Source organism: Arthrobacter sp., from assembly GCF_048266065.1.
GTDB lineage: Bacteria > Actinomycetota > Actinomycetes > Actinomycetales > Micrococcaceae > Arthrobacter_H.
This window is the reverse complement of record NZ_JBLXAH010000010.1, coordinates 1-57,671: the sequence shown is the minus strand read 5'-3', so window position 1 is coordinate 57,671 and position 57,671 is coordinate 1. Positions and strand designations below refer to the sequence as shown.

General features: G+C 66.9%; 52 protein-coding genes (1 of these 52 running past the window's edge). 35 read left to right on the top strand and 17 right to left on the bottom strand.

Features of this window, described 5'->3' with window-relative positions:
• The 3 genes in view from coaBC to ACN0TP_RS15430 are tightly spaced (at most 10 nt apart) and all read left to right on the top strand, a layout consistent with a single transcriptional unit that may run on beyond the window.
• Positions 1-406, top strand: the final stretch of a protein-coding gene (gene coaBC, locus ACN0TP_RS15440) for a bifunctional phosphopantothenoylcysteine decarboxylase/phosphopantothenate--cysteine ligase CoaBC (RefSeq protein WP_417220373.1). 848 nt of this gene lie to the left of the window's left edge; only the last 406 of its 1,254 coding nucleotides appear in the window; the start codon falls outside the window, past its left edge; it ends in the stop codon at positions 404-406.
• Positions 407-415: 9 nt separating this feature from the next.
• Positions 416-1,621, top strand: coding sequence for a methionine adenosyltransferase (gene metK / locus ACN0TP_RS15435; protein ID WP_417220371.1), 1,206 nt, complete (start codon positions 416-418; stop codon positions 1,619-1,621).
• A gap of 10 nt (positions 1,622-1,631) precedes the next feature.
• Positions 1,632-3,668 (top strand): primosomal protein N', encoded by a 2,037-nt coding sequence (locus ACN0TP_RS15430; RefSeq protein WP_417220369.1) that lies wholly within the window; start codon positions 1,632-1,634, stop codon positions 3,666-3,668.
• Here ACN0TP_RS15430 and ACN0TP_RS15425 read toward each other — a convergent pair.
• Positions 3,665-4,555: an alpha/beta fold hydrolase gene (locus ACN0TP_RS15425; RefSeq protein WP_417220368.1), complete on the bottom strand. Its 891-nt coding sequence runs from the start codon at positions 4,553-4,555 to the stop codon at positions 3,665-3,667. The genes ACN0TP_RS15430 and ACN0TP_RS15425 overlap by 4 nt on opposite strands.
• Before the next feature lie 31 nt (positions 4,556-4,586).
• Entirely contained in the window at positions 4,587-5,606 is a 1,020-nt protein-coding gene (locus ACN0TP_RS15420) for a sugar-binding transcriptional regulator (RefSeq protein WP_417220366.1), read from the bottom strand.
• A 125-nt stretch (positions 5,607-5,731) separates the two neighbouring features.
• Between ACN0TP_RS15420 and ACN0TP_RS15415 the strand changes: the two genes are divergently transcribed.
• The 8 genes from ACN0TP_RS15415 (at position 5,732) to holA (ending at position 18,390) form a co-directional block, all read left to right on the top strand.
• On the top strand, positions 5,732-7,435 hold the full coding sequence (locus ACN0TP_RS15415) for an FAD-dependent oxidoreductase (protein WP_417220364.1): 1,704 nt from the start codon (positions 5,732-5,734) through the stop codon (positions 7,433-7,435).
• A 134-nt stretch (positions 7,436-7,569) separates the two neighbouring features.
• Positions 7,570-8,298 (top strand): MIP/aquaporin family protein, encoded by a 729-nt coding sequence (locus ACN0TP_RS15410; protein WP_417220362.1) that lies wholly within the window; start codon positions 7,570-7,572, stop codon positions 8,296-8,298.
• Positions 8,299-8,420: 122 nt separating this feature from the next.
• A complete protein-coding gene (glpK, locus tag ACN0TP_RS15405) occupies positions 8,421-9,935 on the top strand; it encodes a glycerol kinase GlpK (RefSeq protein ID WP_417220360.1) in 1,515 nt (504 codons plus the stop codon).
• A 177-nt stretch (positions 9,936-10,112) separates the two neighbouring features.
• Positions 10,113-12,674, top strand: coding sequence for a leucine--tRNA ligase (gene leuS, locus ACN0TP_RS15400; RefSeq protein ID WP_417220358.1), 2,562 nt, complete (start codon positions 10,113-10,115; stop codon positions 12,672-12,674).
• A 9-nt stretch (positions 12,675-12,683) separates the two neighbouring features.
• Positions 12,684-13,742: a DegV family protein gene (locus ACN0TP_RS15395; RefSeq protein ID WP_417220356.1), complete on the top strand. Its 1,059-nt coding sequence runs from the start codon at positions 12,684-12,686 to the stop codon at positions 13,740-13,742.
• A gap of 162 nt (positions 13,743-13,904) precedes the next feature.
• Positions 13,905-14,663, top strand: a complete 759-nt coding sequence (locus tag ACN0TP_RS15390) for a helix-hairpin-helix domain-containing protein (protein ID WP_417220354.1) — start codon at positions 13,905-13,907, stop codon at positions 14,661-14,663.
• 194 nt (positions 14,664-14,857) lie between these two features.
• Entirely contained in the window at positions 14,858-17,320 is a 2,463-nt protein-coding gene (locus tag ACN0TP_RS15385; protein ID WP_417220352.1) for a ComEC/Rec2 family competence protein, read from the top strand.
• 44 nt (positions 17,321-17,364) lie between these two features.
• Positions 17,365-18,390 (top strand): DNA polymerase III subunit delta, encoded by a 1,026-nt coding sequence (gene holA / locus ACN0TP_RS15380; RefSeq protein WP_417220350.1) that lies wholly within the window; start codon positions 17,365-17,367, stop codon positions 18,388-18,390.
• A 114-nt stretch (positions 18,391-18,504) separates the two neighbouring features.
• On the opposite strand, the gene rpsT is transcribed toward holA, so the two are convergent.
• Positions 18,505-18,765, bottom strand: coding sequence for a 30S ribosomal protein S20 (gene rpsT, locus ACN0TP_RS15375; protein ID WP_417220348.1), 261 nt, complete (start codon positions 18,763-18,765; stop codon positions 18,505-18,507).
• Between the two features lie 225 nt (positions 18,766-18,990).
• Positions 18,991-19,341 carry a type II toxin-antitoxin system PemK/MazF family toxin gene (locus ACN0TP_RS15370; RefSeq protein WP_417220346.1) on the bottom strand — a complete coding sequence of 117 codons (351 nt, stop codon included), beginning with the start codon at positions 19,339-19,341 and terminating at the stop codon, positions 18,991-18,993.
• Between the two features lie 366 nt (positions 19,342-19,707).
• On the opposite strand from ACN0TP_RS15370, the gene lepA reads away from it, so the two are divergent.
• Positions 19,708-21,561: a translation elongation factor 4 gene (lepA, locus tag ACN0TP_RS15365; protein ID WP_417220344.1), complete on the top strand. Its 1,854-nt coding sequence runs from the start codon at positions 19,708-19,710 to the stop codon at positions 21,559-21,561.
• A gap of 5 nt (positions 21,562-21,566) precedes the next feature.
• The gene (gene hemW / locus ACN0TP_RS15360) at positions 21,567-22,796 is read left to right on the top strand and encodes a radical SAM family heme chaperone HemW (protein WP_417220342.1); all 1,230 of its coding nucleotides are present in this window, start codon (positions 21,567-21,569) and stop codon (positions 22,794-22,796) included.
• A 68-nt stretch (positions 22,797-22,864) separates the two neighbouring features.
• Here hemW and ACN0TP_RS15355 read toward each other — a convergent pair whose 3' ends face one another.
• Both ACN0TP_RS15355 and ACN0TP_RS15350 read right to left on the bottom strand, forming a co-directional pair.
• Complete coding sequence (locus tag ACN0TP_RS15355; protein ID WP_417220340.1) at positions 22,865-23,278, bottom strand: DUF4870 domain-containing protein; 414 nt, start codon at positions 23,276-23,278, stop codon at positions 22,865-22,867.
• 114 nt (positions 23,279-23,392) lie between these two features.
• On the bottom strand, positions 23,393-24,244 hold the full coding sequence (locus ACN0TP_RS15350) for a DUF3097 domain-containing protein (RefSeq protein WP_417220338.1): 852 nt from the start codon (positions 24,242-24,244) through the stop codon (positions 23,393-23,395).
• Between the two features lie 177 nt (positions 24,245-24,421).
• On the opposite strand from ACN0TP_RS15350, the gene hrcA reads away from it, so the two are divergent.
• From hrcA to ACN0TP_RS15335, 3 genes are read left to right on the top strand one after another with little or no spacing between them, the layout of a single operon-like run.
• On the top strand, positions 24,422-25,435 hold the full coding sequence (hrcA, locus tag ACN0TP_RS15345; RefSeq protein WP_417220336.1) for a heat-inducible transcriptional repressor HrcA: 1,014 nt from the start codon (positions 24,422-24,424) through the stop codon (positions 25,433-25,435).
• Positions 25,436-25,495: 60 nt separating this feature from the next.
• The gene (dnaJ, locus tag ACN0TP_RS15340) at positions 25,496-26,617 is read left to right on the top strand and encodes a molecular chaperone DnaJ (RefSeq protein WP_417220334.1); all 1,122 of its coding nucleotides are present in this window, start codon (positions 25,496-25,498) and stop codon (positions 26,615-26,617) included.
• Complete coding sequence (locus tag ACN0TP_RS15335) at positions 26,617-27,432, top strand: 16S rRNA (uracil(1498)-N(3))-methyltransferase (protein WP_417220332.1); 816 nt, start codon at positions 26,617-26,619, stop codon at positions 27,430-27,432. Before dnaJ ends, ACN0TP_RS15335 begins: the two co-directional genes overlap by 1 nt.
• Positions 27,433-27,447: 15 nt before the next feature.
• On the opposite strand, the gene ACN0TP_RS15330 is transcribed toward ACN0TP_RS15335, so the two are convergent.
• Positions 27,448-28,377 (bottom strand): GerMN domain-containing protein, encoded by a 930-nt coding sequence (locus ACN0TP_RS15330; RefSeq protein WP_417220330.1) that lies wholly within the window; start codon positions 28,375-28,377, stop codon positions 27,448-27,450.
• Between the two features lie 266 nt (positions 28,378-28,643).
• Between ACN0TP_RS15330 and ACN0TP_RS15325 the strand changes: the two genes are divergently transcribed.
• The 7 genes from ACN0TP_RS15325 to ACN0TP_RS15295 all read left to right on the top strand — a co-directional run bounded on the left by ACN0TP_RS15325 (position 28,644) and on the right by ACN0TP_RS15295 (position 36,313).
• The gene (locus ACN0TP_RS15325) at positions 28,644-29,771 is read left to right on the top strand and encodes a PhoH family protein (protein ID WP_417220329.1); all 1,128 of its coding nucleotides are present in this window, start codon (positions 28,644-28,646) and stop codon (positions 29,769-29,771) included.
• 3 nt (positions 29,772-29,774) lie between these two features.
• Positions 29,775-30,248, top strand: coding sequence for an rRNA maturation RNase YbeY (gene ybeY / locus ACN0TP_RS15320; protein WP_417220327.1), 474 nt, complete (start codon positions 29,775-29,777; stop codon positions 30,246-30,248).
• The gene (locus tag ACN0TP_RS15315) at positions 30,245-31,570 is read left to right on the top strand and encodes a hemolysin family protein (protein ID WP_417220326.1); all 1,326 of its coding nucleotides are present in this window, start codon (positions 30,245-30,247) and stop codon (positions 31,568-31,570) included. The genes ybeY and ACN0TP_RS15315 overlap by 4 nt, the downstream gene beginning before the upstream one ends.
• Positions 31,571-31,574: 4 nt before the next feature.
• On the top strand, positions 31,575-32,732 hold the full coding sequence (era, locus tag ACN0TP_RS15310) for a GTPase Era (protein ID WP_417220324.1): 1,158 nt from the start codon (positions 31,575-31,577) through the stop codon (positions 32,730-32,732).
• Between the two features lie 206 nt (positions 32,733-32,938).
• Positions 32,939-34,687 carry a 2-isopropylmalate synthase gene (gene leuA, locus ACN0TP_RS15305; protein ID WP_417220323.1) on the top strand — a complete coding sequence of 583 codons (1,749 nt, stop codon included), beginning with the start codon at positions 32,939-32,941 and terminating at the stop codon, positions 34,685-34,687.
• 59 nt (positions 34,688-34,746) lie between these two features.
• Positions 34,747-35,499, top strand: coding sequence for a DNA repair protein RecO (gene recO / locus ACN0TP_RS15300; RefSeq protein ID WP_417220322.1), 753 nt, complete (start codon positions 34,747-34,749; stop codon positions 35,497-35,499).
• A 4-nt stretch (positions 35,500-35,503) separates the two neighbouring features.
• Positions 35,504-36,313, top strand: coding sequence for an isoprenyl transferase (locus tag ACN0TP_RS15295; RefSeq protein WP_417220320.1), 810 nt, complete (start codon positions 35,504-35,506; stop codon positions 36,311-36,313).
• 40 nt (positions 36,314-36,353) lie between these two features.
• Here the strand turns inward: ACN0TP_RS15295 and ACN0TP_RS15290 are convergent, their stop codons facing one another.
• Positions 36,354-37,436 (bottom strand): alpha/beta hydrolase, encoded by a 1,083-nt coding sequence (locus ACN0TP_RS15290; RefSeq protein ID WP_417220318.1) that lies wholly within the window; start codon positions 37,434-37,436, stop codon positions 36,354-36,356.
• Between the two features lie 60 nt (positions 37,437-37,496).
• On the opposite strand from ACN0TP_RS15290, the gene ACN0TP_RS15285 reads away from it, so the two are divergent.
• On the top strand, positions 37,497-38,570 hold the full coding sequence (locus ACN0TP_RS15285; RefSeq protein ID WP_417220317.1) for a quinone-dependent dihydroorotate dehydrogenase: 1,074 nt from the start codon (positions 37,497-37,499) through the stop codon (positions 38,568-38,570).
• A 77-nt stretch (positions 38,571-38,647) separates the two neighbouring features.
• On the opposite strand, the gene ACN0TP_RS15280 is transcribed toward ACN0TP_RS15285, so the two are convergent.
• Positions 38,648-39,232, bottom strand: coding sequence for a DUF3043 domain-containing protein (locus ACN0TP_RS15280; protein WP_417220315.1), 585 nt, complete (start codon positions 39,230-39,232; stop codon positions 38,648-38,650).
• Between the two features lie 61 nt (positions 39,233-39,293).
• Between ACN0TP_RS15280 and ACN0TP_RS15275 the strand changes: the two genes are divergently transcribed.
• The 7 genes from ACN0TP_RS15275 (at position 39,294) to ACN0TP_RS15245 (ending at position 46,528) form a co-directional block, all read left to right on the top strand.
• Positions 39,294-40,709: a dipeptidase gene (locus ACN0TP_RS15275; protein WP_417220313.1), complete on the top strand. Its 1,416-nt coding sequence runs from the start codon at positions 39,294-39,296 to the stop codon at positions 40,707-40,709.
• An 82-nt stretch (positions 40,710-40,791) separates the two neighbouring features.
• On the top strand, positions 40,792-41,169 hold the full coding sequence (locus tag ACN0TP_RS15270) for a HesB/IscA family protein (protein ID WP_417220311.1): 378 nt from the start codon (positions 40,792-40,794) through the stop codon (positions 41,167-41,169).
• Positions 41,170-41,379: 210 nt separating this feature from the next.
• Positions 41,380-42,255: a cytochrome c oxidase subunit II gene (gene coxB, locus ACN0TP_RS15265; RefSeq protein ID WP_417220310.1), complete on the top strand. Its 876-nt coding sequence runs from the start codon at positions 41,380-41,382 to the stop codon at positions 42,253-42,255.
• 6 nt (positions 42,256-42,261) lie between these two features.
• Positions 42,262-43,980 carry a cytochrome c oxidase subunit I gene (ctaD, locus tag ACN0TP_RS15260; RefSeq protein ID WP_417220309.1) on the top strand — a complete coding sequence of 573 codons (1,719 nt, stop codon included), beginning with the start codon at positions 42,262-42,264 and terminating at the stop codon, positions 43,978-43,980.
• Positions 43,981-43,982: 2 nt separating this feature from the next.
• The gene (locus tag ACN0TP_RS15255) at positions 43,983-44,384 is read left to right on the top strand and encodes a cytochrome c oxidase subunit 4 (RefSeq protein WP_417220308.1); all 402 of its coding nucleotides are present in this window, start codon (positions 43,983-43,985) and stop codon (positions 44,382-44,384) included.
• 199 nt (positions 44,385-44,583) lie between these two features.
• Positions 44,584-45,372, top strand: coding sequence for a GntR family transcriptional regulator (locus ACN0TP_RS15250; protein ID WP_417220307.1), 789 nt, complete (start codon positions 44,584-44,586; stop codon positions 45,370-45,372).
• Between the two features lie 385 nt (positions 45,373-45,757).
• The gene (locus ACN0TP_RS15245) at positions 45,758-46,528 is read left to right on the top strand and encodes a hypothetical protein (protein ID WP_417220305.1); all 771 of its coding nucleotides are present in this window, start codon (positions 45,758-45,760) and stop codon (positions 46,526-46,528) included.
• 812 nt (positions 46,529-47,340) lie between these two features.
• Here ACN0TP_RS15245 and ACN0TP_RS15240 read toward each other — a convergent pair.
• The 4 genes from ACN0TP_RS15240 to ACN0TP_RS15225 form a co-directional block, all read right to left on the bottom strand.
• On the bottom strand, positions 47,341-49,008 hold the full coding sequence (locus ACN0TP_RS15240; RefSeq protein ID WP_417220304.1) for a cytochrome b: 1,668 nt from the start codon (positions 49,006-49,008) through the stop codon (positions 47,341-47,343).
• 2 nt (positions 49,009-49,010) lie between these two features.
• Positions 49,011-50,054 carry a Rieske 2Fe-2S domain-containing protein gene (locus ACN0TP_RS15235; RefSeq protein WP_417220302.1) on the bottom strand — a complete coding sequence of 348 codons (1,044 nt, stop codon included), beginning with the start codon at positions 50,052-50,054 and terminating at the stop codon, positions 49,011-49,013.
• A 73-nt stretch (positions 50,055-50,127) separates the two neighbouring features.
• Positions 50,128-50,919, bottom strand: a complete 792-nt coding sequence (locus ACN0TP_RS15230; RefSeq protein ID WP_417220301.1) for a c-type cytochrome — start codon at positions 50,917-50,919, stop codon at positions 50,128-50,130.
• A 58-nt stretch (positions 50,920-50,977) separates the two neighbouring features.
• The gene (locus ACN0TP_RS15225) at positions 50,978-51,616 is read right to left on the bottom strand and encodes a cytochrome c oxidase subunit 3 (RefSeq protein WP_417220300.1); all 639 of its coding nucleotides are present in this window, start codon (positions 51,614-51,616) and stop codon (positions 50,978-50,980) included.
• Positions 51,617-51,763: 147 nt separating this feature from the next.
• Here ACN0TP_RS15225 and trpD point away from each other — a divergent pair, with 147 nt between their 5' ends.
• Positions 51,764-52,822 carry an anthranilate phosphoribosyltransferase gene (trpD, locus tag ACN0TP_RS15220; protein ID WP_417220298.1) on the top strand — a complete coding sequence of 353 codons (1,059 nt, stop codon included), beginning with the start codon at positions 51,764-51,766 and terminating at the stop codon, positions 52,820-52,822.
• 79 nt (positions 52,823-52,901) lie between these two features.
• On the opposite strand, the gene ACN0TP_RS15215 is transcribed toward trpD, so the two are convergent.
• Both ACN0TP_RS15215 and ACN0TP_RS15210 read right to left on the bottom strand, forming a co-directional pair.
• A complete protein-coding gene (locus ACN0TP_RS15215) occupies positions 52,902-53,180 on the bottom strand; it encodes an Lrp/AsnC family transcriptional regulator (RefSeq protein ID WP_417220296.1) in 279 nt (92 codons plus the stop codon).
• 60 nt (positions 53,181-53,240) lie between these two features.
• The gene (locus ACN0TP_RS15210; RefSeq protein ID WP_417220294.1) at positions 53,241-53,630 is read right to left on the bottom strand and encodes a DUF3054 domain-containing protein; all 390 of its coding nucleotides are present in this window, start codon (positions 53,628-53,630) and stop codon (positions 53,241-53,243) included.
• A gap of 154 nt (positions 53,631-53,784) precedes the next feature.
• On the opposite strand from ACN0TP_RS15210, the gene ACN0TP_RS15205 reads away from it, so the two are divergent.
• Positions 53,785-54,873 (top strand): ATP-binding protein, encoded by a 1,089-nt coding sequence (locus ACN0TP_RS15205; RefSeq protein WP_417220292.1) that lies wholly within the window; start codon positions 53,785-53,787, stop codon positions 54,871-54,873.
• A gap of 105 nt (positions 54,874-54,978) precedes the next feature.
• Positions 54,979-56,187: a beta-ketoacyl-[acyl-carrier-protein] synthase family protein gene (locus ACN0TP_RS15200; RefSeq protein WP_417220291.1), complete on the top strand. Its 1,209-nt coding sequence runs from the start codon at positions 54,979-54,981 to the stop codon at positions 56,185-56,187.
• A 36-nt stretch (positions 56,188-56,223) separates the two neighbouring features.
• Here the strand turns inward: ACN0TP_RS15200 and ACN0TP_RS15195 are convergent, their stop codons facing one another.
• Both ACN0TP_RS15195 and ACN0TP_RS15190 read right to left on the bottom strand, forming a co-directional pair.
• Positions 56,224-56,697 carry an SRPBCC family protein gene (locus ACN0TP_RS15195; protein ID WP_417220289.1) on the bottom strand — a complete coding sequence of 158 codons (474 nt, stop codon included), beginning with the start codon at positions 56,695-56,697 and terminating at the stop codon, positions 56,224-56,226.
• Positions 56,694-57,038, bottom strand: coding sequence for an ArsR/SmtB family transcription factor (locus ACN0TP_RS15190; RefSeq protein ID WP_417220287.1), 345 nt, complete (start codon positions 57,036-57,038; stop codon positions 56,694-56,696). The genes ACN0TP_RS15195 and ACN0TP_RS15190 overlap by 4 nt, the downstream gene beginning before the upstream one ends.
• A 126-nt stretch (positions 57,039-57,164) precedes the next feature.
• Between ACN0TP_RS15190 and ACN0TP_RS15185 the strand changes: the two genes are divergently transcribed.
• Positions 57,165-57,614 (top strand): VOC family protein, encoded by a 450-nt coding sequence (locus ACN0TP_RS15185; protein WP_417220285.1) that lies wholly within the window; start codon positions 57,165-57,167, stop codon positions 57,612-57,614.
• Positions 57,615-57,671: the final 57 nt, after the last annotated feature.

The window sequence follows — 57,671 nt, the reverse complement described above, 5'->3', positions numbered from 1 at the left end:
CGTCGCCGACTTCCGCCCGGCGGACTATGCCGGCTCCAAGATCAAGAAAAAGGGCGACGACGGCGCCCCCACCCTCACGCTGCTCCGCAACCCCGACATCCTCGCCGGGTTGGTGGATCGGCGGCGCGCCGACCCCGGGAAGGGGCCGGCGGTGATCGCCGGATTCGCCGCCGAAACCGGGGACGACGAGGGATCGGTCATGGACCATGCCCGGGCCAAGCTCGCCCGCAAGGGATGCGACCTGCTGGTCGTCAACGAAGTGGGCGCCACCCTCGGGTTCGGTACCGAGGAGAACACGGTGACCATCCTCGCGGCCGACGGCTCCCCGGAAACCGAAGTTGCCGGGACCAAGGACGAGGTCGCCGAGGCCGTTGTCACGGCGCTGGCCGCCGCGCTGAACCGGTAGAGTGGACGGGTGACTTCCCAGAATCCCGCCCTGCGTCTGTTCAGCTCCGAATCGGTGACGGAGGGCCATCCCGACAAGATCTGCGACCAGATCAGTGATGCCATCCTCGACGCCATGCTCACCCAGGACCCGAACTCGCGGGTGGCCGTGGAAACCCTGACCACCACCGGACTGGTCCACGTGGCAGGGGAAGTCACCACTGCCGGATACGTCGAGATCCCGCAGCTGGTCCGCCAGACCATCCTGGACATCGGCTACGACTCCTCCGCCAATGGTTTCGACGGCGCCCGCTGCGGCGTGTCGGTGTCCATCGGCCAGCAGTCCCAGGAGATCGCCGACGGCGTCTTCAACTCCTGGGAGATGCGCGAAGGCTCCGGCGCCGATCCGCGTGACGCCCAGGGTGCCGGGGACCAGGGGATCATGTTCGGCTATGCCTCGGACGAGACCCCCGTGCTGATGCCCACCCCGATCTGGCTGGCCCAGCGCCTGTCCGAAAAGCTCACGCAGGTGCGCAAGGATGGCTCGCAGCCGTTGCTGCGCCCCGACGGCAAGACCCAGGTCACCATCGGCTACGACGGCAACACCCCCGTTTCCGTGGAGACGATCGTCGTCTCCGCCCAGCACGCCCGCGAACTGGACCTGGACCAGTTGCGCCACGACCTGGACGACCTGGTCGTCCAGCCCGTGCTCGCCGGCACCGAACTGGACACCTCGAACACCCGGATCATCCTGAACCCCTCCGGCCCGTTCATCATCGGCGGCCCGGTCGGCGACGCCGGGCTGACCGGACGCAAGATCATCGTGGACACCTATGGCGGATTCGCCCGCCACGGCGGCGGAGCGTTCTCCGGCAAGGATCCCTCCAAGGTCGACCGCTCGGCGGCCTACGCCATGCGCTGGATCGCGAAGAACGTCGTCGCTGCCGGGTTGGCCCGACGCGCCGAGATCCAGGTGGCCTACGCGATCGGCGTCGCCCGCCCCGTGGGGCTCTACGTGGAGACGTTCGGCACCGAGACGGTGGACCCGGCACGGATTGCCACCGCCATCGATGAGGTCTTCGACCTGCGCCCGCTGGGCATCATCGAGGACCTGGACCTCAAGCGCCCGATCTACCAGCGCACGGCGGCCCACGGCCACTTCGGCCGCGAGGAACCCGGGTTCACCTGGGAGCAGACCAATCGCGTGGACGCATTGCGCAGCTACTTCAACCTCTAAGGGGGGTCCGGTGAACCGGTCAGCGGACGAACCCGGGCAGCCCACGCTGCTGCAGGGTTTCGACCTCCGCGGGCCGCTGCCCGGCGGGATCACCGCCGCCGCAACCCTGCCGGTGGCCCGCGTCCTGCTCGAGACCCAGGTACCGCACCTGGACCGGCTCTACGACTACCTGGTGCCCGTGGAACTCGATGAGGCAGCGGTGCCGGGCGTGCGGATCCGGGCCCGTTTCGGCGGGCAGGAACTGGGCGGGTACCTCGTCGAGCGCCTGGCCGAAACCGACCCCGGCGTCAAACTGCAGCCGCTGGGCAAGGTCGTCTCGCCCGAGGTCGTGCTGGGCCCCGGCGTGCTGGCCCTCTGCCAGGCCGTCGCCGCCCGCTATGCGGGCACCGTCCCGGATGTCATCCGCTCGGCCATCCCGCCGCGCATGGCCCGGGTGGAAACCGAGGCGGAGCCACCAACTCCCTGCGGGACCGCACCTGCCGCCGGGACCGACGCCGAACCGCCGTCGTGCCTGCCCGCCTACGACGGCGGCGGGGACTTCCTGCGCCAGCTCGCCACCGGTTCCTCACCCCGGGCCGTGCTCACGGTGATCCCGAACCAGCCAGGTGGCTGGCCGGGCCTCATCGTCGAGGCCGTCAGGGCGTGCCTGGACTCCGGGCGCGGTGCCCTGGTGGTCGTGCCCGACGCCCGCGACCTGGAACGTGCCGCGTCGGCATTGACCGACGCGTTGGGGGAGGAACAGGTGGCCCGGCTCAGTGCCGAGGACGGGGCCACACCGCGCTACCGGGCGTTCCTGAAGGTCTCCCGCGGACGGGCCCGGGTGGCCGTCGGCACCCGCTCGGCCGCCTATGCCCCGGTCCGGGACCTCGGCCTGCTGGTCCTGTGGGAGGACCACGACTCCAGCCACGCCGAGCCCCGCGCCCCCTACCAGCATTCCCGTGAGGTGCTGCTGCTCAGGGCCCAACTCACCCATTGCGCGCTGCTGGTGGCCTCCACCTCCCGTAGCGCCGAGGCCCAGCGCCTGGTGCTCACCGGCTGGGCCCCCGAGCTCACGGCCCCCCGTCAGCTGCTCAGGGCCCAGGCCCCCCGCGTGACGGCCAGTTCCGACTCCTTCGAACAGGAACGCGACCCCCTCCTGCACGCAGCACGACTGCCACGCATCGCCTGGGCCGCCGCATCCCGGGCCCTGGAGCAGGGCCCGGTCCTGGTCCAGGTGGCGCGCACTGGTTTTTTGCCGGCCGTGCGCTGTGAACGCTGCCGGGAACCGGCCCGGTGCACCGAGTGTTCGGGCCCCTTGGCGCTCGAGGCCGCCGGTGGCACCCCTGGATGCCGGTGGTGTGGCCGGCAGGCACCCGGGTGGACCTGCCAGATGTGCGGTGGGCACCGGCTGCGCGCCGCGGCCATCGGGGCTGACCGCACCGCCGAGGAACTCGGCCGGGCCTTCCCCCAGGTCCCGGTCATCAGCGCCACCGGCGACCACCCTCGGCGCAGCGTGCCCTCCTCCCCATCGCTCGTGGTGGCCACTCCGGGGGCGGAGCCGGTGGCGGAGGGCGGTTATGCCGCCGTGTTGCTGCTGGACGGGGACCGGATGCTGGCCCGCGACGAGTTGCGCACGGGAGAGGAGGTCCTGCACCGCTGGATGGCCGCCGCCTCACTGGCCAGGCCGTCCCGCGAGGGCGGGGTGGTGGTCGTCGCGGCGGGGGATTCGGACCCGGTCAAGGCGCTGGTCCGCTTCGACGCTGCGGGATTCGCCGAACGCGAGCTGGGATTGCGCCGCGACCTCGGCCTGCCACCGGCGGTGCGCATCGCTGCGCTGTCGGGCCCTGCTGCGGCCGCCGATGCATTCGCTGGTGCCCTGGAACTGGACGACACGGTCCGGCTGACCGGTCCCGTGATCGAGGAGGAGGGTGTGCACCGCTGGCTGTTGTTCTTCCCGTACGGCCACGGTGCGGCGGTGACCGGTGAGCTGCGGCGGGTCAAGGCCCGCTCCTCGGCGAGCCGGGATCCGGTGGTCAACGTCCGGGTGGATGCCCCCGGACTCCTCTAGGAGTTTTGTCCACTAGTGGACAAGAAGTCCAGAATGAGGCGGGCTGCGGTGGCCGGACGCTCATAGTGGATCAGGTGTCCCACTCCGGCGATGACCTCCAGGCGGGCGTGGGGGAATTGTGCCGCCAGGGAGTACTGTCCGGGAACCGACCCCAGATCGTCGAGCTCGCCGACAATGAGCAGCGTGGGCATCCGGATCTGGGCGGCGAAGTCCCGGACCGTGTCGCGGATCGAGGAGGCGAAGGCCTCCTGCAGACTCTCTCGAGTGGCGAACCGGCTGAAGTAGCGCCGGTGCTGGTCCACCACGTACGCCCGGGTCGCCGGGTCGGACGAGGTGCCCATCAGCGCGGACATGGCATCGACCACCAGACGGCTGCGCAGCACCGCCAGGCCCCAGCGTTCCGGAAGCATCCGCCCGGCCGCGTAGTAACCGGCGGCCAGCCGCGAAAAGAGCGCCTGCCCGCCCTCCAACGCCGGTTCGCAAATCGGGTTCACCAGCACCAGCCGCGCGAAGGCCCCGGGATGCTCCGCGGCCGCCCGGGAGGCCACGATGGAACCGAAGGAGTGCCCCAACAGGATCGTTGAGGCGGGCAGGCCCAGGTCCGAACGCAGCGTGTCGATGACCGTGGCGTAGGCGGCGGCGTCATGAGGTGAGGTGGTGAAGGCTGTTGAATCGCCAAAGCCCGGCAGATCCGGCACCACCAGGGTGTATCCGGGAAGATGGCGCACCAGCAGATCAAGCCCATGGTGGTCTCCGCGGAATCCATGGATCGCCAGGATGATTCCCCGGGATGGACCCTGGGCCGGAAAGGTCCGCACCACCAGATCCGATCCGCGATGGCTGTGGTGGGTTCTCAACGGCGTGCGGGGGGCGGGGGCTGCACTCATGCAGCGAGCCTATCGGGTCCGTCCCCCCGGTTCAGCGCAGCAGCCGCCAGGCGGTGCCCTCGTCGACGACCAGATCGGTCATCAGCCGTCCCTCCAGGGCACCACGCAGTGCGGGGAGCTTGCCCCGCCCGGCCACGACGGCCAGTCGTTGCGGGATCCGCCGCAGCTCATCGAGCCGCGGCCCGGTCGCCCGTTCGTTCATCGCAATGCCCTCGTCGCTTCCGTCGCTGCGGTAGAAGACGGTGGCCACGTCCCCGACCACACCCTGCTCGCGCAGCGCCCGGGCTTCCTGGGTGCTGACGTAGCCGCCACGGTAGATCTGGCTGGGGACCGCCGAGTCGATGGACCCCAGGCCGAAGACCGCCAGGCGGATGTCCCGATGGGTGTGCAGCACCCGGATGACCGAGCGTTCCCTCCACATCATCGCGCGGGTCTCGGCGCGGTCGAAGAACGCCGGCACCGGGAACTGCTCCACCCGTGCGGTAAAGGCCGTGCCGAACCGGAAGAGGATGTCGCTGGCGTAGGAGATTCCGGTGGTCTGCGGATTGGCCGCCCCGTTGAGCTGGACGAAGACCGTGTCATGGGTCGGCTTGTGCACCAGGTGCTTGCTGAGGGCACTGAGCGTCGAGCCCCAGGCCAGCCCGACGGTCATGCCGGAGGAGATCAGCGGCTGGACCACGTGGGCCGCATGGGCGGCCACCCGCTCGAGCACCTCGGACTCGCTGAGGGAGCCATCGGTGGGCACCACCTGGGCCCTGACCCCGAAACGTGCCTCGAGGTCGCGCACCAGCGACGTCGCCCGGCCCCGGGGCGGGTTCAACTCGATCTTCACCAACCCGGTGCGCTTGGCCAGGGAGAGCAACCGCGAGACCGTCGAACGCGATACCCCCAAGTCACGGGCGATCGCCTCCATGGTCAGATCCTGGACGTAGTAGAGCTGGGCGGCGCGCAGGGCATCACGTTCCCTGCGGTCCGCGGTGTGGCGTGCACCCTGCACGATCGGTTCACCGAACCGCACGCCCGCCTCGGTGAGATGGCCGTCACGACCCATGGATTCCCCGCCTTCTGCACATATGTGCATTTCGATTGACTGTAACGTTCCGCCGTTACCAGACTACTGGGCGGCGGCCCGATACCGGATTGCCAGCACCATCTCGCAGCAAAGGAACGTAGAGCGTGTCCACCACCCCAGCAGCCCGTCCGGCGGTCTCGGATCTCCGAAACCGCCCCCGCGCCCAGGTCCTCATCGTCGGCGGCGGCATCAACGGCGTCGCGACCTTCCGCTATCTCGCCCTGCAGGGCATCGACGTCGCCCTGGTCGAACGCGGCGACTACTGCCAGGGGGCCTCCGGGGCCTCCTCGCACATGATCCACGGCGGCATCCGCTACCTGGAGAACGGCGAATTCCGCCTGGTCCGCGAATCGGTCCGGGAACGCAACACCCTGTTGGCCATCGCCCCGCACTACGTCAAGCCGCTACGCACCACCATCCCCATCTTCTCCACCTTCTCCGGGATCCTCAGCGCTCCGGCCCGCTTCCTGACCCACCGCAACGCAAAACCCCAGGAACGCGGTGCACTGCTCATCAAGGCGGGCCTGATGATGTACGACGCATTCGCCGGCTCCGGCCGTCTCACCGAGCGCCACCGCTTCCACCGCCGGCGCGGCGCCCTGGCCGACCTGCCCGCGCTGCGCCCCGACGTGAAATACGCGGCCACCTACTTCGATGCCTCCGTGCACAACCCCGAACGCCTGACCCTGGACGTGCTGCACGACGGCCTGGCCGCCAACCCCGACTCCCGCGCCTCCAACTACCTCTCCCTCGTCTCCGAGCACGACGGCGTTGCCCGGCTGCGCGATGAGCTCACCGGGGACGAATTCGACTTCACCGCCCCGGTCATCGTCAACGCCACCGGAGCCTGGGTCGACCTGACCAACCATGCCCTCGGCGGGGGAAGCCGGTTCATGGGCGGGACGAAGGGATCGCACATCGTGTTGGACAGCCCCGAACTGCTCGCCGCCTGCGGCGGACGGGAGATCTTCTTCGAGCACAGCGACGGGCGCATCGTGCTGATCTACCCCATGGGGGACCGCGTCCTGGTCGGCACCACCGACCTCGAGGCCGACATCAGCCAGCCCGCACGCTGCACCCCCGAGGAGGTCGACTACTTCTTCGAACTGGTCAACCACGTCTTCCCCGACGTCGCCGTCTCCCGGGAGCAGATCGTCTACCGTTTCTCCGGAGTACGCCCGCTGCCCCGCCACGACGACACCCAGCCCGGCTTCGTCTCCCGCGACTACCGCATCGAACGCCGCTCCGGTGCGCGCGGCACCACGGTGCTCAGCCTCGTCGGCGGCAAATGGACCACCTTCCGCGCCCTCGCCGAGCACCTCGGCGCCGAGGTCCTGGACGTGCTGGGCCGCCCGGCCGGACCCGATACCCGGGCGTTGCCGATCGGTGGGGGACGAGACTACCCGCGCAATGCCGTCGAGCGGGAACGGTGGATCTCGGCGCGCACCGCCCGGGCACCGCGCGACCGCGTGGCAGTCCTGCTCGAACGGTACGGAACCCGCACCGACGAGGTGCTCGACGCCTGTGGTCCCGACGATGCCCCGTTGCGTCACTGCCCGGAACTCAGCGTCCACGAACTCGTTCACATGGCACGCGAAGAGCAGGTCGGGCGACTGGTGGACGTGTTCATCCGCCGCACCTCGCTGGCGTTCCGCGGGCTGGTCACCACCGGGCTCATCGACGAATGCGCCGGCGTGCTGGCCCCCGTCCTGGGCTGGGATGCCGAACGCATGGCAGCCGAACGGGCCGACGCCATCCGCGTCCTGGTCGAAGAGCACGGGGTCCAGTTCGCCCCGGCGGCAACCTAACCGCCCACCGGCCGGTCCGTGCCACCGCGCACTGACCGGCCCCCACGATTTCCCCCCGGCGCCAGTCGGGAGACGGAAGCAGCGGGCGCATCACCCGATGCCCTGACCACGTCACACAACACGAGGAGTCAACGATGTCTCTGCATGTCTTCAGCGCCGAACTACTCGGCACCATGATGTTGCTGTTGCTCGGAGGGGGAGTCGTGGCCAACGTCTCCCTGGCCGGCTCGAAGGGAAGGGGCGGCGGCACCCTGATGGTGAACTTCGGGTGGGGGCTCGGCGTCTTTGCCGGGGTGTTCGTCGCCGCCGCCTCGGGAGCCCACCTTAATCCCGCAGTGACCATCGGGCTGCTGGTGAACCCGGACGTCGCCGAATACGCCCCGGGCGTCGACAAGACGTTCATCTCCACGCTGCTCTATTTCGCGGCGCAGCTGATCGGGGCCTTCCTCGGCGCCGTCCTGTGCTGGGTGTCCTACCGACAGCACTTCGACGAGGAACCGGATCCCGCCACCAAGCTCGGCGTCTTCTCCACCGGTCCGGCGCTGAAGGGCAAGTTCTGGAACCTGATGACGGAAATCATCGCAACCTTCGTGCTGGTCTTCGTCATCGCGGGCCTGGGCAAGACACCGCACCAGCTCGGCCCCCTGGCCGTCGGCCTGCTCGTGGTGGCCATTGGCGCCTCGCTGGGCGGGCCCACCGGGTACGCCATCAACCCCACCCGCGACCTGGGCCCGCGCCTGGCCCACGCCATCCTGCCGATCAAGGGCAAGGGCGGCAGTGACTGGGGCTACGCCTGGGTGCCCATCGTCGGACCGCTGATCGGCGGGGCCGTCGGCGGCGTTGCCGGCGCAGCCCTCTTCTAGAGCCGCCGCACCTACCCGGCCCCAACGGCCAGACTCCATGTCCTAGACTCGCAGCAGCGGAATCCTGTGGTGCGCGTCACGGCAGCAGCCACCCCCACACCGGAACCCCGAAGGGAAATCCCATGAGCAAGTACATCATCGCCATCGACCAGGGCACCACGAGTTCACGTGCCATCATCTTCGACCACGACGGATCGATCGTCTCCGTCGGCCAAAAGGAACACGAGCAGATCTTCCCGAAGGCCGGCTGGGTCGAGCACGATGCCACGGAAATCTGGACCAACGTCCGCGAGGTCGTCGGCAGCGCCCTGTCCAAGGCCAACCTCACCCGGCACGACATTGCGGCGGTGGGGATCACCAACCAGCGTGAGACCACCGTCGTCTGGGACAAGAACACCGGCAAGCCCGTCTACAACGCCATCGTCTGGCAGGACACCCGGACCCAGAACATCGTCGACCAGCTCGCCGCCGACGGCGGCGGCGACCGCTACAAGGACCGTGTCGGGTTGCCACTGGCCCCGTACTTCTCGGGCACGAAGGTCAAGTGGATCCTGGACAACGTCGAAGGGGTCCGCGAGCGGGCCGAAGCCGGCGACCTGCTGTTCGGCAACACAGATACCTGGGTGACGTGGAATCTCACCGGAGGCACCGACGGCGGCATCCACATCACCGACGTCACCAATGCCTCACGCACCCTGTTCATGGACCTGGAAAAACTGACGTGGGACGAGGACATCCTGGCGGACTTCGGTGTCCCGGTGTCGATGATGCCGGCCATCAAGTCCTCCTCCGAGGTCTACGGGACAGTGCACACCAACCAGCTGCTGCGTGAAGTCCCCGTCGCCGGGATCCTCGGGGACCAGCAGGCAGCCACCTTCGGCCAGGCCGCCTTCGCCGCAGGCGAGGCCAAGAACACCTACGGCACCGGCTGCTTCCTGATCTTCAACACAGGCGAGGAGATCGTGAAGTCCTCCAACGGCCTGCTGACCACGCTCGCCTACCAGATCGGCGACGAGAAGCCGGTGTACGCCCTCGAGGGCTCCATCGCCGTCGCCGGTTCCCTGGTGCAGTGGTTGCGCGACAACATCGGCATGATCTCCTCGGCTGCCGAGGTCGAGGAGCTGGCCTCCCAGGCGGAGGACAACGGGGGCGTCTACATCGTCCCGGCCTTTTCCGGCCTGTTCGCCCCCTACTGGCGTCCGGACGCCCGGGGCGCGATCGTGGGCCTGACGCGTTTTGCCAATCGGTCCCACATCGCCCGCGCGGCCATGGAGGCCACCGCCTTCCAGACCCGTGAGGTCCTCGACGCCGTGAACGCCGACGCCGAGGTGCCGTTGACCGAGCTGCGGGTCGACGGGGGCATGGTCGCCAACGAGAGCCTGATGCAGTTCCAGGCCGACCTGCTCGGGGTCCCGGTCGTCCGCCCGCAGGTCACCGAGACCACTGCACTGGGTGCCGCCTATGCCGCGGGCCTGGCCGTGGGCTTTTGGAAGGACCGCGATGAACTGCGGGCCAAGTGGGCCGAGGACACCCGCTGGGAGCCGTCCATGGAACAGGAGGAGCGTGAACGCCAGATGCGCCTGTGGAAGAAGGCAGTGACCAAGACGTTCGACTGGGTCGACGAGGACGTGCAGTAGCACCACCCCGACACCACGGTGGGGCCCGGTGCCCTGCGGCGCCCGCGCCCCACCGTGCTGTAGACTGGCCGCATGTCAGCAGTCCTACGTCTTTCCTAGCCGGGATCACCACCCCGGCTGCCCCTTGCATGCCAAGGGGCTTTTTCGTGTTCGGCTTCCCCCGCCTCATCGAGGGCAGTGGCGGCCGGGACTGCACGACCCACACATTCTGCACAACCAGAAGGCGAACACATCGTGAGCACAGAGGCAACCGGAACCGCGGACACCGGCACCAGCTACAGCTTCAGGGACCTTGAAGCCCGGTGGCAGCCCGTGTGGGAGGAACTGGGCGTCTTCACCCCCCGGGACGACGGCTCCGCCGAACGCCGGTATGTCCTGGACATGTTCCCCTACCCCTCCGGGGACCTGCACATGGGCCACGCCGAGGCATTCGCCATGGGCGACGTCGTCGCCCGGTATTGGCGCCAGCTCGGCTACGACGTGTTGCACCCGATCGGCTGGGACTCCTTCGGGCTGCCGGCGGAGAACGCTGCCATCAAGCGCAACGCCCACCCCGCCGAGTGGACCTACGCCAACATCGACACCCAGGCCGCATCGTTCAAGCGCTATGCCATCAGCGCCGACTGGTCGCGCCGCATCCACACCTCCGACCCGGAGTACTACCGCTGGACGCAGTGGCTCTTCAAGCGGTTCCACGAGAAGGGCCTGGCCTACCGCAAGGACCACCCCGTGAACTGGTGCCCGAAGGACCAGACAGTGCTGGCCAACGAACAGGTCGTCAACGGGACCTGTGAGCGCTGCGGCACGGCGGTGACCAAGAAGTCGCTGAACCAGTGGTACTTCAAGATCACCGACTACGCCGACCGCCTGCTCGATGACATGGATGCCCTGAAGGGCCACTGGCCCGAGCGGGTGCTGGCCATGCAGCGCAACTGGATCGGCCGTTCCGAGGGCGCCCACGTCGACTTCGCCATCGAAGCGCTCCAGGACTCCGGTGACGAGCACAAGGTCACCGTCTTCACCACCCGCCCCGACACCCTGCACGGTGCCACGTTCTTCGTCGTCGCCGCCGACGCGGCCCTCGCAGATGAGATCGTCGCCCCGGAACACCGCGAGGCCCTGGCCGCCTACCAGGAACAGGTGAAGGCCCTCTCGGAAATCGAACGGCAATCCACCGAACGCACCAAGACCGGTGTCTTCCTCGGCAGGTACGCCATCAACCCGCTGACCGGGGCCCGGCTTCCGGTCTGGGCCGCGGACTACGTGCTGGCCGACTACGGCACCGGAGCCATCATGGCAGTGCCCGCACATGACCAGCGCGACCTCGACTTCGCACGCACCTTCGACCTGCCGATCCGGGTCGTCCTCGAAACCGGGGAAGAGGATCCGGCCGTCAGCGGCGTCGCCGCCACGGGGGAGGGAACCCTCGTCAATTCCGGCGAACTCGACGGACTGGACAAGTCGGCAGCCATCACCCGCGCCGTGCAGATCGTCGAGGCCGCCGGCACCGGCCGCCACACGGTGAACTACCGGCTGCGCGACTGGCTGCTGTCCCGCCAACGCTTCTGGGGCACCCCCATCCCGATCATCCACTGCCCGGAGTGCGGTGAGGTCCCGGTCCCCGACGACCAGCTGCCCGTGCGCCTGCCGGACAACCTGCGCGGGGAGGCCCTGGCGCCGAAGGGAACCTCACCGCTGGCCGCCGCCACTGATTGGGTCAACGTCTCCTGCCCGTCCTGCGGTGCACCCGCCCTGCGCGACACCGACACCATGGACACGTTCGTGGACTCCTCGTGGTACTTCCTGCGCTTCGTCTCCCCGCACTACACCGAGGGGCCCTTCGACCCCGAGGCCGCACGCAACTGGATGCCGGTCGGGCAATACGTCGGCGGTGTGGAGCATGCGATCCTGCACCTGCTCTACGCCCGCTTCTTCACCAAGGTCATCCACGACCTCGGCCTGATCAGCGCCTCCGAACCCTTCTCGGCCCTGCTGAACCAGGGACAGGTCCTCAACGGCGGCAAGGCGATGAGCAAGTCGCTGGGCAACGGCGTGGACCTCGGCGAGCAGCTGGACCGCTTCGGCGTCGACGCCGTCCGCCTCACCATGGTCTTCGCCTCCCCGCCCGAGGACGACGTCGACTGGGCGGATGTCTCGCCGGCTGCCGCCGGCAAGTTCCTCGCCCGGGCCTGGCGTGTGGCCCAGGACGTGTCCAGTCCGGCCGGCGGCGACCCGGAAACCGGTGACCGGGCGCTGCGCACCATCACCCACCGGACGGTGGCCGAAGCCGCCGAACTGCTCGATTCCAGCAAGTTCAACGTCGTCGTCGCCAAGCTCATGGAACTGGTCAACGCGACCCGCAAGGCCATCGACAGCGGCGCCGGTCCGGCGGACCCCGCCGTCCGCGAGGCCGCCGAAGCGGTGGCCGTCATCCTGAGCCTCTTCGCGCCCTACACCGCGGAGGGAATGTGGGAGCAGCTCGGACACGAGCCCTCGGTTGCCAACGCCGGATGGCCCGTGGTGGATCCCGCACTGCTCGTGGAGGATACCGTCGTGGCGATCGTCCAGGTCAAGGGCAAGGTCCGCGACCGGCTCACCGTGCCCGCCGACATCAGCGAGGCCGACCTGCGTGAACTCGCGCTGGCCTCGGAGCCGGTCCAGCGGGCCCTGGAAGGCCGCGAGCTGCGCACCGTGATCGTCAGGGCCCCGAAGCTCGTGAATCTCGTCCCGGCCTCCTAGGGTAGGGACATGGTTCCAGCCCAGCGCCGCGCAGATCCCCCCGGGCAGCGCACCGAACGGCATCCCGGGTTCCTGGACCGGTTCCTCCCGCGCGAGCGGCGTCAGCGCGGACGCCCGGCCGGCCCGCGGATCGCCGTCGTCACCGATACCGCGGCGGCGATCCCGCACAGCTGGGTCGAGGCCCACGCCGACCGGTTGCGCGTCCTGCCCATGCCGGTGATGATCGACGGGCAGATCTACACCGAGGGACTGGACGACGTCGAAACCGCGTTGGCACTCGCATTGGCCACCGGCGCCACCGTCCAGACCTCGCGTCCGGCTCCCGGCGTGTTCCAACGCGCCTATGAGTCGCTCGCCGCGGCCGGCTACGAACACATCGTTTCGCTGCACCTGTCCAAGGAGCTCTCCGGCACGGTGGACGCCGCACGGTGGGCAGCCGGAGAGGTCGGGATTCCCGTGGTGGTCATCGACAGCCGGACCGTGGGCCTGGCCCAGGGCCTGGCCGTGATGGACGCGGTGCTCGCAGCCGAAGAGGGACTGCCATTGGCCGCCGTGGAGGCCGCTGCCCGCCGGGCCGGGGACTATCCCATCTGCTTCGTCGTACCCAGCCTCGAGCAGCTGCGCAAGGGCGGGCGCATCGGCGCCGCGGCCAGCATGTTCGGCACCCTGCTCTCCGTCAAACCTCTCCTGGCGATCCAGGAAGGCCGGATCGCGGTGCGGGAGAAGGTCAGGACCATGCCGCGGGCGATGGCCCGGTTGGTGGAGATCTCCCGGGCTGCCGCCGACGCTGCACCGGCCGGTGCCCGTGTGGCCGTGCACTACTTCGGCAATCCGGACCAGGCCCAGGAGCTGCGGGCCGAACTGGAAAGTTCGAGCCGCGGCGACGTCCTGTGCGAACCGCTTCCTTCCGTCCTGGCGGCCCATGCCGGCGCCGGGGTGCTGGCCGTGGTCATCGCCCCCCTCGCCGACCCCACGCCGACTCCACTACCCGGTGACAGCGCAGGGGATGCCGACGCCGAGCCGGAGCAGGCGACGGGATCAGCCGACGAGCCGGAGACCGCCGACTAGACGCGGCTCATCGCCTGCCCTCCTGTCAGCCGGGCCGCTGGTTGCCCGGCCGGCATGGCAGTGGTCGGCGACGGGTCCTCCACAGCCGGCGTGGCGCACGGCCTGTCCACAGGCCTGACCCACGCCGACGGGTTCACCATCGCGGCTTCCTAGGCTGCCTACATGGTCCGACACCGTTGGGAACTGCGCACCGACCCGACGCCGGGCCGCGCGGGCGGGGTGCGATTCCGCTTCCGGATGGGCCGCGGCGCCATCATGTGCCTTCTCTTCACGGCAGTCATCTGGATCGCTGCAAGCCTGCTGTTCCATCCACCCGAAGGCGCGGGGGAGCGGCTGGGTGCCGTGCAGATGGATCCCAGCGCCGCCACCGGAACGACGACGGCGCAGCCTTCCCCTGCGGCCACGCAGGGCACCGGATCGGCCCAGGCATCGGCTCCCGCGCCCGGAACCGCTGCGGGGCAGACCCCAGCTGAGATCGTCGTCCACGTCGCCGGAGCCGTGAAGCGGCCAGGCGTCTACCATTTTGCGTCCGGTCAACGCGCTGGAGACGCCGTCAGGAAGGCCGGCGGGCTGACGGCGCGTGCTGTCGCCTCGGCAGTGAACCTGGCAGCGCCACTGCAGGACGGTGAACAGCTGTACCTGCCCACGCAGGACGAGGTCGCCTCCTCAGCAACGGCTCCCGGGGCGGCGGCGCCTTCGGCCGCCGCCGCTGACGGCGGTGGAGGCGAGGTCCTGGACATCAACACCGCCTCGGCCACCGAACTCGAACAGCTCCCCGGCATCGGCCCGGCGCTCTCGGCCCGCATCGTGGAGTTCAGGACGTCCAACGGACCGTACGCCTCACTCGACGAACTCGACGCCGTGCCCGGCATCGGACCAGCCATGATGGCCCGCCTCGAACCCCTGGTGCGGTTCCGTTGAGCGGACCGGCGGCCGGGGCTGCGCGTCGGGGGCGGGATGGCCCACAGCGGTCCGGCCCACTCCACCGGGCGGGATCTCCCGGGACGGCACCACGGGTGGCCCCCGTGCGCCTGCCTCGCCTGGCCCGTTGGTTCACGCCGCGTCCCGCGGCCGCTACGGGCCCCGAGGACGACGGACGGCTGGACTTGCGGAGCTTGTCGACGGCTGTGGGCGCCTGGGCCGCTGCCGCGTTCCTGGTGTCGGTGGATCCCCGCTGGTCGTTCCTGGTGACCGCGGTCCTCGGCGCCTTGTTGGCGCTGGTCTTCTGGTTGCTGCTGCGCAATCGCGGGATCATCGCCTGGTCCCACCATTGGTGGACTCCGGTGGCAGCTGCCGCAGTCGGCATCTTCCTCGTGGCTGCGGGGGTCTCCACCTACGCCTTGACGCAGCGGGACCCGACGCTGGGGTCCCTGGCAGCTGCGGGGTCCACGATTCGTTTTGAGGCGGAGGTGACCGGCGATGCCCGCACCGTCACGGCGTCACGCGGTGTTCCAGGCGAGGCGCTGGTTGGACAGGAACCAGCCGCCACGCAGGCAGAGCCCATGGTCCTCGTGGACGTCAGGCTCACGCGCTATACAGCCGCAGGGAACTGGCATTCGTCGATCGCCAACGTCGTCCTGGTCCTCGGCTCCGGGCAATGGGATCAGCCGGCGCCCCCGGTCCCCGGCCAGCACCTGGCCGGCCTGGGGCGGCTCAGCGAGGCTGCACCGGGCCAGCGGCAAGGCCATTGGCTGCGTGCCTCCTCACTGATCGCACCCACCGGGACGGCCGGTGGCCGTGCTCCCACGGAACGCTGGCGCGAGCGGCTGGCCTCCGAGTCGGAAGTCTTGCCGGGGGAGGGGCCTGCCCTGCTGCCGGGGATGGTCATGGGCGACCGCAGCGTGCAATCCGCCGAACTCTCGGCGGACATGAAGACCTCCGGTCTGGCCCACCTGACAGCAGTGAGCGGAGCCAATGTGGCGATGTTGTTGGGATCGGTGCTGTGGGCCTGCAGGTTCTGCGGCCTCGGCCGGTGGCCGGCCCTGGCCCTGTCGCTGCTGGGACTGGTGGGTTTCGTGGTCCTGGTCCACCCGGAACCCAGTGTCATCCGTGCGGCGGTCATGGGGTCCATCGGCGCGCTGGCAGTCTACGCGGGTCGTGGCAGGCAGGCGCTGACGGCCCTGTGTGTATGCGTGGTCCTCATCCTCGCATGGGATCCCTGGTATGCCACGGAACCGGCGTTCCAGCTCTCCGCCCTGGCCACGGCGGGCATCGTCCTGATGGGCCAGCGGCTCGCGGGGCTGTGTCGACGCATCATGCCCGGATGGCTCGCCGACGGAGTGGGGGTCAGTACCAGCGCCCAATTGTTCTGCCTGCCGGTCCTGCTCGGGCTGGCCCCGGTCTTCAGCACCTATTCCGTCCCGGCCAATATCCTGGTGGCCCCCTTGGTTCCGCTGGTGACGGTGGCCGGCACTGCAGGGTTGGTGCTGGCAGGGATCCCAGGGCCGTGGCTGAAGCCGTTCGTCTGGGTAGCCGGCATTCCCGCCAGCTGGATCGGGGGCCTGGGGCATGGGGCCGCCGGGTTGCCCGGGGCCGCCCTTGACTGGCCCGAGGGGGGCGGCAGCCGGATGGCGGCGCTCATGGTGGCCATCCTGGGACTGGTGGCCGTGTGGCTCGACTCAACCACGGGGAAACCGACCGAGGCGGTCGGCGCTGACCGGGGCCCCATTTTTCGCGGGCGCCTGCTGCACCTTGTGCCCTGGGGTGGCCTCGTGTTCACCTGGCGCCGACGTGGCCTCGCAGCGGGCGCGGCACTGGCCGGGCTGGGCCTCCTCGGCGGAGTGGTCGTGCCCGCGACCGCGTGGTTTCCCTCGCGTCAGGGACCGTGGCTTCTGGCCGCCTGCGACGTGGGCCAAGGCGATGCGTTCGTCCTCCGATCCGGTGCGAGAAGCGCGGTGTTGGTGGACACCGGGCCCGATCCACGGCTGGTAGACCACTGCCTGACGATGTTGGGCATCGACACCATCGATGCCCTGTTCGTGACCCACCTGCACGCAGACCACGCCGGTGGGGTCTCCGGAGCCGCCAGCGGGCGTTCACTCAAAAGCGCCTACTTTTCCACCGGAACCGACAGCACCGCACTCCCCGGCCTGCCGCCGGGTCACCTGGCCACCGAACCCACTGCAGGATCGACCGGACGCGCCGGAAGCGTCAGCTGGAGCGTGATCGGCCCCCTCGAGGACCCCTTAGGGGAAGAGGAAAACAACGCATCGCTGGTGATCGTCTTCAGGATCGCCGGTGGGCCGGGGCCGGCAGTGACCCTGTTGGCCACCGGGGACATGGAGGCCGAGGCGATGGGGGAGGTGGTCCGTGCCCATCCGAGCCTCCAGGTCGATGTCCTGAAGGTCGGTCACCACGGGGCGAAAAATGGCGGCACCGATGTGATCTCCGCCTGTGGTGCCCGGGTGGCGCTGATCGGCGTCGGGGCGGACAACAGTTACGGGCACCCGGCGCCGGCCACCTTGCAGGCACTACGGTCCGCCGGCATGCAGGTGTATCGAACCGACACGAACGGGACGATCCGCCTGCACGAGAGCCCCGAAGGCCAGCTCGTGGTCCACGGGCGACGCACACCGTAGGAGGGCGATAGGATGCTATGTCGGACTCCAACGGAAGGCGGAACATGGTGGCCAACAAACCAGCAGGAGGCTCCCGCTCCTCCTCGAACCGTGCAGGTGCCGGAACAAACTGGCGCCAGGCCGCCCCGGCACCGCTGGTCCTGCTGCAAGGCCCCGAGTCCTACATCGCAGGACGGGTCTTCGATTCCATCCGCCAACAGGTCAAGGACCGTGATGGCGGAGCCGAAATCACCGCCTTCGACGCCTCGACCTATCAACGCGGTGAACTCCTGTTGGCGGCCAGCCCGTCATTGTTCGGCGACGCCAAGGTCATCGAGGTCACGTCGATGGCCACCATGAACGAGGACTTCCTCGAGGACATCATGGCCTACGCCTCGTCCCCCGCCACCGACGTGGTCATGGTCCTGCACCACTCAGGCGGCAACCGGGGCAAAAAGGTCCTCGACGCGCTGAAGGCGGCTCAGGCGGTCGTCATCGAATGCCAACCGTTGAAGAAGGACGCCGACAAGGTCGATTTCGTGTCCCAGGAGTTCAAGTCGGCCCGACGCCGGATCCTTCCCGAAGCCATCCGAGCGCTGGTGGCGGCCGTCGGCTCCGATCTGGCCGAATTGGCGGCAGCGTGCACCCAACTGGTCCAGGACACGACCGGGGAAATCGACCAGGAAACCGTCGACCGCTATTTCGGCGGTCGCGTCGAGGCCACCGGTTTCAAGGTCGCCGACGCGGCCCTCTCCGGACGGGGACCCACCGCCCTGGGAACCCTGCGCCACGCATTGGCCACGGGAACCGACCCGGTGCCCATCGTCGCGGCCCTGGCCATGAAACTACGTCAAGTCGCCAAGGTCGCCGGACAACGAAAGTCCTCGGGCCTGCTGGCCAAGGAACTGGGCATGCCCCCCTGGCAGGTGCAGCAGGCGCAGGAACAGGCCAGGTACTTCTCGCCCGATGACCTCGTGCACTGCCTGCGACTGGTGGCAGAAGCCGACGCCCAGGTCAAGGGAGCGTCGCGCGATCCGCACTACGCGGTGGAACGGGCCGTCACGGGAATCGCGTTGGCCGCCCGTCGGTGACGAGCGGGCCCCGACGACGTGTGATCGGCGCCGCGCGGTTGGACGCTTAAAAGGGCTGGGGCCGCCACCGGTTACCCGGTGACGGCCCCAGCCGGTCAAGCTGCTGACGTGCCTTTAGAGCGCGTTGACCTTCTTGGAGATGGCCGACTTGCGGTTGGCAGCGTTGTTCTTGTGCACGACACCCTTGCTGACGGCCTTGTCCAGCTTGCGGCCGGCGGTGGCAAGTGCGGCCGAAGCTGCATCCTTGTCGGCGGCTGCAACGGCCTTGTCGACCGAGCGGATGGCGGTCTTCAGCTCCGAACGCACGGCGGCGTTGCGGGCGCGGGCCTTCTCGTTGGTGAGAATGCGCTTCTTCTGGGACTTGATATTAGCCACTTGTATAAACTCTCTTGCTATCGCGGAAAATGGTCGGTGAGGGATCCCTCCCGAGCCATCGACTGAGCGGCGTGGGGATACCTATGGCGACCCGGGAGAAGTGCCCGTCGACCTGCGCGGACACACAGCAAGCAATCTTAGCAGGGATGCCTGATCCCCGCGATTCGGGAACCGATCCGGCGGGTCGCGGGCAGGCCCAGCCGACCGGCCGAAGATGGCCGGCGCTCAGGAGCGGGGCAGGGCCGCGGCCACCCGATCGAAGGCGGCCCGCCCGAGGACTGCACCCTCCCGGCGGATCCCCTCGGGATCGACGCGGATGATCCTGTCGACCTTGGCCTCGCTGGGCCGCCTCTGCCGATCCCAAGCGCCGGTGCCGATGTCCACATAGTCCCGGTCCTGGTGACCCGGACGATCATGGTCCTTGGAGGTGAGCATCAACCCCAGGAGGGAACCGCCGTCATGCCCGATGAGCAGGACCGGCCGGTCCTTGCCCTGGGAGTGGTCCTCTTCATAGGGGACCCAGGTCCAGACGATTTCTCCCGGATCGGGGCGGCCGTCGGGCTGGGGGGCGTACACGGCCCTGACCCGGCCGGTGTAGTCCCCCGGGTAGGCCCGGTCTCTTCAACCGCCGGAACCGTCGCCGGTGCGCCTCTGGCCGGGGCCGCCTTGCCCGGAACCGGTGGAGCCCGCGGGCGGTTGCCCGCCCTGGGGGCGCCCCTGATTCTGCTTCTGGCTTGACTGGAATGACCGGAAGGCCCTAGTGCCCAGTCGCACCAGCCGGGTGATCATGCGTGGGTTGATCTGCATGGGGCCACGGTAACAGCGGGGCGCAACACGTGCACCAGGGAACTCCAGTTGACCCGAAGCATGAAAGAATGATGTTTTGCGGTCGATCCGCAATACGGTTCGTTTCCCCATCCGTCCCAGAGCGAGGTTTCCCACGTGTCACCCATGGCCCGCACCGCCCCGGTGCCTGCCGCAACCGATCCGGCGATCATCAGGAACTTCTGCATCATCGCCCACATCGACCACGGGAAGTCCACCCTGGCCGACCGGATGCTGCAATCCACGGGAATCGTCTCCCACCGTGACATGAAGGCCCAGTATCTGGACCGCATGGACATCGAGCGTGAACGCGGGATCACCATCAAGTCCCAGGCCGTGCGCATGCCGTGGGAGCTGGACGGAACCTCCTACGCATTGAACATGATCGACACCCCGGGACACGTCGACTTCACCTACGAGGTCTCCCGTTCGCTGGCCGCCTGCGAGGGTGCGATCCTGCTGGTGGATGCCGCCCAGGGCATCGAGGCGCAAACGCTGGCCAACTTGTACCTGGCCATGGAAAACGACCTGACCATCATCCCGGTCCTGAACAAGATCGACCTCCCGGCGGCCCAACCCGAAAAGTACGCGGCGGAGCTCGCCGGCCTGATCGGCGGTGAACCCGAAGACGTGCTGAGGGTCTCGGGCAAGACCGGTGAGGGCGTGGAGGCCCTGCTGGACAAGATCGTCCGGGATCTCCCCGCACCGGTCGGCCAGGTGGATGCCCCGGCCCGTGCGATGATCTTCGATTCCGTCTACGACACCTACCGTGGCGTGGTCACCTACGTCCGCGTCGTCGATGGACAGCTCTCCCCGCGCGAGAAGATCCAGATGATGTCCACGCGCACGACCCACGAACTGCTCGAGATCGGCGTTTCCTCACCCGAGCCGACCCCCAGCAAGGGCCTCGGCGTCGGCGAGGTCGGCTACCTGATCACCGGCGTCAAGGACGTCCGCCAGTCCAAGGTCGGCGACACGGTCACCACCTTCAACCAGCCGGCCCAGGAGTCCCTGGGAGGTTACGAGGACCCCAAGCCCATGGTGTTCTCCGGCCTGTATCCGATCGACGGGTCCGACTACCCTGCCCTGCGTGACGCCCTGGACAAGCTGCTGCTCAATGACGCTGCCCTGACCTTCGAACCCGAGACCTCAGTGGCCCTGGGGTTCGGGTTCCGTGTCGGTTTCCTGGGATTGCTGCACCTAGAGATCACCCGCGAACGGCTCGAAAGCGAGTTCAACCTCGATCTCATCTCCACGGCACCGAACGTGGTGTACGAGGTGATGAAAGAGGACAAGACCATGGTGACCGTGACCAACCCGAGCGAGTTCCCCGCCGGCAAGATCATGGAAGTCCACGAGCCGATGGTTGCCGCAACCATCCTCACTCCCAATGAATTCGTCGGCGCCGTCATGGAACTGTGCCAGACCCGACGCGGACAGATGCGCGGCATGGACTACCTCTCGGAGGACCGAGTCGAACTGCGCTACTGGCTGCCGCTGGCGGAAATCGTCTTCGACTTCTTCGACATCCTCAAGTCCAAGACCCGCGGCTATGCATCACTGGACTGGAAGGCCGACGGCGAACAGATCGCCGACCTGGTGAAAGTCGACATCCTCCTCCAGGGTGAACAGGTCGATGCCTTCAGTGCGATCACGCACAAGGACAAGGCCTACGCCTACGGAGTGCTGATGACCTCCAAGCTGCGCGAGCTCATCCCACGCCAGCAGTTCGAGGTCCCCATCCAGGCCGCCATCGGTTCGCGCATCATCGCCCGCGAATCGATCCGCGCCATCCGCAAGGACGTGCTGGCCAAATGCTACGGCGGCGACATCTCGCGTAAACGCAAGCTGTTGGAAAAGCAGAAGGAGGGCAAGAAGCGCATGAAGATGGTTGGCCGCGTCGAAGTCCCCCAGGAGGCCTTCATCGCGGCGTTGTCCTCCGATGGATCCAAGGACAAGGCCAAGAAGTAGCGTCCATGCCCTCTGCACTACCCCTCGGGGATCCGGCACCGGCCGACGGATTGCTCCCGCCCGGCACCATCGACGGCGCAACGGAGCGCGACTTCTGCATCTACGTCCACATCCCCTTCTGCGCCGTACGGTGCGGCTACTGTGACTTCAACACGTATACGGCCCACGAACTCGGTTCCGGGTCCAGCCAGGACACCTACGCTGCAGCCGCATCGACCGAGCTCGAATTCGGCGCCGGGGTCCTGCGGGCCAGCGGGCTTCCCGAACGCGAGGTCTCGACCGTCTTCTTCGGCGGGGGGACACCCACCCTCCTGCCGGCCGAGGACCTGGCCTCCGTGTTGTCCACGATCCGCAGGACCTGGGGGCTGCGACCGGGGGCGGAAGTCACCACCGAGGCGAACCCCGACTCCGTGACACCCGAGTCGCTGGCGACACTGGCCCGGGCGGGGTTCACCCGGGTTTCCTTCGGCATGCAATCCGCGGTTCCCCACGTCCTGAAGACCCTGGATCGCACCCACCGGCCCGAGCGGGTCGGCCTCGCCGTCCGCTGGGCCCGGGAGGCGGGCCTCGACGTCAGCGTCGACCTGATCTACGGAACACCGGGCGAGTCCCTGGATGATTGGCGGACCTCGCTGCAGACGGCCTTGTCCTATGGGCCAGACCACATATCGGCCTACGCGCTGATCATCGAGGAGGGTACCCGGCTGGCCGCCCGCATCCGCCGCGGCGAGGTGCCTGACATCGATGACGACGACCACGCCGACAAGTACCTGCTGGCCGAGGAACTGCTGACCGCTGCCGGGTTCTCCTGGTACGAGGTCAGCAACTGGAGCCGCAACGAGGCCACACGGTGCCGCCACAACATGGCCTATTGGACGGGAGCCGACTGGTGGGGCGCCGGCCCCGGCGCGCATTCGCATGTCGGCGGCCTGCGCTGGTGGAACGTCAAGCACCCAGCGGCCTACCAACAGCGAATCGATGCCGGACTCTCGCCCGCGGCCGGACGCGAGACCCCCGACGAACAGGCCAGGTTGCTCGAACGCACGATGCTGCTGACCCGGATCGTCGACGGGCTGCCCACCAGCGAGCTGCCGGCCAGTGGCCGCCAGGCGGTGGCCGGTCTCATCGCCGACGGCCTGGTCGAAGGACCTGCGGCCGTCCGGGGAACCGTGGTTCCCACGCTGCGGGGGCGCCTGCTGGCCGACACCATCGTGCGCCGGTTGCTCGATTTCTAGGCACCCCTTCGGCGAACGAAAGAACCCCCAGGACTGCTGTCCCGGGGGTCCGTTTCATGTCGTTGGCGCTAGTTGATCAGCCGCAAGTTGACGGGATACCGGTAGGGCCGGCCACGGTTGACCTCGATGCCTGCGACGACGCCACTGACCGTGATGTAGACCCAGATGGCCACGGCGATGATGGCGAAGACCCCACCGATCACGGGGATGAGCATCAGGAGGTTCGACAGCAGCGCCAGGACAGTCAGCGGCAGGGTGAAGTTCAGTGCTTCCTTGGACTCCTGGGCAGTGAACGGACCGCGATCGCGATAGACCAGGTAGATGATCCCCGAGGGGATGCACCCAAGGATGCCACCGAAGTGGGCAATGGTGGCCCACTGGCGGTCCTCGGAAGGAGTGAGCGGCAGCGGGGCCGCTGAAGAACCCTCGAACCGTCCCGCATCAGCCGGGCCGTCCTTCGGGTTTCGATCAATGCCGTTCATTCTCCGACGTTCCTCCCGTCCGGCGTGGTGTGTCCACCCAGTTTATAGGCCACTGGCGAATTGGCGCAGCGACCGGCCGCCCTGCGGCGCGGCGTCCACCACGCCGCGCCGGTCTCAGTGCCGGCCGGTGGTCAGGAAGTCGATCACCTCTTCGACCCGCCCGAGCAGGCTGGCCTCCAGATCGGCATAGCTGTTCACCTGGCCGAGCAGGCGCCGCCATCCCAGGGCGACATCGGCCTGGGTGGCATGTGGCCAGCCCAGACCGCGCAGGATCCCGGTCTTCCAATCGGTGCCGCGGGGCACCACCGGCCACGCAGCGATCCCCACTACCTGCGGTCGGATGGATTGCCAGACATCGACGTACGGATGGCCCACGATCAACACGTTGGAGGCGGCACCGGGCATTCGCATGGCCTCGGTGGCGATGCGTTCCTCCTTGCTGCCGTGGACCAGGTGATCCACCAGGATGCCCAGCTTCCGGCCCGGGCCGGGTGCGAATTCCCGCACTGCCGACGCCAGGTCGTCAACCCCATGCAGGGGCTCCACGACGATGCCCTCGACGCGCAGATCGTGGCCCCAGACCTTCTCCACGAGCTCGGCGTCGTGCTTTCCCTCGACCCAGATCCGGCTGGCCAGGGCAGTGCGCGCCTTGAGGTTCTCCACCTTGACCGATCCCGAAGCGGTCCGCGCCGTGGCCGGTGCCGAGGTGGCTTGGACGGGGCCGGTCACCTCGATCGGTTCCCCCTCGAGGAGGAAGCCGAATCCGGTGGGAAACGACCGGGTCTTTCCGCGGCGGTCCTCCAGGACGAGCACGCGCATGCCCCCGGACCGTTCGATGCGCACCACCTCGCCCACCCATCCGGACTGGACGTCTTCCAGCAGCAGACCCACCGCAGCGGGCACCTTGCGCAATTCGCGGGCTTTCGGTGCCGAGAGATCCTGCGCACCCCACTGGTGGATATTCAATTCCTGACACGGCCTTTCGATGGGTTCGGTGGGCCGCCCGGGCGGCCTCGCGGCGCCGGGGCGCGCGGCCACCATGCTAACAACCGGGGATTCGTATTAGACTTAGCACTGAGGCGTGTCGAGTGCTAAGCGACACTTGCCGGCACATCAGTCCACCAGCAGACCCAGGAGGAGCGAATGACTGTCCCGCGACGCCTCGAGGTCCTGCGGGCCATCGTGGAGGACTATGTCCATTCCCGTGAACCGGTGGGGTCCAAGGCGCTGGTCGAGAGGCACCAGCTCGGCGTGTCCGCCGCCACGATCCGCAACGACATGGCGGCCCTCGAAGAGGACGGGCTGATCATCGCCCCCCACACCTCGGCCGGACGCATCCCCACCGAGCAGGGCTACCGCTACTTCGTGGACCAGATCGATGCCGTCCGTCCGTTGTCGGGGGCCGAACGCCGGGCCATCCAGCAGATGCTGGAGGGGACCAACGATCTCGACGAGGTCCTGGAACGCACCGTCAGGTTGCTGGCGCAGCTGACCAACCAGGTCGCCGTCCTGCAGGTGCCCCAGTTCAGCAATGCCACAGTGCGGCACATCGAACTGGTCGGCCTCGGTGCCGGACAGGTCCTCACGGTCCTGATCACCAACACGGGAAAGGTGGACCAGCGGGTGGTCCTGGTGCCCCCCGAAACCACCGATGACTCCCTGGCCAGCCTCAAGGCGGCCTTCCTGGCTGCCACGTCCGGGCAACGTCTGGAGAACATCGGCGAGCTGGCCGCCGTCGCCTGCGACCACCTGCCCCAGTCGTTGCGGGCACCAGGAAAGATTCTCGCAGCGGCGCTGGGAACCCTGGGTGATAATTCGGTGATCGACCGGATCATCCTGGCCGGCACGGCAAACCTGGCCCGTTCCACCGGTGACTTCCCGCTGACCATCACCCCCGTCCTGGAGGCCCTGGAGGAACAAGTGGTCCTGCTGCGGCTCTTCTCCGAGATGGAGCAGGACGCCCGCGGGATCACCGTGCAGATCGGCCGGGAAAACCCCTATGGCGGATTGGCTGAAACCTCGGTGGTCGCCACCGGCTATGGCCCCGGTGCTTCGGCCAAGGTCGGCGTCCTGGGCCCCACCCGGATGGACTACCCCACCAGCATGGCCGCCGTACGCGCGGTGGCCCGATATCTCTCCCGCATCCTGGCCGATTAGCGCCACCCAAACGCGGGGAACCAGCATGTACAGATTGTCGGAAAGGACACAGCACTCACTGTGAGCAGCCACTACGAAACCCTCGGCGTCGCGCGCGACGCCTCCGCCGAGGAAATCAAGAAGGCCTACCGGAAATTGGCACGCAAGCTCCACCCGGACGTGAACCCGGGCCAGGACGTTGCGGACCAGTTCAAGGCGGTCACCCACGCCTATGAGGTGCTCTCCGACCCGCAGAAGCGCCAGGTCTACGACACCACCGGCAACGAGAACGGCACCGCGGGTGGCGGCGGTGGCGGCGCCGGATTCGGGGGCTTCGGCGACATCTTCGAGCAGTTCTTCGGTGGCGGCCAGGCCCAGGGACCGGCGTCGCGGACCCAGCGCGGGCGTGACGCACTGGTGACCGCATCCATCGAGCTCAAGGATGCCGTCCAGGGGACCGTCTACACGCTCGACATCGAAACGGCGGTGACCTGCACCGTCTGCAACGGCAGCTGCTGCCAGCCCGGCACGTCGCCGGAAACCTGCTCGATCTGCCACGGCCAGGGCCAGGTCCAGCGGCCGGTGCGCTCGTTCCTGGGCCAGATGATGACAGTTGAGACCTGCAGTGCCTGCCGGGGGTTCGGTACCACGCTTCCCAGCCCCTGCAACGAGTGCATGGGCCAGGGCCGAGTGCGTGAACGCGTCAGCAAGCAGTTGAAGATCCCCGCAGGTGTTGCCACCGGCACCCGCATCCACCTGGCCAACCAGGGCGAAGCCGGCCCCGGCGGCGGCCCCGCGGGCGACCTGTACGTGGAAATCAACGTCAAGCGCCATGCGGTGTTCGAGCGAGAGGGCAATGACCTGCACGCGACCCTCCGGATCCCGATGACTGCAGCGGCGCTGGGCACGGAGTTGAAGCTGGACACCTTTGACGGGGAGCAGGAGATCCGCATCGAGGCCGGCACCCAATCCAGCGACACCGTGAAGCTCACCCAGCTCGGCGTTCCGCGTCTGCGCGGTGGCTCACGCGGTGACTTGCTGGTGCACGTGCACGTGGAGACCCCCACGAAGGTCGATGCCGAACAGCGCGAACTCCTCGAACGGCTCGCCAGCCTGCGCGAGGAGGAATTCACCGAGGGCCGCCTGGCCGAACGCGGGGGCGTCTTCTCCCGGCTCCGCGACAAGTTGGGCCACCGCGCCTGATGAGCAACCAGGCCTTTCTGCTGGACGACGGGCTGCCACCGGCGGCCGGGCCCGGAACGACGATCACCCTGGAGGGCGCCGAGGGCCACCACGCGGTGACCGTCAAGCGCGTGCGGGCCGGCGAGCAGATCGACCTCCTCGATGGTGCCGGCACCCGGGCGGGCTGCACGGTGCTCACCACCGACAAGGCCAGCCTGACGGCCCGCGTGGACCGGATCACCCACGAGGCGGCCCCCGGGGTGGAAATCGTCCTGGTCCAGGCCCTGGCCAAGGGCGACCGCGACCTGCAGGCAGTGGAGGCCGCCGTGGAACTGGGCGTCGAGGCTGTCATTCCCTGGCAGGCCGATCGGTCGGTGGTGCGGTGGCCCGCGGCCAAGGCGGAGAAGGGACGCCAGAAGTGGGCCGGTACCGTCCGTTCCGCGGTCAAGCAGTCCAGGCGGACCTGGCTACCCCCGGTCGCCGGCGTCGTGACCACCGCCCAGCTGGCCGGCCAGCTACCGGCTGACCGGGCCGCGCAGCCTTCCCACCTGGCCATCATCTTGCATGAGGCAGCCACCGAGCCGCTCTCCGTCGTCGTGCGCGATTTTCTGGACGGCCTGGAGGCGCCCGGCACCGGGGGAGAGGACCAGGCCGGCCGGCCCACGATCCTGCTCATCGTCGGTCCCGAGGGCGGCATCTCCGAGGCGGAGGTCCAGCGGCTCGTCGCCGCCGGGGCTCGCACCGCCCTGCTCGGGCGCCATGTCCTCCGCGCTTCCACCGCCGGTCCGGCGGCACTGGTGTTGACCCGCCACCTGGCCGGCGTCCTCGACGACTGAGCTGCGCGCCGGCGGCTACTTGACCGTGAAGGTCTTGTCGTCCAGGCTCAACCGCTTCGAGTCGGCCCGGGAACGGCCCCACACGGAGAGGGTGTAGGTGCCCGGTTCCAGGATGGGGGTGACCTGGAATTCGTTATCGGCGCGGGAACCGCCGCCCAAGTGCAGCTTGCCTCCGGCGACCCGGGTGGCCTTGCCGTCCTCGTCACGCTTCAGCACCCACTGGGTGCCCCCCGGGAACGTGGCCGACACCCCGTGGATGGTCGCCTTCCCGGCCGTGAGGGACGCATCCTGTTGGGGGTCGATGATCCAGATCGGTGCGCGCAATGCGGCATCGCGTTGGATGGGGCCGGCGAGCTTCACATGGCTGAAGGCCTCGTAGCCGGAGTGCCCATCCACCAGGATGTCGACGCTGGCGGTGGGCGTCTGGGTGAGCAGGCCGGCGGCCGAGGCGGCGGCAGTGGCCGTGTAGACCAGCTGCTGGATCGCGCGTTGGGCCAACCCGGCATCGAGGCGCCGTGCGAAGGCGTCCGCCGAGATGTCCACGGTGATCACGTTGCCGGAACTGATCGATGTCCCGATCCGCGAGGCCTTGCTCCACAAGTTGAAGTAGTCCGGATCGAGGGGCTCGTGTTCGGTCAGGTACTTGATGGCCGTGGTGACCGGATCGCCCTGGTCTTCGGCCTGGGTGTATTGCCGGTACAGGTAGACGGTGGAGTCGCGTTCGCCCAACCAGTAGATCGGCGACAGACGCGGCGCGCTGAGCGATTCCAGGGGTGCCGTGCTGCCTTGACTAGACACGACTGGCGGTTGCCGCGAAGCCGCCGGCATGGAACTGGGGGAGCCACCCGATCCCCCCACGCAGGCGGCCAGTGTCCCCAGCGTCGTCACCGCGGCCAGCAGTGCCAGGCGGACCCGGGTGCGTTGGCGGTGGGACGGGACGTTCACTGGAATCCTTTGAGCGGATCGGGGATGGGGGAAGGCCAGCGGACACACTGGTGCCGTGCCGACCATTAACCTTGGCACACACGAGAGCGGACCGGACACCCGCGGAGGCCCCCAACGGAGACTGTTGCAGGACCGATATATACACTTACCTGAATAACAGGGGCCGCGCGGGGGCCGTCACGTAGGATGGAAAGGCGCAGGAACAGAGCCCACTACGGGCCCCGGCGCATGGAGACGACACGGCAACGGGAGGACTACCCAACAGGATGACCGATCAGGACAACAACGGCGCACCGGAAGCCGCTGCGGGCACGGTGATCACGTTTGCCAGCACCGAGCAGATGGTCGGGGCACTGGGAGCCAACGACGAGGTCCTGCGCATCCTGCAAGGCGTGTACCCCTCGGCCGAACTGCATGTGCGGGGCAATGAACTGCGCATCACCGGCGATCCGTCCCAGGGAACGCGCGCCGAACAGGTCATCCAGGAAGCACGTTCGCTGGCGGCCAAGGGCACCCGGGTCTCGGCGCAGCTGGTCGAGCAGCTGGTGCGCATGGTCGACTCGGAGGGTGCCGTGCGCCCCTCGGCGCCGGAGACTTTCGGCCTGAACATCCTCTCCGGCCGCGGCAAGAAGATCCGCCCGAAGACCGTGAACCAGAAGGCCTACGTCGATGCCATCGACGAGAACACCGTCATCTTCGGCATCGGGCCCGCGGGCACCGGCAAGACCTATTTGGCCATGGCCAAGGCCGTCCAGGCGCTGCAGGCCAAGGAGGTCAACCGCATCATCCTGACCCGGCCGGCGGTCGAGGCGGGGGAGAAGCTGGGCTTCCTGCCCGGTACGCTCACCGACAAGATCGATCCCTACCTGCGTCCGCTCTATGATGCGCTGCACGACATGATCGACCCGGAATCCATCCCGCGCCTCATCGCGGCCGGCACCATCGAGGTGGCACCGCTGGCGTACATGCGCGGGCGCACCCTCAACGACGCGTTCATCATCCTCGACGAGGCACAGAACACGACGCCGGAACAAATGAAGATGTTCCTCACCCGCCTCGGCTTCGGCTCCAGGATCGTCGTCACCGGAGACGTGACACAGGTCGACCTGCCGGGCGGGACACGCTCGGGGCTGAAGGTCGTCTCGGAGATCCTCGACTCCGTCGACGACATCGCCTTCTGCCAGCTCGAAGCCACCGACGTGGTGCGCCACCGGCTGGTCGGCGACATCGTCGGCGCCTACGAACGCTGGTCCGCCCGGGCGGAAACCAGCCCGGCCGCCGCACGGCGCCGCACCGCCAAGTCCAACAACGAGGCCGCCCGCGAGCGGATGGCCGCACGCCGCCACCCGACGGGGCGGCCCAGCGGCCGGCCCGCCACCGATCCGGAGTCCTAGACCATGAGCATCGAAGTCAACAACGAATCGGGCATCGACGCCGATCTCGAGGAGCTCGCCCGGCTCGGCCGGCACATCCTCGACGCACTGTACGTCCACCCGCAGGCAGAGGCCTCCATCATCCTGGTGGACGAGGCGGCCATCGAGCGCCTGCACATCGACTGGATGTCCCTCGAGGGACCCACCGACGTGATGTCCTTCCCGATGGATGAGCTGCGTCCGGGAACCCCTGGCTCCACCAGCCCGGCGGGCATGCTCGGCGACATCGTCATCTGCCCCCAGGTGGCTGCGGCCCAGGCGGCCCGCGGCGGCCACACCACGGCCGACGAGATCCTCCTGCTGGCCACCCACGGCATGCTGCACCTGCTCGGTTTCGATCACGAGGAGCCCGAGGAGAAGGAGGAGATGTTCTCGCTGCAGCGCAGCCTGCTGGAGGCCTTCCTCGGCCGGGAAGCCCCGCGCGAGACCACCGAATGATCGCCACGCTCCTGCTGGTGCTCGCACTGGCTTTCGTCTGTTGCGCGGCCATCCTCACCGCCGCCGAGGCAGCGTTCCTGGTGCTGCCACGCCAGGAGGCCGAGGACATGCTTGCCGAGCGCCCGCGCAAGAACCTGCGGGCCATCCTGGCCGAGCCGACCGCGCACACCCACGCCGTGAGGTTCTGGCGCATCTGGTTCGAAACCGCCAGCGCGGTGGCCATCGCGCTGTTCTACCACGACGTGCTGGGGAACATCTGGCTCGCCGGGCTGCTGGCCACCGCCACCATGGCGGCCGTTGGATTCGTCCTGGTCGGGGTGTCACCCCGACGCTACGGGCGGGTCCGCAGCAGCAGCGTGGTCGTGCTGACCGCACCGCTGGTGCGTGCGCTGCGCCTGGTGCTGGGCCCCATCCCCGGGTGGCTGGTCCGGGTGGGCAGCAACGTCGCCAAGGGGTCCCCGGTCCAGGAGGAGGCCTTCTTCACCGAGGAACTCTTCCGCGACATGGTCGACCGCGCCCATGAGGCGGACATCATCGAGGACGTCGAGGCCGACCTCATCCACTCCGTCTTCGAACTCGGCGATACCCGGGTCCGGGCCGTCATGGTGCCCCGCACCGACATGGTCACCGTCGACCACGGGACCAGCCTGTCCGAGGCGATGAGCCTGTTCCTGCGTTCGGGGTGTTCACGGATCCCGGTCATCCGCGACAACCCCGACCAGATCGTGGGCATCGTCTACCTGAAGGACGTCGCCGCACGCCTCCATGCCCGCCCCGGGGACGAGCACCGGGTCGAACAGGTCTGCCGCGACGTGCGCTACGTTCCGGAATCGAAATCGGTCGCCGAACTCCTCCAGGAACTCCAGCGCGAGTCCACCCATGTGGCCATCGTCATCGACGAGTACGGCGGAACCGCCGGCCTGGTCACCCTCGAGGACCTCATCGAGGAGATCGTCGGGGAAATCGATGACGAATACGACGATTCCTCAGTGGAGTCCGAGGAAGTGGAGGAGGGGGTCTTCCGGGTCAACGCCCGCATGGGCATCGACGACTTCGCCGACCTCTTCGACCGCAGGATCGACGACGACGAGGTCGACAGCGTCGGAGGCCTGCTGGCCAAGACGCTGGGCCGGGTCCCGATCGTGGGTTCCGAGGTCACCGTCGACGGCATCCGCATCCACGCCGAACGCCTCGCTGGGCGACGCAACCGCATCGGCTCCGTCCTGGCCTGGGTCGACGAACATCCCGAGGCAGCAGACAATGATGAGGGATCGCTGGGCCGGCTGGCCGCAGACGATGTCTCCCGTGAAGGCAAGGACTGAACCCATGGCAGAACAGAAGCCCCGGAACAACGGAGCCCCACGGCGCGGTCCCTCGGGCCAGGGCCCAGCATCGCAGGCCCGGGCGGCCGGGGGACAACGTCGGGCGCCGAAGAAGCAGGGCGGTGGCCGCGGCCCGTCGGCCTCGAAGGGCGGGCAGAAGTCCCACACCTCGGATGCCGCAGTCCGCGAACCCCAGGTCGGCCCCGCGCACACCGGTACGGCGCTGCCGCGTGAATGGCCCGAGTCCTTCCGCGCCGGCTTCACCTCCTTCGTGGGCCGTCCCAATGCCGGAAAGTCCACGTTGACCAATGCGTTGGTGGGGCAGAAGATCGCCATCACCTCGGCCAAGCCGCAAACCACGCGGCATACCATCCGCGGGATCGTCCACCGCGAGGACGCCCAGCTCGTCCTCGTCGACACCCCCGGCCTGCACCGTCCACGCACCCTGCTGGGCCAGCGGCTCAACGACCTCGTCGCCGAGACCCTCTCCGAGGTCGACGCGATCGGGTTCTGCCTTCCCGCCAACGAGAAGATCGGGCCGGGGGACCGGTTCATCGCCACCCAGCTGGCCCAGTTGCAGCGCAAGCCGGTCGTGGCGATCGTGACCAAGGCCGACCTGGTGGACCGCTCGGCACTGGCCCGCCAGCTGGTGGCGGTGACCGAGCTGGGTACCGAGACCTTCGGAGACCGGGGGTGGACCGCCGTCGTCCCCGTCTCAGCGACCGGCGACTTCCAGGTCGATGCCGTCGCCGACGTGCTGGCCGCTGCCATGCCCTTGTCCCCGCCGCTCTACCCCGATGGCGAGCTGACCGACGAACCCGAGGCGGTCATGATCGCCGAGCTGATCCGCGAGGCCGCCCTGGAAGGGGTCCGGGACGAGCTGCCCCACTCGTTGGCCGTGGTCGTCGAGGAGATCATCCCGCGCGAGGGCCGCCCCGAGGACAACCCGCTGCTGGACATCCATGTGAACCTCTTCGTCGAGCGCTCCTCGCAGAAGGCCATCATCATCGGCCGGGCGGGGACCCGGTTGCGAGAGGTCGGGACCAACGCCCGCAAGGGCATCGAGGCGCTGATGGGCACACGGGTCTACCTGGACCTGCACGTGAAGATCGCCAAGGAATGGCAGCGCGACCCCAAGCAGCTCGGGCGACTGGGCTTCTGAGTCCGGCGGTGCCGCAACATTAAGCACTCCCGGTGGACGCCACGGGCCACGATGCTAGGGTGGGGAACATGCATGCGGGAATCCTTCTACTAGGCAGCCGCGGCGGGGCGAATCTGGACACCAGTCACTAGGGCCGACCCCCCGCTGCGGAGTTTCGTGCTGCCGGCCTCAATTTTCAACCACCACTGAAAAGGCCCCCTAGAACCATGCAGAACCTGCAGAAACCCTCTGGAATGCCCGTCCACAAGTACGTCCCCTTCCAGGACCAGATCACCGTCGAACTGCCGGACCGCACCTGGCCGGACCAGGTCATCACCCAGGCACCGCGCTGGTGTGCCGTCGACCTGCGGGACGGCAACCAGGCCCTGATCGACCCGATGAGCCCCGAACGCAAGCACCAGATGTTCGACCTGCTGGTGCGCATGGGCTTCAAGGAGATCGAGGTCGGCTTCCCCTCGGCCTCGCAAACGGACTTCGACTTCGTCCGCCAGCTCATCGAGCGCGACAGGATCCCCGAGGACGTCACCATCCAGGTCCTCACCCAGTCGCGTGAGCACCTGATCGAGCGGACCTACGAGGCCCTCGAGGGCGCGAAACAGGCGATCGTCCACCTGTACAACTCCACCTCGGTGCTCCAGCGCCGCGTCGTGTTCAACCAGGACGAGGACGGCATCGTGGACATCGCGCTGACCGGAGCGCGCCTGTGCAAGAAGTACGAGGAACAGCTCACCGGCACCAGGATCACCTACGAGTACTCGCCCGAGTCCTACACCGGAACCGAACTGGCCTTTGCCAAGCGCATCTCCGATGCCGTGGCCGAGGTGCTGGAGGCCTCGCCGGAGAAGAAGATGATCCTGAACCTGCCGGCGACCGTGGAAATGGCCACCCCCAACGTCTACGCCGACTCGATCGAATGGATGCACCGCAACCTCGAGTACCGCGACTCGATCATCCTCTCGCTGCACCCCCACAACGACCGGGGGACCGGTGTCGCCGCAGCGGAGCTGGGCTACATGGCAGGCGCCGACCGCATCGAGGGCTGCCTGTTCGGCAACGGCGAGCGGACCGGCAACGTGGACCTGGTGACCCTGGGCATGAACCTCTTCGGCCAGGGCATCGACCCCATGATCGACTTCTCCGACATGGACGAGATCCGCCGCACCGTCGAATACTGCAACCAGCTGCCGGTGCCCGAGCGTTCACCCTACGGCGGCGACCTGGTCTTCACCGCCTTCTCCGGTTCCCACCAGGATGCCATCAAGAAGGGCTTCGAACACATGGAGTCCGACGCCGCAGCGGTGGGCAAGTCGGTCGATGAGATCCCGTGGGCGGTTCCCTACCTGCCAATCGACCCGCAGGACATCGGCCGTTCCTACGAGGCTGTCATCCGCGTGAACTCCCAGTCGGGCAAGGGCGGGGTCGCCTACGTGCTCAAGCACGACCACAGCCTGGATTTGCCGCGCCGCGCCCAGATCGAGTTCTCCGGGGTCATCCAGCGCAAGGCGGAAGGCGACGGCGGCGAAATCAGCCCGGCGAGCATCTGGCAGGAATTCCAGAACGAATACCTGCCCGCCGATGAGTTCGAGGGCCGCGCCTGGGGCCACTACCGGTTGGGCAACACCCGCACGCGCACCGACGAGGACGGTTCGTTCACCCTGGAAACCGCCCTGCAGGTCGACGGCACCACCCAGGAACGTTCCGGGACCGGCAACGGGCCGATCAACGCCCTGGTGAACATCCTGGCCGCCGACGGCGTGGACCTGCGCGTGCTCGACTACACCGAACATGCGCTCAGCGAGGGCGGATCGGCCCAGGCTGCAGCCTACGTCGAGTGCGCCGTGGGCGAACGCGTGCTCTGGGGCGTGGGCATCGACGCCAACACCACCACGGCCTCGCTGAAGGCCGTCATCTCGGCGGTGAACCGGGCGATCCTGGACGCCACCACCGGCCGCTAGCACCGCGACGCCGGTCGCCGGCACGCCACGGGGCACGGGTTCTCTGGGATACTGGAGCCGTGCCCCGTTCCAGTTTCGCAGCCAAGTCCTACAGGACCCAGGCCCTGGTGCTGCGCACCCACAAACTGGGGGAGGCCGACCGGATCATCGTGCTGCTCACCCCCGGGCACGGGCAGATCCGCGCCGTGGCCAAGGGGGTGCGGCGCACCAGCTCCAAGATGGGTGCCACGTTGGAACCCTTCATGCTCGTGGACGCCCAGCTGGTCCGCGGCCGCAGCCTGGACATCATCACCCAGGCCCAGTTGCGCCACCCCTACGGACAGTCGCTCTCGCTGGACTACGCCCGCTACACCAGCGCCAGCGCCATGGCCGAGACCGCCGAACGCCTCACGGAGGCCGACACCGAGTCCGCGGCGCCGCAGTTCCGGCTGCTGCATGGGGCCATGGCGGCGATGGCCCGCGGAGACCAGGATCCCGGGCTGCTGCTCGATTCCTACCTGCTGCGCGCCCTGTCCACTGCGGGGTGGGCCCCGAGCTTCACCCACTGCGTGCGCTGCGGCAAGCCCGGCCCCCACACTGCGGTGAACATCCCGCTGGGCGGGGTGGTCTGCGCCGACTGCCGGCCCGCCGGATCCAACTCGCCGGCACCGCAAACCGTTGCCCTGCTCGCGGCCCTGCTGACCGGGGACTGGGAGGGCGCGCACGACGCCGATGCCTCCGCCCGCAGGGAGGCTGCGGGTATGGTGGCGGGGTACCTGCAGTGGCATCTGGAACGGGTCGTCAAGTCCCTCAAACTCGTGGAAAGAACCTGAATTGTTGAAGCGACCCACCCGTCAGCGCGCCGCCCGGCCCCCCGCCGTCGCGCCGTGGCCCCACCCCAGCGGTGCCGTCCCGCCGCGGATTCCCGCCGACCTGGTGCCCCGGCACGTGGCCATCGTGATGGACGGCAACGGCCGCTGGGCCAACCAGCGGGGCCTGCCGCGCACCGAGGGCCACAAGGCGGGGGAGGCGGCGCTGCTGGACGTCATGGCAGGCGCCATCGAGATCGGCGTCGAATACGTCTCCGTGTATGCCTTCTCCACGGAGAACTGGAAGCGCAGCCCCGATGAGGTCAAGTTCCTGATGGGCTTCAACCGGGACGTGCTGCACCGCCAGCGGGACCAGCTCGATGCCTGGGGGGTGCGGGTGCGCTGGGCCGGACGCCGTCCGAAGCTGTGGCGATCGGTCGTCAACGAATTGCTGGCCGCCGAGGAGCAGACCCGGGACAACGACGTCTGCCACCTGACGATGTGCGTGAACTACGGCGGGCGGGCCGAGATCGCCGATGCCGTCGCCGCCATTGCCGAGGACGTCGCCGCCGGCCGCTTGTCCCCGCGCGGCATCTCGGAGAAGACCGTGGCACGGTATCTGGACGAGCCCGACCTTCCGGATGTGGACCTGTTCCTGCGCTCGTCGGGGGAGCAGCGGACGTCGAACTTCATGCTGTGGCAGTCGGCCTATGCCGAAATGGTGTTCATGGACGTGCTCTGGCCCGATGTCGACCGCCGGACCCTGTGGGAGGCCATCGAGATCTACGCCCGCCGCGACCGCCGGTTCGGTGCCGCCCTGGACACGCCCACCGCCTGACCGCGGCGGCCCGGGACCTCGAGCCGGAGGCCCGGGGGCCTCAGCGGGTCGGAAGGTAGCCGTCGCTGAACCGGCTGACGGCGTCGTAGGCCTTGCGCCGGGTGGGGGCCGCCGAGGTGAACAGGTCATGCATCCCGGACTCGATCCGCACGATCGAGACCTCGTTGCCCAGCTTCAGTGCCCGCTGCCTGACAGTTTCGACCTCGATGACGGTGTCGGTGACCAGCATCTCGGGTTCGAACACGGTGCCCAGGTGCGTTTTGGAGGAGGTCATGACCAGCACCGGGCAGCGGATGTCCAGCCCGCGCGCCACCTCCGCGTGGCCGGCGAGCACCGCGGAAATCCATCCGGCGGTGACCGGGAACGCGTTGCGGGGCCGCCAGAGCGGATGCACTTCCCACTCGCCATGGGCCCGGTTGGACAGCGACTGCCAGTAGTGGTCCACCTCCGGCAGCTTGATCCGCGCCTTGGGCCGCACCCGCGCCAGCGGTTCCAGCAGCCCGGCGGCGGCGTTGCGGACCAGCCAGCTGCCCTGCATCTCCAGCCAGGGGGAGTTCAGCACCAGCGCCGAGAGGATCCCGGGATTGCGGTTCGCCCACAGGCTCCCCGTCAGGCCACCGGTGGAGTGGGCGACGACCACGATCCGCCCCACCTGGCCCACGTCCTCACGGATGGCCTCCAGCGCGGCCTCGATGTCGGCGTCGTACTCCCGAAGATCGGTGATGAACCCCGGGGTCTGCCACGCCCGCAGGCTGCGTCCGTAGCGCCGCAGGTCCAGGGCGTAGAACCGGTATCCACGGTCGGACCAGTAGCGGGCCAGCTCCGGGTTGTAGAAATAGTCGGTCCACCCATGCAGACCCAGCACGACGTCGACCGGGGCCCCCGTGCCATGGTTTCCCCGGGCGCGGGCCCGGTCCAGGCCCTGGCGCACGTTGAGCATGGCATCACGCCAATGCGGCTTCTCCCCGACGGCCGGCAGGTAGCGCACCAGCGTGGCGCAGAACGGGCCCTCCTCGTCGCGACCGGGGCTGATGCTGGTGTAGCTGAAGCCCGGTCCCAGCTCGTCGTCGAGCCACTGCCCGGGTTCGGTGTCGATCGCATACCGTGCTTCGTCGCTGCGCATATGTTGAGCATAGCCACCCCGAAGTTGGCAGCGGTGCCGCGCGCAGGGAAGACTGGGGGCATGCGCATCTACCCCGCCTTCTTCCGTGTCGTCTTCTCCGGCATGGATCCCGAAAAGGCCCACCAGATCGGCTTCCGGCTGATCCGGCTGGCCGAATCCACCGGCGCCTCGGCGGTGCTGCGCCGGATCACCCGGCCGCACCCGAGCCTGCGCCGCACGGTCATGGGCATCGACTTCCCCTCGCCCTTCGGCCTCGCCGCGGGTTTCGACAAGGAAGGCCACGGGATCCCCGCCCTGGCGGACCTGGGCTTCGGGCACATCGAGGTCGGCACCATCACCGGCCGCGCCCAGCCGGGCAACCCGAAACCGCGCCTCTTCCGCCTGGTGGATGACCGGGCGGTCATCAACCGGATGGGCTTCAACAACGACGGCGCCGACGCGGTGGCACCACGGATCCGTTCCGCGCGCCCCGTCCTGTCGGAACGTTTCGGGGCCACCCGGCCCATCGTGGGCATCAACATCGGCAAGACCAAGGTCGTCGAACTCGCCGACGCGGTCGGGGACTACCTGGCCAGCACGCGGGCCCTGGCCGGCCAGGCCGACTACCTGGTGGTCAACGTCAGCTCCCCGAACACCCCGGGGCTGCGGCTGCTCCAGGGGATCGACACGTTGCGCCCGTTGCTGGCCGCCGTGGGCCGGGAGGCGGACGCCACCGCCGGGCGGCACGTGCCGCTGCTGGTGAAGATCGCACCGGACCTGGCCGACGCCGATGTCGACGACGTCGCGGCCCTGGTCCTGGAACTGGGACTGGATGGCATCATCGCCACCAACACGACCATCGCCCGCTCCGGATTGGTGACGGTCCCTGACCGGATCCGCGAGTACGGGGCCGGCGGACTCAGCGGTGCACCGCTGAAGAAGAGGTCACTCGAGGTGCTGCGGCGGCTGCGCTCCACGTTGCCGGCCGGCACCGCGGTGGTCTCCGTCGGGGGAGTGGAAACCGCGGCTGACGTCCGCGAACGCCTCGATGCCGGCGCCGACCTGGTCCAGGGCTATACCGCCTTCCTCTATGAGGGTCCGTTCTGGGCCTGGCGGATCAACCGCGGACTGCGCCGGGCGCTGGCCTCCCGGTAGGCACCGGAAACGACGGAGGGCACCATCGCATCGATGCGGTGGTGCCCTCCGTCGTCGTACCGGATGCCGGGGGAGTGCTACTCGACCTTGGTTCCCCGGGCGACCTGCGGCTTGGGCAGGCGCAGGCGGCGGAACTGCAGCCCGCGCATGGAGGCATACCAGAGGACGCCGCGGTCCTGGCTGCCGAACTTCGCGACGAGGCGCTTCTTCAGCTGCCGGGTCATGATGAACGTGTCGACGATGACCAGCCCCAGCACGATCCACAGGCCCATGGTGATGTAGGCCTGGACCTGGAGGTTGTTGGTCATGGTGAAGGCGACGACCAGGAACACCAGGATCACGATCATCAGGAATTCGCCGACCATCCACCGGGAGTCGACGAAATCACGGGCGAACCGCTTCTGCGGGCCCTTGTCACGGGCCGCCAGATAGCGTTCGTCGCCGGTTTCGTTGGCCAGGCGCATGCGCTCCTGGGCAGCCATGCGCTGCTCGCGGGCCTGCGCCTTGGCCAGCTTGCGGTCGGTGGGGACCAGCGGACGCTTGTTCTGCGCCTGCTGGCTGTTCCGGCGCGGCGTCGGTGCACCCTTGCCCACGGTCGGACGATCGGGCTCTTCTGGGGTGGCCGGCGGCTGTGCGGCATCGGCTTTTTTGCTTCCAAACACGCCCCAAGTCTAGCGGCGGGTGGCCCGCAACCGAAACGCGGGCCAGTTGTAGGGTGAAGCCATGACTACTTCCGATTCCACCACCGGCTCCGTCGATCACGGCGTCGATCTGGACGCCCTCACCGAGCGTGTCAACCGCGCCTTCGAGCAGACCGTCTCCGAACTGAAATCCCTCGTGGCCATCCCGGGCATCGCCTGGGAGGCCTTCGACGCCGCCGAGCTGGACCGCAGCGCCGAAGCCGTCGCAGCACTGGTCCGCTCCACCGGGATGGATGACGTGCGGATCCTCTCCGTCGACACCGAGGACGGGGTCCCCGGCGCGCCGGCCGTCGTCGGCCGACGTCCCGCCCAGCCGGGCAAGCCCACCATCCTGCTCTATGCCCACCATGACGTGCAGCCCCCCGGGGACGCCGAGCTGTGGCAGACGAGTCCGTTCGGGGCCACCGAGATCGACGGACGGCTCTTCGGCCGCGGTGCCGCCGATGACAAGGCAGGCATCATGGTCCACATCGCCTCCCTGCGGGCCGTCCTGGACGCCGTGGAGGACTTCGGCGTCGGGGTGACCTACTTCTTCGAGGGCGAGGAGGAGGCAGGGTCGCCGTCCTTCCGCCCGTTCCTCGAACAGCACCGCGACGCGTTGGCCGCCGACGTCATCGTCGTCGCCGACTCCAGCAACTGGAAGGTCGGGGTCCCGGCCCTGACCACCAGCCTGCGCGGCATGGTCGGTGCAGTCATCGACATACGCGTCCTGGAACATGCAGTGCACTCGGGCATGTTCGGGGGACCAGTGCTCGATGCCCCCACACTGGCCGCACGGCTGATCGCCTCCTTCCACGACGATCAGGGCAACGTCGCCGTGGAGGGGCTGCTGGCCCGTGACACGGATCCCGTGGACTACCCCGAGGCCGATTTCCGTGCCGATTCCTCGGTGCTGGACGGCGTGCGCCTGGCAGGTAGCGGTGCCCTGGCTGACCGGCTCTGGAACAAGCCGGCCCTGTCGGTCATCGGCATCGACGTGCCCTCAGTTGCCGTTTCCTCCAATACGCTGCAGCCCGCGACGCGCGTGAAGATCAGTGTCCGCCTGGCACCCGGCCAGGACCCGCAGGCCGCCGCCGACGCGCTGCAACGCCACGTGGAGGCGCAGGACCTGTTCGGCGCCCAGGTCGACTTCACCGCCGTCGAACAGGGCAATGCCTTCGCCACGGACACCACGGCAGCGGCACCCCGGGCCAGCCTGTGGTCGCTCGAAAAGGCCTGGGGCGTGACGCCCGTGGAAACGGGCATCGGGGGATCGATCCCCTTCATCGCCGACCTGCTCGAGCTCTACCCGCAGGCACAGATCCTGGTCACCGGCGTGGAGGACCCCGACTCGCGGGCCCATAGCGCCAATGAGTCGTTGCACCTGGAGGATTTCCGCAAGGCCATCCTGGCCGAGGCCCTGCTCCTGGCACGTCTCGACGCAGAGGGCCTCCAATAAGGCAGGTCCGTCGTACCATGGAAGACGAGAGGACGGTGCGCTACGGCGCCGCCCTCCGCGACAAGCACTATTGGAGGACCAGATGACCGCCACGACCAACGATTCCACCGTCGGTTCCACCGAAGAACTCGAGACCCATGAGGTGCTCTTGTCCGATGTGGCTGCGGACAAGGTCCGCAGCCTCCTGGAGCAGGAGGGCCGCACCGACCTGCGCCTGCGCGTGGCCGTCCAGCCCGGCGGCTGCTCCGGCCTCATCTACCAGCTCTACTTCGACGAGCGCATGCTCGACGGCGACGCCGTGCGGGAGTTCGACGGCGTCGAGGTCATCGTCGACAAGATGAGCGTGCCCTACCTCAGCGGTGCATCCATCGACTTCGAGGACACCATCTCCAAGCAGGGCTTCACCATCGACAACCCCAACGCCGGAGGCTCCTGCGCCTGCGGCGATTCCTTCCACTAGGAAGCACTGCCGGCCGGATCCGCGGGTCCACGTAACCATCGGTTGACACGGGGTTTCGGTCGGCATTCCGTCGGGCAAGAGGGTAAGCTCTACGATGAGTAGTAAAACTAATGGCCTCGCCGAGCCGGTACCGGATGCATTGCTGCGCCCGATGCCACGCACGGCTTGGACGAGACCACGTATCGCACCAACAAAGAGGAAGGGCCGTCTGTGAGTTCGCAAGACCGAACCAGCAGCAGTCGCAGGGGCAGGGCCAAGGCATTGGCCATTGTCGGCGCGGGGGCGTTGCTGTTGACGGGTTGTTCAGAACAAGTCCAGCGTGGCTGGCTCCCGAATGAAACCCGGGACGTTACCAACCACACGGGCATGATCCAGGACCTATGGGTCCACAGCTGGGTCACCGTCCTGATCGTCGGCATCCTGACCTGGGGACTGATGATCTGGTGCATCGTGGCCTACCGGCGCCGCAAGGGCGAAACCGGTTTCCCACGCCAGCTGAGCTACAACCTGCCGATGGAAATCCTCTACACGGCTGTCCCGCTGATGATGGTGCTGACCTTCTTCACGTTCTCGGACACCACCCAGCGCACCGTTGACGCTCCGGTGGATTCCCCGCTCGTCGTGGACATCCAGGCCAAGCAGTGGTCCTGGGACTACAACTACAGCTACAAGGGCGAAGAGAAGTACGACGCCAACGTCCAGGCACACCTGGACGGTTCTGCAGGAAAGGAAGCGACGCTTCCCGTCCTCTACCTTCCGGTGAACGTACCGGTGACCCTCGAGCTGAACAGCCGCGACGTCATCCACTCATTCTGGGTTCCCGCCTTCCTGCAGAAGCTGGACATGATTCCGGGCAAGACGAACCGCATCTACCTCACTCCCCAGGAGGAGGGCACCTACGCCGGCAAGTGCGCCGAGCTGTGCGGCGAGTACCACTCCGAAATGCTGTTCAACGTCAAGGTCGTTTCGGAACAGGAATTCGAGAGCAAGTTGTCGGACATGAAGGACGGACACATCGGAGCGGACTACGACCGCAAGCCCGATGAAGTGAACTCCATCATGATTCCTCATGAGGAAGGGAAGTAGGTCGCGATGACTACCTACGAATACGCGACGGACGAGGCCAAGCCCCTCGCCCCCCGGGTCGTGCCGGTCTCCAAGGGACGCATCGTCGTCAACTGGATCACCTCCACCGACCACAAGACCATCGGGTACATGTACCTGATCGCCTCGTTCATCTTCTTCTGCATCGGCGGCGTCATGGCGCTGCTGATCCGTGCCGAGCTCTTCGAACCCGGCATGCAGATCCTGCAGACCAAGGAACAGTACAACCAGCTGTTCACGATGCACGGCACCATCATGTTGCTGATGTTCGCGACGCCCCTGTTCTCCGGCTTTGCCAATGTGATCATGCCGCTGCAGCTGGGCGCTCCGGACGTGGCCTTCCCACGACTGAATGCCCTGGCCTTCTGGTTCTACCTCTTCGGTTCCACCATTGCCGTCGCCGGCTACATCACCCCCCAGGGTGCCGCCTCCTTCGGCTGGTTCGCCTACGCGCCACTGTCGAACACGACCTTCAGCCCCGGTGTCGGTGGTGACCTCTGGGTCTTCGGCCTGGCACTGTCGGGCTTCGGTACGATCCTTGGTGCCGTCAACTTCATCACCACGATCATCTGCCTTCGTGCCCCCGGCATGACGATGTGGCGCATGCCCATCTTCACCTGGAACACGCTGATCACCGCCCTGCTGATCCTGATGGCCTTCCCCCCGCTGGCCGCAGCCCTGTTCGCCCTCGGCGCGGATCGACGCTTCGGAGCGCACATCTACGACCCCGATGCCGGCGGACCGATCCTGTGGCAGCACCTCTTCTGGTTCTTCGGCCACCCGGAGGTCTACATCATCGCGCTGCCGTTTTTCGGCATCGTCTCGGAGATCTTCCCGGTCTTCAGCCGCAAGCCGATCTTCGGCTACAAGGGCCTGATCTTCGCCACCATCTCCATCGCAGCCCTGTCCGTGGCCGTGTGGGCGCACCACATGTATGTCACGGGCTCGGTCGCCCTGCCGTTCTTCGGATTCATGACGATGCTCATCGCCGTTCCGACGGGTGTGAAGTTCTTCAACTGGATCGGCACGATGTGGCGAGGGTCGATTACCTTCGAGACGCCCATGCTCTGGAGCATCGGCTTCCTGGTGACCTTCCTCTTCGGCGGTCTGACCGGCATCATCCTCTCGGCTCCGTCCCTGGATACCCACGTCTCGGATACCTACTTCGTTGTCGCACACTTCCACTACGTGGTCTTCGGCACCGTCGTGTTCGCCATGTTCGCCGGATTCTACTTCTGGTGGCCCAAGTGGACCGGCCGGATGCTCAACGAGCGCCTGGGCAAGATCCACTTCTGGATGTTGTTCATCGGCTTCCACGGCACGTTCCTGATCCAGCACTGGCTGGGCGTCATGGGGATGCCGCGTCGCTACGCGGACTACATGCCAGAGGACGGGTTCACCACCATGAACCAGTTCTCCACCGTGTTCGCCTTCATCCTGGGTCTGTCGATGATCCCGTTCTTCTGGAACGTCTGGGTCACCGCCCGTTCGGCCAAGCGCGTCGAGGTCGATGATCCCTGGGGCTTCGGTGCCTCGCTGGAGTGGGCCACGTCGTGCCCGCCGCCGCGTCACAACTTCCACTCCATTCCCCGGATCCGTTCGGAACGTCCGGCTCTTGACCTCCACCACCCGGAGCTCTCGGCCCGTGCAACCCCGACCGCCAGCGTTGCCAAGGTCTTTGGCCCGGCCGACCAGAAGGACGTGTAACCATGAAAGTTGAAACCGGACTCTTCCTGGTTCTCGCGGTCTTCTTCCTGCCCGTCTTCATCGTCTACGGCATCATGACCGACTGGGACGAGTGGGTCGGCATCATCGCCCTGGCCCTGGCCATGGGCCTGGGCCTGATGATCGGGTTCTACCTGTACACGACGTCCAAGCGCGTCGGTGATCGTCCCGAGGATCGTGTCGACGGCGAGATCCACGAGAACGCAGGCGTCATCGGCCAGTTCTCTCCGTGGAGCTGGTGGCCCATCGTGTTGGGCCTGGCAGCGGCCATCGGATTCCTCGGCATTGCCGTTGGTTTCTGGATCACCTACATCGGCGTCGGGCTGGTCATCATCGCCTTGATTGGCTGGGTCTACGAGTACAGCCGCGGGGACCACGCCCACTAGGTCTCCACGCATCGTCAAAGGGCGGTTCCCTCCTTCAGGAGGGAGCCGCCCTTTCCCCATTCCCGGGGGTCATCGTTCCCGCGCTGGGGCAGCCACGGTGCGTCGGCTTCGGACCGGGGCGGAGATGCGGGACGGCGGCAGGGAGGCCGGTCGGCGGTAGAATTGCCATGAAGGCCGCCAACAGAAGAGCGAGTACAGCATGCCCCACAGGCCGCCAGTCCCGGTGACCGGACATCTGGATGAGGACTCCCCGCTCAAGAAGCATCTCCAGCTCAAGGCGATCCTGCGCCACCATGCCACGGAGGTCTGTGATCCGGGGCGGCCCATCCCCTCGGAACGCGAACTGACCCAGCAATTCGGCGTGGCCAGGATGACCGTCAGGAATGCCATAGACGCCCTGGTCGACGATGGCGTGCTCGAACGCATCGTCGGTGTCGGTACCTTCGCCGCCTTTCCCAAGGTCGACCTTCAGGTCAAGCTCACCTCCTACAGTGAGGAAATGGAACGCCGGGGGATGGTTCCCACGGGTCGCGTCCTGCGCTTTGACGAGATACCCGCCACGGGCCAGTTGGCTCGGGAGATGGAACTCGAGGACGGGACGCCAGTGGTGCGCCTGCGTCGGCTGCTGCTGGCCGATGGACTGCCGATGAACCTTGACGAGAACTACCTCCCCTCGCATCGGGTACCCGGGTTCCTCAACGACGCGGCACCACGTCAGTTGTACGCGTCGCTGAACGAACGCTACGGACTGGTGCTGCAGTGGGGCGAGGACCAGGTGGAAGCCGCTGCCGCGACTCCACAGGATGCGAAGCACCTGGGCGTGGACGCGGGGACCCCGTTGCTGAAGATCCAACGCCACGCCTACGTCAAACGTGAATTAGTCGACTACTCGGTGTCCCTCTACCGCGCCGACCGCTACAAGCTCTTCGTGCCTCTACAACGCCCCGGAACGCGTCAGAGGCATTCGTACGAGGCCGAAGGTTTCTAACGGCACAGAGAGCCGCTGGGGCGCCGCCCACGGGTGGGTGGTCCCTGGCGCGCTCCTGTCGTCCATGAAGGGACGGCTTGTTAATTCGACAAGTATCCGACGCTAAGCTTTCGCGTGTCCACTATGGATCCCGTTAGACCAGTGCAGTGGGCCTATACCTGCGTTTGAAGGCGGCCATGGCCGCCGGAACCAGCATTCCCGGCGATGGGTTTTGCCCAGCATTGGCAACTTCTCGCGCATCACGAGCTGCCTTGAAAATCGGCCAGACCCTGTTGACAGGACTTGTGGGCTTGGACAATGCTTCTGTCCCAAGCGGAGTATTCTTCGCGCTCCAACCTTTACAGCGAGGTCGGCTCAGTCTCAAGTAATCAACTTCGGGGGAAGCATGCCACGGACAATCTCTACACTCACAGCGCTTGCCCTAACATCCGCGCTTCTGATTGGAGCAGGGCCAGCCAACGCTGACAATCAAGACGGGATCGCGCTAACTCCAGAAGTATCGCAGCGCGCCGACAGGGCCGCCCTTGAGAATCCGCTGACTGACAGCGAACTAGCCCGTATAGCCGACGAGGCGGTAGTGGACGCGCCGCCGCTTTTGAAACGCGAAGCGAAGGAGCTAAAGGCCCTAGCAAAGGGAGGGGAGCTTACGGCCTGGGCCGGTGGAACTGAGTTCAAACCCCAAGAAGAAGCCACCGCCGAGACTTCCGGCACTGCAGCAAGGGCCTCAAAATCCGCAACCACATACGCTTACCAAGCGAAGGTATGGGGAGCTTGCGGTGTCACCACTCCCAATAGCAAGCTTGTCCGCATGTTCCAGACCACCACTACGCCATGGGTCTTTCGAAACGTGCCCATGTACTGCGGAACCAATGGATATGGCTACCGGCATATCAAGAGTAGCCACATGCGCCATTGGAATGACATCGCCGTCCTACTTGGGGCCAACTGGCGCGACTTTGCCGACTTTGCCATTTCGGATGCCCTCGACCACATGTACTCCGGCGCATACAGCAAGAAGAATGACACCTACACCTACAAGGGTGTAGTTCAGCTCAAGCGATATGACGGAAAAACCGTGAAGACCTATTACCCGCGGGTTGTGGTTGCGGCCGGCAACTACAAGATGATCACCGCCTTCCCTTCCAGCGGACGGTAGGTACCAATGACCGACTATGGTCGCTTTCTGACCAGACTCAATGAAAAGTCCGCCGAACACGGATTGTTCATAACCGACGAGCTAGCCAGCACGAGCGCGGTCTGGTTTCTCTCCGCAAACGGTCGAAATCTGGCAGTCGACGGAACGCTCGATGACTTGGTTGAGCGAGTCAGGAGTACGGACGCGCAAGATCTCTGGCCTGACCTGTCCGCAGAGGAGGCTTCACTGAATCTATTCTCCGTACACGTGTACGAAGCCTTGGAGTCAGGAACTCAGAGCGCCACCCGACTCATATTTGTCAATGGCGCCCTTACTCTGGAATAGCCGCATCTGGCGAGCTCCAATGAGATCAAACCGGGCAAATATAGGCCGCTACGGCGCTCGACTAATCCTCAGCGTCGGATATTTCACATATTCACAATCCACCTCTGAAGCAGCCCAAGACAAACCAGCGCCGCTGCCGGCTGCCCGGGGGTGCCCCCCGGCCGGGCAGCCGTTGTCGTCATCGGGTCCGGATCTCCTCGCCCTGTACGGGGCATATACGCGCACACGCCCCGTGGCCACTGCGCCCGCCCCGTCTGCCGCGGGACGCCGAGCTTCATCACCGGAGCACCTCGCCCACGGGTGGATCGCAGGCGGCCACCGCCCCTGGCCCCCGCAATGGCCGTCATCAGTTTGCGGGAGCACGGGGTCCAGCGCGTCGGGGGAGTGGCGCCGCCCTAGGGTCCGGTGGACCGGCAGATTCTTTCCAGCCGGGGAACGCGAAAGGACCCCGATCCATTGATCGGGGTCCTTTCGCGTGTGGTCGATACCTAGTGCTCGACGGATGCGTCCTCGGACGATCCTTCGATTGCCGGCGCGTGGTGGCCGTGCGCGGCCTCCAGCTCGGCTGGCGTCACCGGAGCGACGCGATCCTCGAAGAAGAACTTCGAGACGGCGCCACGGGCCTTTTCGGTTCGGGTCACGTGCCCGGCACGATCGGCCTCGGCCGGAAGCACCTCGTGTGACTCGAAGGCAACCAGCTTGTAGAGCTTGTACTCGTCGAGCGGGACGTGGCGTTCGGAGAACCCGCCCTCCGGCGACATCTCGATGACGCCGGCCTCGCGACCGTGCAGCACGATCTCGCGGTCCTTGCGCTGCAGCGCCAACGCGATGCGGCGGGCCACGATGAATCCGAGGATCGGTCCCAGGAAGAACAGCGCCCGGAGCCAGTAGGTGACGTCGTTCAGGGCCACGTGGAAGTGCGTGGCGATGAGGTCGGACGAAGCGGCGCACCACATCACGCAGTACCAGATGACACCGGCTACGCCGACGCCGGTACGGAACGGGGCATTGCGGGGGCGATCCAGCAGGTGGTGCTCGCGGTTGTCCTTGGTGATCCAGCGTTCGATCCAGGGCCAGGCGAACATGGCACCGATGAGGATCGCTGCAGGGACCATCGGCAGCAGGACGTTCAGGATCAGGTTGTTATCGCCCCAGGGGAAGGGGATGATCCACTCGAAGCTGAAGTTGCCCAACACACCGGGCATCAGGCGCAAGGCACCGTCGACCCAGCCGATGTACCAGTCAGGCTGCGTACCTGCGGAAACGGGGGAGGGGTCGTAGGGACCGTAGTTCCAGATCGGGTTGATCGTGAAGAACCCGGCGATCGCGGCGACAATGCCGAAGACGATGAAGAAGAACCCACCGGCCTTGGCTGCGTAGACGGGGCCCACGGGGAAGCCAACGACGTTGTCATTGGTGCGCCCCGGTCCACGGTACTGGGTGTGCTTGTGCACGACGACCATGAAGAGGTGGATGGCCACCATGAGCAGGATCATCGCCGGTACCAGCATGATGTGCAGCATGTACAGGCGGCCGATGATTGCGGTGCCCGGGAATTCGCCGCCAAACAGGAAGGCCGAGATGAACGTCCCGACGACCGGGATGGCCTTGATGACGCCGTCGATGATGCGCAGGCCGTTGCCGGAGAGCAGGTCATCGGGGAGTGAGTAGCCGGTGAATCCGGCGGCCATGGCCAGCACGAGCAGCGTTCCGCCGACGACCCAGTTCAGTTCGCGGGGCCGGCGGAAGGCGCCGGTGAAGAAGACGCGCAGCATGTGAACGGAAACGGCGGCCACGAACAGAAGTGCTGCCCAGTGGTGAACCTGGCGCATGAACAAGCCGCCGCGGACATCAAAGGAGATGTCCATGGTCGAGGACATAGCGACAGACATCTGGACACCCTTGAGCGGGTTGTAGCTGCCGTTGTACGTGGTGTGGGCCATCGAGGGATCGAAGAAGAACGTCAGGAACGTTCCCGAGATCAGCAGGATGACGAAGGTGTACAGGGCGACCTCGCCGAACATGAACGACCAGTGGTCCGGGAAGATCTTGCGCCCGAATTCCTTGACGATCTGGGAGGCGCCCACGCGGGTGTCGACGAAGTCGGCGATGCGCCCCGTCGAGGTCTTGGCGCGGTACTCGGTAGTTGAAGACATGTTTAGCCACGCTCCCAGTAGCTCGGGCCGACAGGCTCGTGGAAGTCGCTCTGGGCGACCAGGTAGCCCTCGGAATCGACCGTGATCGGAAGTTGCGGAAGTGCGTGACCTGCCGGTCCGAAGATAACCTTGCATTCCTGCGTGAGGTCGAAGGTCGACTGGTGGCACGGGCACAGCAGGTGGTGCGTCTGCTGTTCGTACAAGGCGACAGGGCAACCCACGTGGGTGCAGATCTTCGAGTACGCCACGATGCCATCGTGGTGCCAGGTCTTGCGCTCGGGGGAGATGTGCATCTTCTCCGGGTCCAGGCGCATGAGCAGGACAACTGCCTTGGCCTTCTCGTTCAGCGGATCTTCCATCTCGTTCAGCCCCTCGGGGATGACGTGGAAGGCCGAACCGATCTGGACATCGGATGCCTTGATCGGAGTGCCGGAAGGATCGCGGACCAGCTTGATGCCCTTGTCCCACATGGTGTGGCGCAGGCGGTCGACGATCTGGCCGGCGGTAGCACCGGTGCGATCCAGGTCGCGGAACATGAAGATGGCGGGGATCGGTGCCAGCGCCACTGCAGCAATCAGCGAATTGCGGATCAGTGGACGGCGCTTGATGCCGGTTTCCTCGATGATGTCACCGAGCATCCCCTCGGCGATCTGGCGGTTCTCCTCGGTGCGGACCTCGTGTCGCATTTCGGTGATCTCGTGGTCCGGCATCAGGGTCTTGGCCCAGTGCACGATGCCCACGCCAATGCCGAGCATCGCGAAGGCGGTGCCGATGCCGAGCAGGGTGTTCTGCAAACGGATCTGCCCGATCGAATCCGGGTGTCCAACCACGAAGTAGGCCACGAAGAACAACAGTGTTCCCAGTACGGACAGCACGAATAGCAGCGTTACCTGGCGTTCGGCTCGTTTTGCGGCGCGCGGGTCAACGTCAGCGAGGCGTGGCCGGTGCGGCGGCAGGCCCGGGTCCTGGAACGTGTCCATGGAGCCCTGACCAGCCTTAGCAACGGTGCCCGGATCGTTCGGACTGCCGTGACTATGGTCGCCCATGTTCTCTCTCATCCTTTTTCTCAAATTCCTTGGTACGAGGTGTGGTGTGCGGGCCGGAGACCGCGGCGCCGGATCAGGAAGGCCGGGAGGTCAGCCAGATCGTGAAGGCAATGACAATGCCGAGACCGGCGGTCCAGATCAACAGGCCCTCGGAAACCGGACCGAGCGAACCGAGCTGTGCACCACCGGGGGAGCCCTGGGCTTCGATTTCCTTCAGGAAGGTGATGACATCGCGCTTCTCATCGGGAGTGATGTTCGAGTCGTTGAAGACCGGCATGTTCTGCGGCCCGGTGGCCATGGCCTCGTAGATGTGCTGCTCGCTGACGCCTGCCAGGGACGGGGCGAACTTGCCTCGTGTCAGGGCACCGCCTGCAGCGGCAGCGTTGTGGCACATGGCGCAGTTGACGCGGAAGATTTCCCCACCCGTGGCGGCATTGCCCTTGGAGGTATCCAGGGCCTCGCCATCGGGGACTGCCGGACCGGCACCCAGGGATGCGACAAATGCTGCGAGCTGCTTGGTTTCCTCGTCGTTGAACTGCGCCGGCTTGGCCTGAGCCTGGGGCCCCTGCATCTGCATCGGCATGCGTCCGGTTCCAACCTGGAAGTCGACGGCTGCGGCGCCGACACCGACAAGCGAAGGGCCACTGGGGCTGCCTTCGGCATGCATGCCGTGGCAGGTGGCACAGTTGGCAACAAAGAGCTTGTTGCCTTCATTGACGTCGCTGGCGCTGTACGTCGTCGTCGCCGCCTGGGCCTCGTTGACGCTGCTGGCTGCGGCATACAGGCCGCCCGTGATGAGCAGACCCATCAACAACAGCGCTACGGCGGCGAGCGGATGGCGGCGCCTTTGCGAAAGAGCCTTCACTTGCTGGTTCCTCACTTGGTTTGGTTGGTGATGCTTGATATGGCCCGGAAGCCGATGGCTACTTCAGGAAGTAGATGATCGCAAACAGGGCGATCCACACGACGTCGACGAAGTGCCAGTAGTACGACACGACGATTGCGGAGGTTGCCTCGAAGTGGCCGAACTTCTTGGCCACGAAGGCACGGCCGATGATCAACACGAAGGCGACAAGTCCGCCGGCAACGTGAAGACCATGGAAACCGGTCGTGATGTAGAACGCCGAGCCATAGGGGTTCGAGCTCAATGCGACACCATGGTGGACGAGTTCGGTGTACTCGTACGCCTGCACCGAGACGAAGATCGCCCCGAGGATGAACGTGACGATGAACCACTCGACCATTCCCCACTTGCGGAAGTTCAGCAGACCGCCGAGGCGGCGCGGCTGGAGATCCTCAGCACGGAACACGCCGAGCTGGCAAGAAAAGGAACTGGAAACCAGAATGATCGTATTGATGAGTGCGAACGGGACGTTCAGCTTGGCTGTCTCGTTCGCCCACAACTCCGGCGAGGCCGCACGGAGAGTGAAGTACATGGCGAAAAGCGCGGCGAAGAACATCAGCTCGCTGGAAAGCCAGACGACGGTTCCGACCGACACCATGTTGGGGCGGTTAGGCGCAGGGTGCGCCTGGGCATTGAGGGCATGAGTCGCAGTTGTCACAGAGCCATTATGTCTATAAAAGTGCCCCAGATACCAATGCATCGACTCCCGAGTCGCCTGTTTTTGCGCCGGTCAGGCCCAAGTTCCGCGGAATATCAAGGGAGAAACAATTCAGCACTTTCTACAAAACGTAGATAACCTTGTTGCGTGTCAACGATTTCTTCGCAGTCCGAGTTCCCAAACTGGCCAACTATCCTCACTTCGCTGATCCGCGGGGAGGACCTTTCGACGGCAGACGCCGCCTGGGCGATGAGCGAGATCATGGGTGGAAACGCCTCGGATGTCCACATTGCAGGTTTCCTGGTGGCATTGCGCGCCAAAGGTGAATCCGTGGACGAACTGACCGGCCTGGTCGAGGCCATGATCGACAGCGCCCGGCCACTGGTGCTGCCGGGGGAGAAGCTCGACATCGTTGGAACCGGCGGCGACCGGCACAACACCGTGAACATCTCCACCATGTCGTCCCTGGTGTGCGCTGGCGCAGGGGCCCGACTGGTCAAGCATGGCAACCGGGCAGCATCCTCCTCGTCGGGGTCAGCCGACGTCCTGGAAGCCCTCGGGGTCCGGCTGGATGCCCCGGCAGAAAAACTCGGCCCCATCCTTGAAGCGGCCGGGATCACCTTCTGCTATGCACAGATGTTCCATCCGTCCATGCGTTACGCAGCAGGGGTCCGCTCCCGTCTGGCGATCGCCACCGCGTTCAACTTCATGGGACCGTTGACGAATCCGTCATTGCCCACCGCCTCGGCGATCGGCTGCGCCGATGAACGCATGGCACCGCTCATGGCCGGCGTCCTGGCGGCCCGGGGCTCGAGGGCATTGGTCTTCCGGGGTGACGACGGACTCGACGAACTGACCACCACCACGACCAACCATGTCTGGGAGGTCCGTGAAGGAACCGTCGAGGCCTCGGTCTTCGACGCCGTCGACCTGGGGCTGGACCGGGCCACCCTGGACGATCTGCGGGGCGGGGATGCGCGGCACAACGCCTCCGTCGTCCATGACGTCATGGCCGGCGCGCGCGGACCAGTCCGCGATGCGGTGGTGCTCAACGCCGCCGCGGGTCTCGTGGCCTTTGACCGTTCGGCGGACGGCAGCCTGCTTGAACGGCTGAAAAAGGCAGCGGGTCGGGCCGAGGACGCCATTGACAGCGGGTCCGCGCGCCAAGCCCTCCAACGGTGGGTTGACGCGACCAACGTCGAGTAGATGCTAGGCCGGTGTCCACCGCAGGCCCTTACGGCAAAGGTAGTGGGGAAGTGGCAGCCAGGGGGCGTCGGCCGGGCCCCTATTCGAGGCCGAGGTTGAACGCAGCGTCGAGGTCGTGCTGCGAGTAGGCCCGGAACGCTATGTGGGTCGTGGTCTCGACGACTCCATCGACCTTGGACAGCCGATTGGCGATGGCCTCGGCGAGGTCTTCGTGGTTGCGGACGCGGGCGATGGCGATGAGGTCCCAGTCGCCGGCGACAGAATAGACTTCGCTGATCCCATCGAGCTCGGAGATCTTCTGCGCGCACTCTGGAATGCTGTCGGCAACTGTCTGGATCATTACAAATGCAGTGATCATCGCGTGTTCCTCCACCTTCTGTCACCGGAGCCCATTCGGCTCTTGACTCGTGCCATGAGCCTAGTTCACCGTGTCGCTGGTGCGCACTTTGCGACGCATCAGAAGGGTGCCGACCAGTCGCCGGCCCAGCAGGAAGACACCGAGAACGATGGTCGCGACGATGATGAACGGCACGGCGGCGGTCGCCCCGAACAGCACCCGCAGGATCAGGCCCAATGCCACGGTGCCGATCCAGAGAACCACTCCATGGGGCCAGAACCTGTTCGGTTCCTTCCAGATCACGGTGATGCAGGAGAAAACGAGCAATGCCAGCAGGAACGGTGCCGCCGTCCCGAGGATCCCCGCGATATCGAGTCCCTCGGCATGGGAACGGCGTCCGAGTGCCGCAAACAAGACCACCAACAGCAGGTCGATGACGAACAGCGGGACCCAGTATTTCCACTTCAACATGGAATCGAGCGTACCGTTCCGCGCCAGACGTCATGGTCAGGCCATCTCTGATCCCGAAGATATTCATCAAATTCACAACTAATCAATGAATACACTGATATACACTCAAGACGTCATGATCCACCGGTAGCCATCTGTCGACAGGGAGACCCGCATGGACAATCCATTCCGCCCCACCGCAGGTGCCGAGCCACCGCAATTGATCGGCCGCACCGGAATCCTCGACGAATTCATCTACGGGCTGCGGATTCGCCACGGGGCTCCCGGGCTGTTGACGATCTTCACCGGCGCGCGGGGCATCGGCAAGACGGTCATGCTCGGGGAGGCGGAAGACGAGGCCCGCATGCGTGGCTGGGCGGTCGTCTCCGAGACGGCTACGCGAGGATTCCTCGGCCGGATCGGCGAGGCCATGCGGCATCACGCCGAAGAACTGGGGGAGGGGCCACCCGGTCGGCGGATCACCGCAGTGCGGGTCGCCGGCTTTTCGGTGACAACCGAACTCCCTCCCGAACAACAAGCCACCTGGCGCGATCTGGGGGAGGACCTGCTGCGCCGGCTCGACGAGCAGGGGACCGGACTGCTGATCACCCTGGACGAAATCCACGGCGCCGACCGCGACGAATTGGCCCAGTTGGCCGCCTCGGTACAGCACTTCATCCGCGACGGCCTGCCCATCGCCCTGGTCTTCGCCGGCCTGCCGGCCGCGGTATCGGATCTGCTCAATGAAGGCGTCGCCACCTTCCTGCGCCGTGCCGACCGGATCGACCTGCACGCCGCGGCCATCGATGACGTGGCCGATTCGTTCGAGGACACCTTCGCCGCATTGGACCACGCACTGCCGACGGACTTCATCCGCCGCGCAGCAGCAGCCACCGGGGGATACCCGTTCCTGATCCAGCTCATCGGCTACCACCTCTGGCAGTTGGCCGAGGCGACGGATGGGCCCCTGGCATCGGATGACGTGGACCTGGCCATCGACGCGGCGCGACGGCGCAACACCCGGGTGGTCATCGGTGCCGCGCTGGCGACGATCTCCCACAAGGACATGGAGTTCCTCCACGCCATGGCGCTCGACGACGGACCGTCCTCGACGGGCGACATCGGCGAACGGCTGGGCAACCGTCCCAACACCATCGGCAACTACCGGGCACGACTGATCGACGCGGGCCTGATCCAGCCGGCGGGGCACGGGATCGTGGAATTCGCCATCCCCGGGCTGCGCGAGCACCTGCTCACCCGCTGAGGCATCTCCCGAATCCACCCGTTTGTGGGACCGGCACAAACGGCGCGCCAAAATCCTGAAGGCCGCACTCCCGGGAAAGACTGCCGAAGCGGCCAGACTGGGAACATGACTCGTATCGCAATCACCGGTGTGGGCGCCGTGTCGCCGCTGGGCACCGACGCCCCCAGCACCTGGGCAGCCCTGACCTCCGGCGCCTCCGGCGTCGTTCCCCTGGACACCCCCTGGTCCGAACCGCTCACCACGCGCTTCGCAGGACTCGTGGACGACTCGTTCCAGGAGGCTCTCAGCGTCCGGGAAATCAAGCGCATGGACCGCTCGGAGCAGTTCACCATGGCGGCAGGACGCGAAGCCTGGAACGACGCCGGTGCCCCCGAGGTGGATCCCGAGCGGCTCGCCGTGGTCATCGGCACCGGCATCGGCGGCATCGGCACCACCACCGTCCAGGAACACGTGTTGGCCGAAAAGGGCCCGCGCCGAGTCTCACCCCATACGGTGAACATGCTCATGGCCAACGGATCGGCAGGTTGGCTCTCGATCGACCTGGGGGCCAAGGCAGGGGCACGGACCCCGGTCAGCGCCTGCGCATCCGGCTCCGAGGCGATCGCCATGGCCCGGGAGATGATCCTGTCCGGGAGTGCGGATACCGTCGTCGCCGGCGGTACCGAGGCTGCCGTCGCCGGGCTGACCATGGCCTCCTTCGGGCAGACGCGTGCGTTGTCCAAGCGCAATGACGATCCAGCTGCCGCCTCGCGCCCCTTTGACGCGGATCGCGACGGATTCGTCCTCGGCGAAGGTGCCGTGGTGATGGTGCTCGAGCGCGAAGACCACGCGAACGCGCGGGGTGCACGCATCCATGGCTACGTCGACGGCTCGGCGATCACCTCGGACGCACACGACATCGTGGGGGCCGATCCTGAGAACCAGGCGCGGACGATGCGGATGGCCGTCCGGGCCAGCGGGTGGGAGACCGCGGACATTGGATTCGTCCATGCCCACGCCACGTCGACCCCGGCCGGTGACATCAACGAAACCCGTGCCATCACGGGCGCCGGCCTGGCCGGGGTCCCGGTGACCTCCACCAAATCAATGACCGGACACCTGCTGGGAGCATCGGGGGCACTGAGCACCCTGGCGACCGTCATGGCGCTACGGGACGGGACCATCCCGCCCACCACCAACCTCGACCGCCAGGACCCCGAGATCGAATTGGACGTCGTGGCCAACCGGGCCCGCCCAACCGACGCCCGCGTCGCCGTCGTCAACTCCTTTGGATTTGGCGGGCACAACGTCGCGTTGGTGGTTTCCGGCATCTGACGTTGCCAGCAGGGGAGTGGTGCCTGTTTTATCCCCTCAACGCGTTTCGACCAGCTTCGCGAGCTGGTTGATGACCGTCCCCCAGCCGTCGTGGAACCCCAGCTGCTCGTGCTTATCGCGATCGGCCCGGTTCCGGTGCATGGCCGTGGACGTGTAAAGGGTTCCCTGGGCATGATCGGCGAAGGTGAACGAGGCTGTGACGAATGGCGAATCGGCTGGTCGCCACCCGGCAACGAGAGCGTCGGTGAACACGATGCGCTCGAGTTCCTCAACCGCGAGGAAGCAACCCGTGATGTGGGGTTCGAAGGAGACGCCGTCCTCGCTCATTTCGGTGCGGAACGATCCACCCGGACGCAACTCCATCTCCCTGGCCTTGCAGGTCAAGGGTGCTGGAATCCACCACTTTTCGAAGGTGGAAGGATCAGCCCAGGCACCCCAAACCCTCTGTCGTGGAGCATGGATGATCCGAGTGATCGTGAGATCAAAGGGGTTTGCAGAACTGTCGTTCATGGCCGGTCCTCACTGTCTTCTTCGGTGGTGACGAGTTCCTCGAGTCGGTCGGCGCGCTCTTCCCACAGCCGTTGCTGCTCGTCGATCCACGATTCCACGACCCGGAAGGGTTGGCGCTCGAGAGTACAGATGCGCACACGCCCCGATTTACGGGTCGCCACCAACCCCGCGGCCTCGAGCTGGCGGACGTGTTTGACGAAAGACGGCAGGGCCATGGCGAAGTCGCCCGCGAGCTCGCCCACGGTGGCAGGGCCAGCAGCCAACCGGGCCACCACGGATCGTCTCGTCGGATCCGCCAGCGCCCGGAAGACGATGTCGAGCGAGTCTAAACACTTAGCCACACGGCTAAGTTACCTCACGGTGCGATCCACGGCAAGGGGGAGTGGCACCCCCGCCAGGCCTCGACAGCGACCGTTGCCCGCAGGAGGATCTGGGGTATTGATTCCGTCACAGGAAGGGTCGAATCCATGCGGTCAGTACGAGTCACCCCGAACCTGCGCGTCGCCGACCTGGAGAGGGCCAAGTCCTTCTACCAGGATTTCCTCTCGTTGGATCTGGAGGAATTCAACTTGGGATGGGTTGCCCGCTACACCTCGTCGGACAGCGGCGCACACGTCCAACTTGTCACCCAAGAGGCCACGTCGTCCGAAGACGCGGTGATTTCCGTGCACACGCCGGACGTGGACGCCGCCTACGCTGAAGCACTTGAATGCGGGTACGACATCGTGCACCCGTTAACGACAGAACCCTGGGGCGTCCGACGCTTCCTGGTCCGCGCCCCGGACGGAAATGTCATCAACATCGTCCGCCACGTCGTCGAAGAACACGGGACGACACCCGGACCCCACAATGCCCCCGGGGCCGGGGCGGATAACGGTTACTGGCACCTCTGCGTATCTAGGTGCGTGGGTCAATAATGCTGAGCCCGAACTTTAAAACGCCGACGCAATAGCAAGGGTCCATAGGGTGCGGCT

What these genes read in the sequence shown, in the direction of transcription:
- ybeY (WP_417220327.1), top strand. Translation starts at nt 29,775, where the DNA reads ATGAGCATCGAAGTCAACAACGAATCGGGCATCGACGCCGATCTCGAG.
- ACN0TP_RS15185 (WP_417220285.1), top strand. Translation starts at nt 57,165, where the DNA reads ATGCGGTCAGTACGAGTCACCCCGAACCTGCGCGTCGCCGACCTGGAG.
- ACN0TP_RS15240 (WP_417220304.1), bottom strand. Translation starts at nt 49,008, where the DNA reads ATGTCTTCAACTACCGAGTACCGCGCCAAGACCTCGACGGGGCGCATC.
- ACN0TP_RS15235 (WP_417220302.1), bottom strand. Translation starts at nt 50,054, where the DNA reads ATGGGCGACCATAGTCACGGCAGTCCGAACGATCCGGGCACCGTTGCT.
- ACN0TP_RS15335 (WP_417220332.1), top strand. Translation starts at nt 26,617, where the DNA reads ATGAGCAACCAGGCCTTTCTGCTGGACGACGGGCTGCCACCGGCGGCC.
- era (WP_417220324.1), top strand. Translation starts at nt 31,575, where the DNA reads ATGGCAGAACAGAAGCCCCGGAACAACGGAGCCCCACGGCGCGGTCCC.
- ctaD (WP_417220309.1), top strand. Translation starts at nt 42,262, where the DNA reads ATGACTACCTACGAATACGCGACGGACGAGGCCAAGCCCCTCGCCCCC.
- ACN0TP_RS15270 (WP_417220311.1), top strand. Translation starts at nt 40,792, where the DNA reads ATGACCGCCACGACCAACGATTCCACCGTCGGTTCCACCGAAGAACTC.
- ACN0TP_RS15410 (WP_417220362.1), top strand. Translation starts at nt 7,570, where the DNA reads ATGTCTCTGCATGTCTTCAGCGCCGAACTACTCGGCACCATGATGTTG.
- ACN0TP_RS15205 (WP_417220292.1), top strand. Translation starts at nt 53,785, where the DNA reads ATGGACAATCCATTCCGCCCCACCGCAGGTGCCGAGCCACCGCAATTG.
- ACN0TP_RS15315 (WP_417220326.1), top strand. Translation starts at nt 30,245, where the DNA reads ATGATCGCCACGCTCCTGCTGGTGCTCGCACTGGCTTTCGTCTGTTGC.
- hrcA (WP_417220336.1), top strand. Translation starts at nt 24,422, where the DNA reads ATGACTGTCCCGCGACGCCTCGAGGTCCTGCGGGCCATCGTGGAGGAC.
- ACN0TP_RS15215 (WP_417220296.1), bottom strand. Translation starts at nt 53,180, where the DNA reads ATGATCACTGCATTTGTAATGATCCAGACAGTTGCCGACAGCATTCCA.
- ACN0TP_RS15290 (WP_417220318.1), bottom strand. Translation starts at nt 37,436, where the DNA reads ATGCGCAGCGACGAAGCACGGTATGCGATCGACACCGAACCCGGGCAG.
- ACN0TP_RS15195 (WP_417220289.1), bottom strand. Translation starts at nt 56,697, where the DNA reads ATGAACGACAGTTCTGCAAACCCCTTTGATCTCACGATCACTCGGATC.
- ACN0TP_RS15325 (WP_417220329.1), top strand. Translation starts at nt 28,644, where the DNA reads ATGACCGATCAGGACAACAACGGCGCACCGGAAGCCGCTGCGGGCACG.
- ACN0TP_RS15245 (WP_417220305.1), top strand. Translation starts at nt 45,758, where the DNA reads ATGCCACGGACAATCTCTACACTCACAGCGCTTGCCCTAACATCCGCG.
- ACN0TP_RS15250 (WP_417220307.1), top strand. Translation starts at nt 44,584, where the DNA reads ATGCCCCACAGGCCGCCAGTCCCGGTGACCGGACATCTGGATGAGGAC.
- ACN0TP_RS15275 (WP_417220313.1), top strand. Translation starts at nt 39,294, where the DNA reads ATGACTACTTCCGATTCCACCACCGGCTCCGTCGATCACGGCGTCGAT.
- ACN0TP_RS15395 (WP_417220356.1), top strand. Translation starts at nt 12,684, where the DNA reads ATGGTTCCAGCCCAGCGCCGCGCAGATCCCCCCGGGCAGCGCACCGAA.
- hemW (WP_417220342.1), top strand. Translation starts at nt 21,567, where the DNA reads ATGCCCTCTGCACTACCCCTCGGGGATCCGGCACCGGCCGACGGATTG.
- ACN0TP_RS15285 (WP_417220317.1), top strand. Translation starts at nt 37,497, where the DNA reads ATGCGCATCTACCCCGCCTTCTTCCGTGTCGTCTTCTCCGGCATGGAT.
- ACN0TP_RS15425 (WP_417220368.1), bottom strand. Translation starts at nt 4,555, where the DNA reads ATGAGTGCAGCCCCCGCCCCCCGCACGCCGTTGAGAACCCACCACAGC.
- holA (WP_417220350.1), top strand. Translation starts at nt 17,365, where the DNA reads ATGGTGGCCAACAAACCAGCAGGAGGCTCCCGCTCCTCCTCGAACCGT.
- leuA (WP_417220323.1), top strand. Translation starts at nt 32,939, where the DNA reads ATGCAGAACCTGCAGAAACCCTCTGGAATGCCCGTCCACAAGTACGTC.
- ACN0TP_RS15255 (WP_417220308.1), top strand. Translation starts at nt 43,983, where the DNA reads ATGAAAGTTGAAACCGGACTCTTCCTGGTTCTCGCGGTCTTCTTCCTG.
- ACN0TP_RS15420 (WP_417220366.1), bottom strand. Translation starts at nt 5,606, where the DNA reads ATGGGTCGTGACGGCCATCTCACCGAGGCGGGCGTGCGGTTCGGTGAA.
- ACN0TP_RS15200 (WP_417220291.1), top strand. Translation starts at nt 54,979, where the DNA reads ATGACTCGTATCGCAATCACCGGTGTGGGCGCCGTGTCGCCGCTGGGC.
- ACN0TP_RS15210 (WP_417220294.1), bottom strand. Translation starts at nt 53,630, where the DNA reads ATGTTGAAGTGGAAATACTGGGTCCCGCTGTTCGTCATCGACCTGCTG.
- ACN0TP_RS15390 (WP_417220354.1), top strand. Translation starts at nt 13,905, where the DNA reads ATGGTCCGACACCGTTGGGAACTGCGCACCGACCCGACGCCGGGCCGC.
- glpK (WP_417220360.1), top strand. Translation starts at nt 8,421, where the DNA reads ATGAGCAAGTACATCATCGCCATCGACCAGGGCACCACGAGTTCACGT.
- ACN0TP_RS15355 (WP_417220340.1), bottom strand. Translation starts at nt 23,278, where the DNA reads ATGAACGGCATTGATCGAAACCCGAAGGACGGCCCGGCTGATGCGGGA.